Origin of the sequence: Sphingobium estronivorans (assembly GCF_008692605.1) — a bacterium.
GTDB classification, from domain to species: Bacteria; Pseudomonadota; Alphaproteobacteria; order Sphingomonadales; family Sphingomonadaceae; genus Sphingobium; species Sphingobium estronivorans.
Genome location: NZ_LFCT01000007.1, coordinates 111,051 through 166,968, shown reverse-complemented (window position 1 = coordinate 166,968; position 55,918 = coordinate 111,051). Strand labels below are relative to the sequence as shown.

The 55,918-nt window shown below is 64.0% G+C and carries 52 protein-coding genes and 11 riboswitches (2 of these 63 only partly in view); of the genes, 32 read left to right on the top strand and 20 right to left on the bottom strand.

From position 1 onward, the window contains the following. The 7 genes from F7P65_RS07155 to F7P65_RS07125 all read left to right on the top strand — a co-directional run. Nucleotides 1-318: the 3' portion of a hypothetical protein gene (locus F7P65_RS07155; protein ID WP_150291056.1), read on the top strand. Its footprint begins 318 nt before the window's first position; the window shows 318 of its 636 coding nt (coding positions 319-636); the start codon falls outside the window, past its left edge; its stop codon occupies nucleotides 316-318. 6 nt (nucleotides 319-324) lie between these two features. Continuing rightward, a complete protein-coding gene (locus F7P65_RS07150; protein WP_150291055.1) occupies nucleotides 325-885 on the top strand; it encodes an RES family NAD+ phosphorylase in 561 nt (186 codons plus the stop codon). Nucleotides 886-980: 95 nt separating this feature from the next. After that, entirely contained in the window at nucleotides 981-1,277 is a 297-nt protein-coding gene (locus tag F7P65_RS07145; RefSeq protein ID WP_150291054.1) for a type II toxin-antitoxin system Phd/YefM family antitoxin, read from the top strand. Further along, the gene (locus F7P65_RS07140) at nucleotides 1,274-1,726 is read left to right on the top strand and encodes a type II toxin-antitoxin system VapC family toxin (protein WP_150291053.1); all 453 of its coding nucleotides are present in this window, start codon (nucleotides 1,274-1,276) and stop codon (nucleotides 1,724-1,726) included. The genes F7P65_RS07145 and F7P65_RS07140 overlap by 4 nt, the downstream gene beginning before the upstream one ends. Nucleotides 1,727-1,743: 17 nt before the next feature. Next, nucleotides 1,744-2,658: a HEPN domain-containing protein gene (locus F7P65_RS07135; RefSeq protein WP_150291052.1), complete on the top strand. Its 915-nt coding sequence runs from the start codon at nucleotides 1,744-1,746 to the stop codon at nucleotides 2,656-2,658. Nucleotides 2,659-2,741: 83 nt separating this feature from the next. Continuing rightward, entirely contained in the window at nucleotides 2,742-3,110 is a 369-nt protein-coding gene (locus F7P65_RS07130; protein ID WP_240334229.1) for a hypothetical protein, read from the top strand. 84 nt (nucleotides 3,111-3,194) lie between these two features. Beyond that, on the top strand, nucleotides 3,195-3,911 hold the full coding sequence (locus F7P65_RS07125) for a phosphoribosyltransferase family protein (RefSeq protein WP_150291050.1): 717 nt from the start codon (nucleotides 3,195-3,197) through the stop codon (nucleotides 3,909-3,911). 330 nt (nucleotides 3,912-4,241) lie between these two features. On the opposite strand, the gene F7P65_RS07120 is transcribed toward F7P65_RS07125, so the two are convergent. The 5 genes from F7P65_RS07120 to F7P65_RS07100 form a co-directional block, all read right to left on the bottom strand. Further along, the gene (locus F7P65_RS07120; protein WP_240334231.1) at nucleotides 4,242-4,676 is read right to left on the bottom strand and encodes a helix-turn-helix domain-containing protein; all 435 of its coding nucleotides are present in this window, start codon (nucleotides 4,674-4,676) and stop codon (nucleotides 4,242-4,244) included. A 272-nt stretch (nucleotides 4,677-4,948) separates the two neighbouring features. Next, the gene (locus F7P65_RS07115) at nucleotides 4,949-5,530 is read right to left on the bottom strand and encodes an RNA polymerase sigma factor (protein ID WP_150291049.1); all 582 of its coding nucleotides are present in this window, start codon (nucleotides 5,528-5,530) and stop codon (nucleotides 4,949-4,951) included. Nucleotides 5,531-5,797: 267 nt separating this feature from the next. Further along, complete coding sequence (locus F7P65_RS07110) at nucleotides 5,798-6,259, bottom strand: SRPBCC domain-containing protein (RefSeq protein WP_150291048.1); 462 nt, start codon at nucleotides 6,257-6,259, stop codon at nucleotides 5,798-5,800. Between the two features lie 98 nt (nucleotides 6,260-6,357). Continuing rightward, nucleotides 6,358-7,770: a type I glutamate--ammonia ligase gene (glnA, locus tag F7P65_RS07105; protein ID WP_150291047.1), complete on the bottom strand. Its 1,413-nt coding sequence runs from the start codon at nucleotides 7,768-7,770 to the stop codon at nucleotides 6,358-6,360. A 201-nt stretch (nucleotides 7,771-7,971) separates the two neighbouring features. Beyond that, nucleotides 7,972-8,583 (bottom strand): RNA pyrophosphohydrolase, encoded by a 612-nt coding sequence (locus F7P65_RS07100; protein ID WP_240334228.1) that lies wholly within the window; start codon nucleotides 8,581-8,583, stop codon nucleotides 7,972-7,974. Nucleotides 8,584-8,664: 81 nt separating this feature from the next. Continuing rightward, nucleotides 8,665-8,730: riboswitch (Fluoride riboswitch) on the bottom strand. Between the two features lie 258 nt (nucleotides 8,731-8,988). Continuing rightward, nucleotides 8,989-9,050: riboswitch (Fluoride riboswitch) on the top strand. Nucleotides 9,051-9,104: 54 nt separating this feature from the next. Between F7P65_RS07100 and F7P65_RS07095 the strand changes: the two genes are divergently transcribed. From F7P65_RS07095 to F7P65_RS07015, 17 genes are all read left to right on the top strand, one after another. Next, on the top strand, nucleotides 9,105-9,932 hold the full coding sequence (locus tag F7P65_RS07095; RefSeq protein ID WP_150291046.1) for a universal stress protein: 828 nt from the start codon (nucleotides 9,105-9,107) through the stop codon (nucleotides 9,930-9,932). 140 nt (nucleotides 9,933-10,072) lie between these two features. Next, nucleotides 10,073-10,132: riboswitch (Fluoride riboswitch) on the top strand. 158 nt (nucleotides 10,133-10,290) lie between these two features. Continuing rightward, on the top strand, nucleotides 10,291-11,232 hold the full coding sequence (locus F7P65_RS07090) for a respiratory chain complex I subunit 1 family protein (protein WP_150291045.1): 942 nt from the start codon (nucleotides 10,291-10,293) through the stop codon (nucleotides 11,230-11,232). Between the two features lie 4 nt (nucleotides 11,233-11,236). Then, a complete protein-coding gene (locus tag F7P65_RS07085; protein ID WP_150291044.1) occupies nucleotides 11,237-11,917 on the top strand; it encodes a hydrogenase in 681 nt (226 codons plus the stop codon). After that, the gene (locus F7P65_RS07080) at nucleotides 11,917-13,392 is read left to right on the top strand and encodes a proton-conducting transporter transmembrane domain-containing protein (protein WP_150291043.1); all 1,476 of its coding nucleotides are present in this window, start codon (nucleotides 11,917-11,919) and stop codon (nucleotides 13,390-13,392) included. The genes F7P65_RS07085 and F7P65_RS07080 overlap by 1 nt, the downstream gene beginning before the upstream one ends. Continuing rightward, nucleotides 13,389-14,906, top strand: coding sequence for a hydrogenase large subunit (locus F7P65_RS07075; RefSeq protein WP_150291042.1), 1,518 nt, complete (start codon nucleotides 13,389-13,391; stop codon nucleotides 14,904-14,906). The genes F7P65_RS07080 and F7P65_RS07075 overlap by 4 nt, the downstream gene beginning before the upstream one ends. 9 nt (nucleotides 14,907-14,915) lie before the next feature. Continuing rightward, complete coding sequence (locus F7P65_RS07070; protein ID WP_150291041.1) at nucleotides 14,916-15,701, top strand: NADH-quinone oxidoreductase subunit B family protein; 786 nt, start codon at nucleotides 14,916-14,918, stop codon at nucleotides 15,699-15,701. Next, nucleotides 15,691-17,688 (top strand): proton-conducting transporter transmembrane domain-containing protein, encoded by a 1,998-nt coding sequence (locus F7P65_RS07065; protein ID WP_150291040.1) that lies wholly within the window; start codon nucleotides 15,691-15,693, stop codon nucleotides 17,686-17,688. Before F7P65_RS07070 ends, F7P65_RS07065 begins: the two co-directional genes overlap by 11 nt. A gap of 66 nt (nucleotides 17,689-17,754) precedes the next feature. Further along, nucleotides 17,755-17,815: riboswitch (Fluoride riboswitch) on the top strand. 541 nt (nucleotides 17,816-18,356) lie between these two features. Beyond that, nucleotides 18,357-18,416, top strand: a riboswitch (Fluoride riboswitch). A 153-nt stretch (nucleotides 18,417-18,569) separates the two neighbouring features. Continuing rightward, nucleotides 18,570-18,872: a DUF211 domain-containing protein gene (locus F7P65_RS07060; protein ID WP_150291039.1), complete on the top strand. Its 303-nt coding sequence runs from the start codon at nucleotides 18,570-18,572 to the stop codon at nucleotides 18,870-18,872. Continuing rightward, nucleotides 18,869-19,414 carry a hypothetical protein gene (locus tag F7P65_RS07055; protein ID WP_150291038.1) on the top strand — a complete coding sequence of 182 codons (546 nt, stop codon included), beginning with the start codon at nucleotides 18,869-18,871 and terminating at the stop codon, nucleotides 19,412-19,414. The genes F7P65_RS07060 and F7P65_RS07055 overlap by 4 nt, the downstream gene beginning before the upstream one ends. A gap of 26 nt (nucleotides 19,415-19,440) precedes the next feature. After that, nucleotides 19,441-19,881: a universal stress protein gene (locus F7P65_RS07050; RefSeq protein ID WP_150291037.1), complete on the top strand. Its 441-nt coding sequence runs from the start codon at nucleotides 19,441-19,443 to the stop codon at nucleotides 19,879-19,881. Continuing rightward, the gene (locus F7P65_RS07045; RefSeq protein WP_150291036.1) at nucleotides 19,871-21,166 is read left to right on the top strand and encodes an SAM-dependent methyltransferase; all 1,296 of its coding nucleotides are present in this window, start codon (nucleotides 19,871-19,873) and stop codon (nucleotides 21,164-21,166) included. Before F7P65_RS07050 ends, F7P65_RS07045 begins: the two co-directional genes overlap by 11 nt. After that, nucleotides 21,166-21,564 (top strand): fluoride efflux transporter CrcB, encoded by a 399-nt coding sequence (gene crcB / locus F7P65_RS07040; RefSeq protein ID WP_150291035.1) that lies wholly within the window; start codon nucleotides 21,166-21,168, stop codon nucleotides 21,562-21,564. Before F7P65_RS07045 ends, crcB begins: the two co-directional genes overlap by 1 nt. 4 nt (nucleotides 21,565-21,568) lie before the next feature. Continuing rightward, complete coding sequence (locus tag F7P65_RS07035; RefSeq protein WP_150291034.1) at nucleotides 21,569-22,390, top strand: universal stress protein; 822 nt, start codon at nucleotides 21,569-21,571, stop codon at nucleotides 22,388-22,390. Then, a complete protein-coding gene (locus F7P65_RS07030) occupies nucleotides 22,383-23,027 on the top strand; it encodes a 2,3-bisphosphoglycerate-dependent phosphoglycerate mutase (RefSeq protein WP_150291033.1) in 645 nt (214 codons plus the stop codon). The genes F7P65_RS07035 and F7P65_RS07030 overlap by 8 nt, the downstream gene beginning before the upstream one ends. Next, on the top strand, nucleotides 23,024-24,331 hold the full coding sequence (gene eno, locus F7P65_RS07025; protein ID WP_205451968.1) for a phosphopyruvate hydratase: 1,308 nt from the start codon (nucleotides 23,024-23,026) through the stop codon (nucleotides 24,329-24,331). The genes F7P65_RS07030 and eno overlap by 4 nt, the downstream gene beginning before the upstream one ends. Beyond that, on the top strand, nucleotides 24,328-24,945 hold the full coding sequence (locus F7P65_RS07020; protein WP_150291032.1) for a histidine phosphatase family protein: 618 nt from the start codon (nucleotides 24,328-24,330) through the stop codon (nucleotides 24,943-24,945). The genes eno and F7P65_RS07020 overlap by 4 nt, the downstream gene beginning before the upstream one ends. 8 nt (nucleotides 24,946-24,953) lie before the next feature. Continuing rightward, nucleotides 24,954-25,691, top strand: a complete 738-nt coding sequence (locus F7P65_RS07015) for a hypothetical protein (RefSeq protein ID WP_150291031.1) — start codon at nucleotides 24,954-24,956, stop codon at nucleotides 25,689-25,691. On the opposite strand, the gene F7P65_RS07010 is transcribed toward F7P65_RS07015, so the two are convergent. The 3 genes from F7P65_RS07010 to F7P65_RS07000 are packed head-to-tail and all read right to left on the bottom strand — an operon-like array spanning nucleotide 25,633 to nucleotide 29,260. After that, nucleotides 25,633-28,047, bottom strand: a complete 2,415-nt coding sequence (locus tag F7P65_RS07010) for an HAD-IC family P-type ATPase (RefSeq protein WP_205451965.1) — start codon at nucleotides 28,045-28,047, stop codon at nucleotides 25,633-25,635. The two genes, F7P65_RS07015 and F7P65_RS07010, sit on opposite strands and share 59 nt — an antisense overlap. Next, on the bottom strand, nucleotides 28,020-28,355 hold the full coding sequence (locus F7P65_RS07005; RefSeq protein WP_162854554.1) for a hypothetical protein: 336 nt from the start codon (nucleotides 28,353-28,355) through the stop codon (nucleotides 28,020-28,022). Before F7P65_RS07005 ends, F7P65_RS07010 begins: the two co-directional genes overlap by 28 nt. Continuing rightward, nucleotides 28,352-29,260, bottom strand: a complete 909-nt coding sequence (locus F7P65_RS07000) for a hypothetical protein (protein WP_150291029.1) — start codon at nucleotides 29,258-29,260, stop codon at nucleotides 28,352-28,354. Before F7P65_RS07000 ends, F7P65_RS07005 begins: the two co-directional genes overlap by 4 nt. A 23-nt stretch (nucleotides 29,261-29,283) precedes the next feature. Beyond that, a riboswitch (Fluoride riboswitch) is annotated at nucleotides 29,284-29,347 on the bottom strand. A gap of 95 nt (nucleotides 29,348-29,442) precedes the next feature. Then, nucleotides 29,443-29,508, top strand: a riboswitch (Fluoride riboswitch). A gap of 23 nt (nucleotides 29,509-29,531) precedes the next feature. Between F7P65_RS07000 and F7P65_RS06995 the strand changes: the two genes are divergently transcribed. Both F7P65_RS06995 and F7P65_RS06990 read left to right on the top strand, forming a co-directional pair. Continuing rightward, a complete protein-coding gene (locus tag F7P65_RS06995) occupies nucleotides 29,532-31,130 on the top strand; it encodes a MutS-related protein (RefSeq protein WP_150291028.1) in 1,599 nt (532 codons plus the stop codon). Beyond that, complete coding sequence (locus tag F7P65_RS06990; protein ID WP_150291027.1) at nucleotides 31,127-32,755, top strand: MutS-related protein; 1,629 nt, start codon at nucleotides 31,127-31,129, stop codon at nucleotides 32,753-32,755. The genes F7P65_RS06995 and F7P65_RS06990 overlap by 4 nt, the downstream gene beginning before the upstream one ends. Here F7P65_RS06990 and F7P65_RS06985 read toward each other — a convergent pair. The 4 genes from F7P65_RS06985 to ppa all read right to left on the bottom strand — a co-directional run bounded on the left by F7P65_RS06985 (nucleotide 32,752) and on the right by ppa (nucleotide 36,642). Next, nucleotides 32,752-33,180, bottom strand: coding sequence for a DUF983 domain-containing protein (locus tag F7P65_RS06985; protein WP_162854553.1), 429 nt, complete (start codon nucleotides 33,178-33,180; stop codon nucleotides 32,752-32,754). The two genes, F7P65_RS06990 and F7P65_RS06985, sit on opposite strands and share 4 nt — an antisense overlap. Nucleotides 33,181-33,310: 130 nt before the next feature. Next, nucleotides 33,311-33,386, bottom strand: a riboswitch (Fluoride riboswitch). A gap of 50 nt (nucleotides 33,387-33,436) precedes the next feature. Further along, a complete protein-coding gene (gene ilvD, locus F7P65_RS06980) occupies nucleotides 33,437-35,293 on the bottom strand; it encodes a dihydroxy-acid dehydratase (RefSeq protein ID WP_150291025.1) in 1,857 nt (618 codons plus the stop codon). Between the two features lie 141 nt (nucleotides 35,294-35,434). Continuing rightward, nucleotides 35,435-35,908, bottom strand: a complete 474-nt coding sequence (locus tag F7P65_RS06975) for a phasin family protein (RefSeq protein ID WP_205451963.1) — start codon at nucleotides 35,906-35,908, stop codon at nucleotides 35,435-35,437. A gap of 146 nt (nucleotides 35,909-36,054) precedes the next feature. Continuing rightward, the gene (ppa, locus tag F7P65_RS06970) at nucleotides 36,055-36,642 is read right to left on the bottom strand and encodes an inorganic diphosphatase (RefSeq protein ID WP_150291023.1); all 588 of its coding nucleotides are present in this window, start codon (nucleotides 36,640-36,642) and stop codon (nucleotides 36,055-36,057) included. 63 nt (nucleotides 36,643-36,705) lie between these two features. After that, a riboswitch (Fluoride riboswitch) is annotated at nucleotides 36,706-36,766 on the bottom strand. A 104-nt stretch (nucleotides 36,767-36,870) separates the two neighbouring features. On the opposite strand from ppa, the gene F7P65_RS06965 reads away from it, so the two are divergent. Genes F7P65_RS06965 through F7P65_RS06955 form a run of 3 tightly spaced genes read left to right on the top strand, consistent with a single transcriptional unit; the run spans nucleotide 36,871 to nucleotide 42,643 of the window. Next, complete coding sequence (locus tag F7P65_RS06965; RefSeq protein ID WP_150291022.1) at nucleotides 36,871-38,472, top strand: TolC family protein; 1,602 nt, start codon at nucleotides 36,871-36,873, stop codon at nucleotides 38,470-38,472. Then, complete coding sequence (locus F7P65_RS06960; protein WP_150291021.1) at nucleotides 38,469-39,551, top strand: efflux RND transporter periplasmic adaptor subunit; 1,083 nt, start codon at nucleotides 38,469-38,471, stop codon at nucleotides 39,549-39,551. Before F7P65_RS06965 ends, F7P65_RS06960 begins: the two co-directional genes overlap by 4 nt. Then, nucleotides 39,548-42,643 (top strand): efflux RND transporter permease subunit, encoded by a 3,096-nt coding sequence (locus F7P65_RS06955; protein ID WP_150291020.1) that lies wholly within the window; start codon nucleotides 39,548-39,550, stop codon nucleotides 42,641-42,643. Before F7P65_RS06960 ends, F7P65_RS06955 begins: the two co-directional genes overlap by 4 nt. A gap of 4 nt (nucleotides 42,644-42,647) precedes the next feature. On the opposite strand, the gene F7P65_RS06950 is transcribed toward F7P65_RS06955, so the two are convergent. Continuing rightward, nucleotides 42,648-43,577 (bottom strand): MurR/RpiR family transcriptional regulator, encoded by a 930-nt coding sequence (locus F7P65_RS06950; protein WP_150291019.1) that lies wholly within the window; start codon nucleotides 43,575-43,577, stop codon nucleotides 42,648-42,650. Between the two features lie 506 nt (nucleotides 43,578-44,083). Here F7P65_RS06950 and F7P65_RS06945 point away from each other — a divergent pair. Together F7P65_RS06945 and F7P65_RS06940 are read left to right on the top strand one after the other, a co-directional pair. Next, nucleotides 44,084-46,168: a TonB-dependent receptor gene (locus F7P65_RS06945; RefSeq protein WP_240334226.1), complete on the top strand. Its 2,085-nt coding sequence runs from the start codon at nucleotides 44,084-44,086 to the stop codon at nucleotides 46,166-46,168. 14 nt (nucleotides 46,169-46,182) lie between these two features. After that, nucleotides 46,183-47,559: a metallophosphoesterase family protein gene (locus F7P65_RS06940; RefSeq protein WP_150291018.1), complete on the top strand. Its 1,377-nt coding sequence runs from the start codon at nucleotides 46,183-46,185 to the stop codon at nucleotides 47,557-47,559. Between the two features lie 24 nt (nucleotides 47,560-47,583). On the opposite strand, the gene F7P65_RS06935 is transcribed toward F7P65_RS06940, so the two are convergent. Continuing rightward, nucleotides 47,584-49,293, bottom strand: coding sequence for a dynamin family protein (locus F7P65_RS06935; RefSeq protein ID WP_162854550.1), 1,710 nt, complete (start codon nucleotides 49,291-49,293; stop codon nucleotides 47,584-47,586). A 67-nt stretch (nucleotides 49,294-49,360) separates the two neighbouring features. After that, nucleotides 49,361-50,161: an ABC transporter ATP-binding protein gene (locus tag F7P65_RS06930; protein WP_150291091.1), complete on the bottom strand. Its 801-nt coding sequence runs from the start codon at nucleotides 50,159-50,161 to the stop codon at nucleotides 49,361-49,363. Between the two features lie 110 nt (nucleotides 50,162-50,271). Next, nucleotides 50,272-50,345, bottom strand: a riboswitch (Fluoride riboswitch). Between the two features lie 166 nt (nucleotides 50,346-50,511). Continuing rightward, nucleotides 50,512-50,572, top strand: a riboswitch (Fluoride riboswitch). 186 nt (nucleotides 50,573-50,758) lie between these two features. On the opposite strand from F7P65_RS06930, the gene F7P65_RS06925 reads away from it, so the two are divergent. Continuing rightward, nucleotides 50,759-51,493, top strand: coding sequence for a hypothetical protein (locus F7P65_RS06925; protein WP_150291016.1), 735 nt, complete (start codon nucleotides 50,759-50,761; stop codon nucleotides 51,491-51,493). Between the two features lie 52 nt (nucleotides 51,494-51,545). Here the strand turns inward: F7P65_RS06925 and F7P65_RS06920 are convergent, their stop codons facing one another. The 5 genes from F7P65_RS06920 to F7P65_RS06900 all read right to left on the bottom strand — a co-directional run. Continuing rightward, nucleotides 51,546-52,508 (bottom strand): purple acid phosphatase family protein, encoded by a 963-nt coding sequence (locus F7P65_RS06920; RefSeq protein WP_162854549.1) that lies wholly within the window; start codon nucleotides 52,506-52,508, stop codon nucleotides 51,546-51,548. Nucleotides 52,509-52,563: 55 nt separating this feature from the next. Continuing rightward, complete coding sequence (locus F7P65_RS06915) at nucleotides 52,564-53,385, bottom strand: undecaprenyl-diphosphate phosphatase (RefSeq protein ID WP_150291014.1); 822 nt, start codon at nucleotides 53,383-53,385, stop codon at nucleotides 52,564-52,566. Between the two features lie 63 nt (nucleotides 53,386-53,448). Then, nucleotides 53,449-53,682, bottom strand: a complete 234-nt coding sequence (locus F7P65_RS06910) for a hypothetical protein (protein ID WP_150291013.1) — start codon at nucleotides 53,680-53,682, stop codon at nucleotides 53,449-53,451. Beyond that, nucleotides 53,679-54,452, bottom strand: coding sequence for a COG4280 domain-containing protein (locus F7P65_RS06905; protein ID WP_150291012.1), 774 nt, complete (start codon nucleotides 54,450-54,452; stop codon nucleotides 53,679-53,681). The genes F7P65_RS06910 and F7P65_RS06905 overlap by 4 nt, the downstream gene beginning before the upstream one ends. Before the next feature lie 217 nt (nucleotides 54,453-54,669). Continuing rightward, a protein-coding gene (locus F7P65_RS06900; protein WP_150291011.1) for a DUF190 domain-containing protein crosses the window boundary here: on the bottom strand, nucleotides 54,670-55,918 show its 3' portion. The gene runs 605 nt beyond the window's last position; 1,249 of the gene's 1,854 nt are visible here — the last part of the coding sequence; its start codon lies off the right edge, out of view — the gene reads right to left on this strand; the stop codon is at nucleotides 54,670-54,672.

The window sequence follows — 55,918 nt, the reverse complement described above, 5'->3', positions numbered from 1 at the left end:
CATGTCGCGGCAATGCTCGGCGTCTCCCCGGCGGCGATCGAAAAGCAGAGGCAGCGGCGTCAGATCCTTGGCGTGCCCTATGGGTCCGAAAATCGCTTCCCCGCCGCACAGTTTGTCGATGGCGAGACAGTCCTGCATCTCAAGCGAGTGCTCGAAGCGTTTGACGACACCAACCCCTGGGAACAGTTGATGCTGCTTACCACCCCGCTCGAGGGATTTGGCAGCGAGCCGGAAACCGCGCTCGAAATTCTGCGGCGCAAGCCCGACCAGGAGACGGTTCGCCAATTGGTCGCCCTCGCGACGGTTTGGACGTCCTGACCCAACATGGCGGCCACGCTACTGCGCCGGATCAATGCCGGCGCGCGCCTTCACCGGATTCACCGCAAGGGACACGACGCGATCTTCTTCGGCCCGCTGGATGAAATTCCGGTAGGGCGTTTCGACGCGCCCGACGGAAGCTACAAGGTTTTGTATGCCGCGCGATCGCTGGAAACCGCGTTCGGTGAGACCATAGTTCGCTTACCGACAATTCCCCATATCACCTCTTCTGCTGTGCAGAGTCGGCTTCGTAGCGAACTGGTGACCACCCGCGCGTTAAGGCTCTACCCGCTTCTGGACGCTGGCGTCTCGGCACATGGGCTTTCGTTTACAGACCTTCACGGCGATGTCTACGCGAAGACTCGAGCGATAAGCCGGGTCATACATGAAACCACGTCGGCCGACGGCATTCTATACACGTCCCGCTTCGACAATCAGCGTTGCGTAGCCATCTTCGACCATGCAGCCGACGCGATTTCGCTCGGGGCCCGGCATGATTTGATCATCGGAACTGGAGAGGCAGCTTTGCTCGCCAGCCATTTCGGAAAGACGATCGTCGAACCCTGACACGGATGGCCGGAAATCGATAGCTACAATCCCGACCTGCTTGCGGAGCCAAAGCTGTCCAGCTATATCTGACTAGCTAGTCAGGAGTATGCAAGATGGGCACCGCCACCCGAAAGGGCGATCGCGACCAATCCGCGCCAGGCGGCACCTGGAAACTCGAGGATGCCAAGGCAAGGTTCAGCGAGGTCGTCAGGCGCGCCCAAAGCGAGGGACCACAGCGCGTCACTGTTCGGGGCCGGGAGGCGGTGGTGGTGATGAGCGTTGATGAACTCGACCGACTGATGCCCAAGGAGGCAGGCAAACCTGCCTTCGTACCGTTCCTCGAGAGCCTAGGGCTTGATGGCCTCGACCTTGAGCGCGAGATCGACCGCGGGCGGGACATCGCCTTGTGAAAGGCTGGCTGCTGGACACCCATATCGTTTCTGCGTTGGCGAACCCGAACGGGGCGCCGAGCGTCAAGGCATGGGCGATGGCGCAACCCGAACACCGGATGCACCTCAGCGTTCTGACGCTCGCGGAATACGACAAGGGCATTCACAATCTCGAGCCTGACCATCCCGACCGGTCGCGCTATGTCGCGGCGCGCGACGCGTTGGCCGAACGCTTCAGCAACCGGCTCCTCTCCATCGACGATGCCGTCGTTTTCCGCTGGGGTGCAATTTCAGGCGAGGTCAAGCGGCGGATCGGACAATCGCCTCCGGTGATCGACACGCTGCTCGCGGCCACTGCGATCGAGCATGACCTGTTCCTCGTGACACGAAACATCAAGGACACGCGGCACAGCGGTGCCGCGATCTTCAATCCGTGGGAAGACGAACCATCGCGGTTCCCTCTCACCTGACGAATGACGATGAGACTATGAAAACTGAGCTCGACCATCTTCCGGTAAACAAGCGGCGTGAACTCGATCGGGTCATCCAGATCCTCTTCGAGGAGTTCGAGGACGCGCTTGGCCAGCCAACGGGGCCGCGCAAGCTCGGTCGCATTCTCAAGATCATCCTGTACGGCTCCTATGCGACCGGACGGTGGGTGCATGAGCCGCATACCGAGAGGGGTTATCGATCGGATTTCGACCTGCTCATCATCGTCAATCAGAAGGAGCTGACGGACAGGGCCGAATATTGGGAGAAGGCGGAAGAGCACCTAGACCGGGAGACCATGATCCTCAATCGCCTGCGCACGCCGGTCAATTTCATTGTTCACACGCTACAGGAAGTAAACGATGGGCTGGCCCATGGCCGCTATTTCTTCATGGACATCGCGCGCGACGGCATCGCGCTGTATCAGGTCGACAACAGCGAACTACACGAGCCCAGGCCCAAGACGCCGCAACAAGCTTATGACATGGCGAAAGCCTATTTCGATCAGTGGTTCGACCTCGCTGTATCGTCGCGGATGGGATTTCAGTTCTTTCACGACAACAAGCAGTTTCCCGACGCGGCTTACAACCTCCAGCAGGCGTGCGAGCGTCTCTATTATTGCGTCCTGCTCGTCTACACCTTCTACACCCCATACAGTCACAATATCAGATTTCTCAGGACGCGTGCCGAAGCGATCTCCGCACGGCTCCTCGATGCCTGGCCGAGGGAGACCCGCAAGCAGGAGGCATATTTCAACAAGCTCAAGGATGCCTATGTGAAGGCACGGCATTCGGAGCATTTCAAGATGACGGAGGAGGAATTCGCTTTCCTCTCCGAGCGCGTCGAGGTGCTTGGCACGATCGTCAACGAACTCTGCCAGGAGAGGCTGTCTGAGCTGCGCGCCCAGCTTTAGAGTATCAGGAGGTCCGCCCGGATCTGAGGAGACCCGCGCCTCCCAATCCTGCGGGCGGGGAGGACTTTATGCCCGAGGAGAAAGTGCCAGACGAAGCAATGCGCAGGATCGCTCTGGCGCTAGTCGAGCATTGCGTCCGCAACACGCGGCTGGAAGACCTCCATGCCGGCACCGTTCCGGACAGTCTCATCGGCGACTATAGCGATGTGAAGGTGGTCACGCCCTATGGCGAGATTCCCTGGACCCAAGCATCCCGCATATCCGATGCGGAGATGAAGGCGTTGATGATCGACATCGTCAACAAGGTCTACACGTTCCTCACGCACCTCGAGGATGTGGTGGTTCTGCGCGATTCCGCGCGCTGGAACCGGCCTGAGCACGACCCTGCCCTGCTCGCCTTCGCCAAACGCCGTGCGGCTGCCCGGGGAGCGGATGATGAAAGGAAAGAATAGGGTGCCGGTGAGATCTGAATTTGAACACAGGCCGCGGAAATGTCCGGGCCGCATGGATCGCGCGAGAGGATTTGACGCCTAAAAATGGGAATCGATGTCGACGCACATAAGGTCGTCACCTTCAGCGCTCTTCACCAGCATCGCGTGGTCACTGATCCGGCGCGGCCGATTCCGAAGGTACGGTATGGCCGCCTCGAGATCGTGAGTGTCTTCCGGCGGCAGATCACGTCCCATGACGGTGACGACGGCAATCCGCTGATCTACGCCCTCAAGGGCAAATTCGGCTACACAATGCCTTATCGCGACTTCCGCCACCTTTACACTGCGGCGACGCAGATCCTGCCGAATGCGCTTGCTCACGTGAATTTCGATATGGTCGTCCCGTTGCCTTCGTCCTCGCCGGTTGCAGCGATCATAGCGGAACGGGCGGCGCGACAGCGGCCGGGATGCGGGGTCGTGACCTGCCTCGACAAGGCGACGATCGGACAGGTGCTGGCGATCGCGCCGGCCGCCGACCAGATCAAGAAACGCCACCGCGGCGAATACACGTCGCAGCTCGCTAAGCTGCAGCGACTCGATCCCGGTCTGATGATCGAAATGAAGGCTTTGAAGGGTTCGGTAAGACCCTATTTTGCGCCGGTCATCGCCAACGGGCTTGCGGTTCAATGTGCCGACCGCCATGTTCTTCTGGTCGATGATATCCTGAGTTCGGGCAGCAGTCTGGCGGCGGCGGAAGCTGCATTGCGTGCCGCCGGAGCCACCAGCGTCAGCGCCTTGACACTGCTCAGCCGCCTTGGCTGATTCATTGACTTTTCAGCGTTTGGCCCTATATCCGTGGTCTGTAAGGACCGCACTTACACCTTGCGGTCCCTAAATATGAGGCGTTTCTCACAAGGAAGCGCAGGATCGGGCAGCGCCGCCAGTGGCCACGTCGTAGGGACGAGATAGCTGGAGATCGGGTACCGACCGACGAAATATGAGGGCGCTGGGCAACCGGCGCCCTTTCTTTTTCGCGTCGTGGTGCCTCGCGCTTCCCCGTACATTTCGAAAACGGGCAAAGCGGCCGAGTACGAGGCGATCGCGGACAGCAGCAAGGTCGGCGGCAGGTTGCAATTTTGATGTGGCTGAAGCTCAGGATGCACAGATTTGACGACGCCATCTTGCAGGTGTCATGCCGGCAGCCTTGGAAAATGCCTTGGTGAAGTGAGCCTGGTCGGAGAATCCGCATTCGAGAGCGACTTGCACCAGCGGAAGCGCGGTATCGGCCAGAAGGCGTTGCGCGCACATGATGCGCTGCTGCACGAACCAAGCATAGGGTGCGACCCCGACCGTGTTCGTGAAAGCGCGCACAAAGTAACAGAGCGACAATCTGCATAGCGACGCGACCTCGGAGATCGAGATCGGGCCGGCGAGGTCGCGGCCCATGGTTCGCATGGCGAGGCTGACTTGCCAGGGAGCGAGCATCGGCTGACTGCTCGCCGCGCCCGCTCGTCGCCCGCCGAAATGCCTCTGCCGTGCAGTTGGTGATGCATGTACTTTGGTCTGCGCCTGTTGAACGCAGAGCATCGGGCTCACGCCCTCACTCCCAAAAGCCGCCATGGCGACCCCCCAATGGGTTGCAGGACAGATTGCTTGCGCCGGGAACCTCAGCGCCCTGCCCTATCGGCCACCACCGTTGAGACACGACGTGAACCGTCGTGTGCTCGAAGGAGGAAACCCTACTATTCCCAGCGGGAGGACACATGGAGGTGCCAAAAGACGCCCCATTTTTTTATCTGCCTTGGAATCCGGGGCTTCGACATTCACCGCCGATCAATCGGCCACAAATCGCGCGCCAATCACAACGGCCGCTTGGGGCGACGCAGGATCTTCCGGAGATAGGTTTCCGCCCGGGCGAGCTCCTTTTGAACGGAGCGCTTATGCAAACCGAGTTCGGCGGCGATCTCAGCCTGCGATTTCTCGTCGCGCCACTTGGCCAAAAAGATAGCCTGCCGCTTGGCCGGCAGAGCATGAAGCGCCCGCAGAGCTCGGTCCATCTCGTCCATTGCGAGGGTAGCGGACTCCTGGTCCGGCGCGCCATCTGGAAATTCGGATAGCTCGACGGCGTCCATGTTCACCGTGTACCTGTCGCCTCGACGTCGGTTTATGGCGAGATTGACCGCCATTCGGTAAAGGTAGGAGCGCGGATTGCGAAGGTCGCCGATGGCGGGTTCTGCCCTCAGCTTCACATAGACATCGTGAAGAGCGTCGGCTGCCGCCTCGGGGGAGCGGAGATGCATCGACAGGCGCGTCAGTAGCGACTCGTATTCGACCTCGAGTAGGGCAAGAAGCTGTTGGACCGGGCTTTGGCCGGTCGCTTGGATGGAGGGTTCGTGGTCGCTTGCCTGCACAGACTGGATTGATTCTGAGTCGTCAGTCATTACCTTCCGGGCCCTAGCGGCAGCCGGCTCGCCCAGGCATGCGACGTGAACCCATCGATCAGCTTTGGAGCAACGAAGTGAAGGATCGGCGAGCCCACTGCTAACAGCTTCACCAAGCTCTTGCCACGTCCGAAACGGATGCATCGGCAAAGGGCACGCACCGCTCAAAGCCGTAGATGGCCAACACAGGGCATCGGGCCGTCCACAGCGAGGTCGCAAGCTCCGCGTGTGTATCGATACCGACCTTGCCCAGGACCAGGACCAGCGTCATTCGAGCAGGTTCGCGAGGTTCTTAAGAGAAGATTCCATACCCTTGCGATGGTCTTCCAGTTTGATGCCGGGCGGGACATTTTCTGCCACGAAGGAGACCTTTGTTCCCCCGGTAACCGGTCTTAAGGTCATGGTAAGTGTCATCGTTCCGGCAAAGTCTGGATCGTTGCTTTCGAACGAGATCGCCTCGACGATACGTTCGTCGGGCTCTATCTCTTGGAATCGGGCATGGACGACGTCGCGATCGGCAGCCGTTTTGCCCGCTGGCAGAACGGGTTCGCCATAGAAGAGAACCATGCGATACCCACCGCCGGGGCGCGCATCGAAGGCATCGAGGCGCGCGGTCATTCCCGCCGGCGGACGCCATTTTACCACGACCTCGGGGTCGAGGAAGGCACGGAAGATGGCGCGCGGCGTCGCGAGGACGATGCGGGTGACACTATGCGTTACTGAACTCATGGCTGATGGGCTCGTAACGCGGACAGGTGCGCTCGCCAACGGCAAGGTTGCCCAGTGCCGGTAAGGCACCGCTGAGGGTAGTGCCCGGACGGCCCAATTCATGCGGAATAATACATGTCGAACTCGACCGGGCTCGGCGTCATTTCCCAACGCGAGACCTCCGCCCACTTCAATTCAGCATAAGCCTCGATTTGATCCATGGTGAAGACGTCGCCTTTGGTGAGGAAAGCGTGGTCTGCCTCCAGCTCGTTCAGCGCTTCACGGAGTGACCCGCAGACCGTCGGGATGCCGGCCAGTTCCTGCGGCGGCAGGTCGTACAGATTCTTGTCCATGGCATCGCCCGGATGGATTCTGTTCTGGATGCCGTCTAGGCCGGCCATGAGCAGCGCGGAATAGGCGAGATAGGGATTGGCGGTCGCGTCGGGAAAGCGGATTTCGACGCGCCTGGCCTTCGGTCCCGCGCCGTAGGGGATGCGGCACGAGGCCGAGCGGTTCCGGCTCGAATAGGCGAGCAGCACGGGCGCCTCATAGCCCGGCACGAGCCGCTTGTAGCTGTTGGTCGACGGATTGGTGAAGGCGTTGACCGCCTTGGCGTGCTTGATGACGCCGCCGATGAAATATAGACAGGTATCGCTGAGGCCCGCATAACCAGTGCCCGCAAACAGCGGCTCGCCCTTGTCCCAGATCGACATGTGGGTGTGCATGCCCGAACCGTTGTCCTCTTTGATCGGCTTCGGCATGAAGGTCGCGGTCTTCCCATAGGCCTGCGCGACCTGATGGACGACATATTTGAAGATCTGCATGCGGTCGGCGGTCTGGACCAGCGTCCCGAAAGTGAGGCCTAGCTCGTGCTGAGAAGCTGCGACCTCATGATGATGCTTGTCCATGGGGAGGCCCATTTTCAACATGGTCGAGACCATCTCGGCACGCAGGTCGACGGCGCTGTCGACCGGGGCGACCGGGAAATAGCCGCCTTTCGCGCGCGGCCGATGGCCGAGATTGCCGTCAGCATAGTCGCGGCCGCTGTTGGTCGGCAGTTCGACATCGTCGATCGCGTAGAAACTGGTCGCATAGCTGTTGTCGAAACGGACGCTGTCGAACACGAAGAACTCGGCCTCCGGTCCGACATAGACTGTATCGCCGATGCCGCTGGCCTTGGTGAAGATTTCGGCGCGACGCGCCGTCGAGCGCGGATCCCGGCCGTAGAGCGCCCCGGTTGCAGGCTCGACGACATCGCAGATGAGGATAAGCATCGGCGTTGCCGAGAAGGGATCGACATAGGCCGCATCGAGATCGGGCTTGAGGATCATGTCGCTATCGTTGATCGCTTTCCACCCGTCGATCGACGAGCCGTCGAACATGAAGCCGTCGTTGAGTTCGTCTTCGCCAACGACGCCCACGCACATGGTGAGATGATGCCATTTGCCGCGGGGGTCGGTGAACCGAAGGTCCACCCACTCTATTTCGTGTTCCTTGATGATCCTCAGCACGTCTGACGCGGTATTTGCCATCTCGTTACTTCCCTTTTGCCTGCCCTGTCTCGCGGACAGAGACGTTGTGATGCGCGCTTCCAGGCACTAGGCCGGAGATCGGCTTCCTCTTCCCGTTCTGATTGTCTTGTGTCGGAATGGTGGGATCATGGGAGCAGCGCCACAGGCGCGAGCCCTTGTTCGGCTGCGGCGCCGGCGAGCGCCCAACGCCCTGCGCACCCACTACGGATTCAGGCTGGCGCCTGGCGCCGACGAATTCTCATGTGGTATCGCGAAGGCAGCAAAGTGTGCAGCGATCTTTGCGTAGACAGGACGCTTGAAGGGCGCTGCCAGCCCCGGAATGTCTCTCAGATCCGCCCAATACCACTCGCTGAACTCGGGATGTGCCGTCTCGATATCGATCGCGGCATCCTCGCCCAAATAGCGCATCGCGATCCAGCGCTGCTCCTGCCCGCGCCAATTGCCTCCCCAAGTGCGCCCCAGCAGCTCTTCGGGAAGATCGTAGCGCAGCCAATCGTCGTGCTCCGCCAGCAACTCGGCATCGGCAATCCCGAGTTCCTCGTGCAGTTCACGATAGGCGGCTTCGACCGGGCTTTCGTCCGTATCGATCGCGCCTTGGGGAAGCTGCCATGCTGGCTCGTTCATGTCGCGGCGGCGACCGACCCAGACGCCTCCGTGGCGGTTGAAGAGCGCGATGCCGACACTGGGCCGATAGCGGCTAGGGGCGCGTCCATCCCCCGATGGAATGTCGTATTGAGCCAGCGAGGCGCGCGCCAAGAGCAATTTGGCGTCGTGAAACGCGATGCCGTCTGCCTTCATGGCGATTTCGGCCATCGGATCGTTGAGCAACTGCTCGACGAATGCATGGACCTTGGCATGTGATCGATCGCCCACAACCCTACCTCCGAAAAAATCGGTTCGGTAGGAGTCATCATCCTGAAATGACAGGCGGTTTTGGGGGACTCCATCCCCTTCGCAGGCAACCTAACAGGTGTCGTTCCGCCGATCTACTGAATCCGTGCCCCTTTGGAGAATTTTCCCGAGCTGCTTTCATGCGCCGCCTCGCACGCCGTCAGGGGAACACTAAAGCCCCCCTTAAATCGGGCGCCGCGCCCTCCAATGCGTGCGCAACGATTGACGGGTTCGTTGGTTTATTCGCTATAGGGCACGTTCCCTTTTTGCGTCAGAAGCTGAGGAGATTGTGGTCAAACAATTGCGAAGGTGATACAAATTTCCTAGCTTGATGATGGGGATGGAGTCCCCCTTAAACCGCCGAAAAGGCTGATGACTCCTACCATGCGCATAATGGGCGCGGGTAGGACGCGAGTGCCCGCTCCCGACATAGGAGAGGGCCGATGACGGTCAAAATTCTCGCTGTTGTGGCGGAGTCCGCAACGGCGGCGGCGTGTCTGGACGCGGCCGAGGCATCCGCGCACGCCATCCATGACGCGACCGTCGAAGCCTTGCATGTGGTTGTCGATCCTGACCATCTGATCGTGGCGTCGGAGGAGATCGCATTCCAGCATCTTCGCGAACGCTACGAGGGCACCGCGAAGGAGCGGGAAGCCGCGACCCTTGCGGCCTATGAGGACTGGGTGGCGTCGCATCCCGATGCGGATATTCCGCTCAACTGGAAAGAGCGGATCGGGGCCGAAGAGGAGAATGTCGAGCAGGAGGCGCGCGCCTTCGACGTACTGGTGCTGGCTCGTCCGACCAACATGGACGGCGGCGACGCCTTGCATGCCGCCATCCATCGGGCGCACCACCCACTCTTCCTCGTGCCGGCCAAATGGTCGCTGAAGCCGGGGGACACGTTCGCCGAACATGTCGTGGTCGCCTGGAACAACACGGCGTGCTGCCGCAAAGCGCTCGAAGGCGCTCTTCCCTGGCTCAAGGTCGCGGTCGAGGTGACGCTGCTGCTGATCGCCGAAGAGCCCGAATTGGCGGATCCCGCGCGCGAATTGCTGGACGCTCACGGCATCAGCTACCAGGTCCGTCAATCCCAGCGCGACACGGAGACGCTCGGAGACCAGATCGTCACCGAAGCCCATAATCTGGACGCCGATCTTCTGGTGATGGGCGCCTATCGCCATAATCAGCTTCTTGAATGGCTGTTGGGCGGCACGACCAGGCATGTGTTGGCCCATTGCGATCTTCCGTTATTCTTGGCCCATTGCGCCTGAGCATGGGCGCCCAATTCAGCGCCCCCGTTCATGACCGCAGGATAAGCCTCCGATTTACGCAAGTTCGATTGGTTTGCTGGTGGAACGATCTCGTCTTGAGGCGGTTGTTCTGCGAGGCTAAACATGGTGTGCCTGATACATTGCTGGATGGGGATGGAGTCCCCCATAACCGCCGAACGGCTGATGACCCCTACCGCGTTGAACGCGGCGGGTGTGTGTCTCCGCCGCACGGGTTGAAGGCCAGATCGCCCGGTCCCGACACACGCCGGCTCTGCGGAGCGAGAAGTGGGAGTCGGTGCGCAATGGCTGGACTGGGAACGGGCAGTTCGTTCGCGTCGTCGATCGCGAGGCGCCGCTGATGCGCGACCTGGTGCTCCAGTTCTTCCAGGTTCTTGGGGTCCTGCTGCTGGCGCCGCTGCTGCAGGGGGTGATCCACAATTTCGAGGAGAAGGTTCAGCGGAGCGAGGGGCCCAGCATCCTCCAACCCTATCGCGACCTGTGGAAGCTGTTCCGCAAGGAGATCGTCATTCCCGATACGGCGTCGTGGCTGTTCTGGGCGGCGCCGATCATCGCCTTCACCTGTATGCTGACGGTGCCGATCCTGATCCCGGTGCTGACCGACTATCCCCTGCCCTATTCGGACATGGGGGACATCCTCGGCGGCGGGCTGATCCTGACCCTCGGTTCCTTCCTGATCCTGTTCGCCGGTCTCGATAGCGGGTCGAGCTATGGCGGCATCGGCTCGAGCCGGGCGACGATGATCGCAATCCTCTCCGAGCCGACCCTGATCGTCGTCTTCGTCGGGATCACGCTGCTTGCGCGGTCGATGATCCCGTTCGTGGTCAATCATCTGCTGGTCGCTACGCCGGCGCTCTACTGGAGCCCGAGCCACCTCTTCCTCGTCGCGGCCTTCTTCGTGCTGATCCTCGCCGAGACCGATCGGCTACCGATCCATTCGAGCACGCATATCGAGGTCTATATGATCGAGGAGGCACGCATCCTCGAATATTCCGGGCCGCTGCTCGCGCTCCTCAAATGGGCGTCGATGATGAAGCAGTTCATCCTCTACACCATCTTCTGCAACGTGCTGCTGCTGCCCTGGGGCCTGTCGCACGCGGGTGCCCCGCTCGGCGCGCTTGGCGCGATCGGCGCGGACCTGCTCAAGTTCCTGGTGGTGCTGCTCGTCGTGGTCGTCGTCGAGACAACACAGTCGCGCCTTCGCTTCTATCGCTATCAGGAGCCGCTCGCGGCCTCTTTCTTGCTCGCGGTCCTCTCCATCATCAGCTCGCAAATGGGATAGGCTCATGCCGGTCGAACATCTTGATCCGCTCGCTGCGTCCTTGTTCAGCCTGATGGCGATCCTCAGCCTGCTGCTCGCGTTCGTGATGCTGGGCTCGCGCTGGCTGAACAACTATCTCTACGCCTTCGCCGCGGAATCCTGGGTGATCGCCGGCCTGTCGGCGGCGGTCGGCTTCTACGGCGGTTTTCCCGAGCTATATGCGATCGCGGCGCTGACGGCGCTCTTCCGCGGGCTCATCCTGCCCTGGCTGCTGGCGCGCATCATCCGCCGCCTCGACATCAAGCGCGAGATCCATGAGGCGCTCCGCCCCAGCTCCTGCATGGTCTTGGGCGCGGCGGCGATCGTCTTCGCGCTGGTGGTCTCGGAGCATATCGGCGTGCGCGTCGGCGCGGCAGGGACCGTCGTGGTCCTGGCGCTCACCGTCATGTTGTCGATGAAGATGATCGGCTTCCTCATGCTGGTCGTGCGCCATGAGGCGATCAGCCAGATTCTCGGCCTGCTGGTGCTCGAGAACGGCATCTTTCTTGGTGCGCAGATCCTGGTGCCCGGCATGCCGATCCTGATCGAGCTGGTCATCCTCTTCGACCTGCTGGTGGTGGTCGCCTGCTTCGGCGTGCTGGTCCGCTACCTGACCGTGCATGTCGGCAGCACGTCCAGCCTCGATCTGAAGAGGCTTGTCGGCTGATGACCACGGGCACGCTCATCGTCCTGCTGCTGCTCTGCCCGGCGATTGCCGTGGCCGGTTCACTTGCCGGCCGCAGCCCGCGCCTCGCTGAGGCGATCAACTTGCTGGCGAGCATCGGCAGCTTCGCGGTCGCGGTCGCGCTGGTCTGGCGCGCGACACCCGAGCCGGTGATCTACGGCCGCAGCTACATCGCGCTCGATGCGCTGGGGGCCTGGGTGATCCTCTGCGCAGCGATCGTCTATCTGCTCTCCTCGATCTACGCGATCGGCTATATGCGGATGCTCGACGAGGATGAGCGGCTGCCCGGTTTCTATGCGCTGTTCGCGGGCTTTGCGCTCACGATCTTCGTTGGACCGCTGATGAACAATCCGGGGCTCTACTGGATCGCGATCGAGCTGACGACGTTGGTCAGCACCTTTCTCGTCGCCTTCGAGCATGAGGCATCGAGCATCGAGGCGGCCTGGAAATATATCGTCATCGTCTCGGCGGGCATCAGTCTCGCGCTGCTCGGGACGGTGCTGTTCTACTGGAGCGGCACCTTCGTCAATGGCCCGACCTACGAGTTGACCTGGGCCTCGCTCACGGCTGTCGCTCCGCATGCCAGCCAGTCCATCATCCTGCTCTCGTTCCTGCTCGTGCTGGTCGGCTACGGCACCAAGGTCGGTCTGGCCCCCATGCATAGCTGGTTGCCCGATGCGCACAGCGAGTCCCCTGCCCCGGTCTCCGCCCTGCTCTCCGGCGCGCTCCTTAACACCGCCATGCTGGGGGTTGTGCGCTTCCTCGGCGTGGCCGACGCTGCCGGCATCGGCGGCACCTGCCGCGTGGTGACGGTCGCGCTCGGCCTGCTCTCGATCCTGGTCGGCGCGCTGTTCATCGTGCGCCAGCGCGGCATCAAGCGGCTGATGGCCTATTCGAGCGTCGAGCATATGGGCGTGATGGCGCTCGGTTTCGGGTTCGGCGGGATTCTCGGCACTGCCGGCGCGCTCTATCACATGCTCAACCACTCGCTGAACAAGTCGCTGATGTTCTTTGGCGCCGGCAATGCGATGCGGGCCTATCAGACCAAGGACATCCGCGGCATCCGGGATGTCTGGATACGCTTCCCGGCGCAGGCCGCGCTCTGGCTGGCAGGTGCTGCCGCGATCACCGGCGCACCGCCGTTCGGCCTGTTCCAGAGCGAACTTGCCATCCTGCGCGCGGGGATCGGCCTGCCTCATCTGTCCTGGGCGGTTTACGGCATGGCGCTGCTGCTGATCGTCATCTTCATCGCCTTCATGAACCAGTTCCGGCTGATGTATCTGGCCCCGCCGACATCCGCGCCGGAGGAGCGGCCCGACCGGACGCTCAGCGCCTGGTGCGTCGCGCCGATGTGGCTGGCGCTTCTTCCGTTGCTGCTCTTCGGCCTTTGGTGGCCGGACGCCATGTGGCGCTATTTCCATGGCATCGCGATCGCCCTGTCGGGGGCGGCATCATGATCGCGGCCGACCAAGCTCCGATCGCCCGGAGCGAGCCAATCAGGGTCATCGACATCGGCACCGATGTGCTCGTCTCGAACGCCCAGGGCCTGCGCACCACCGGCAGCCGGCTCAAGATGGTCTATGCGCGCAGGGTCGCCGAGGATCGCATCGAGCTTCGCTATGTGATCGAGGAGTTGCCGGGTGCTGGCTTCACAGTCTGGCGCTGCGCGATCGGCAAGACGGCGCCGAGCCTCGCCGACGTCTGGCCGCTGCTCAGTTGGGACGAACGCGAGATCATGGAGCTGTATGGCGTCACCTTCCTCGGCCATCCCGATCCGCGCCCACTGGTCCTGCATCCCACGGTCGAAGGCGGGCCGGTAAGCAGAGTCGTCGAGGAGGATGTCTCCGAGCCTGGCCTGCGCGCGGCCGGCGTCCTCCCGGAGATCGCCGGCGCCAAGCTCGACGTTCAGTTGCTGCCCTTTGGTCCCGTCCGCGCCGGCGTGGTCGAATCCGGGGCTTTCTTCTTCGGCTATGTCGGCGAGCACATCCTCGAATATGAGCCGCAGCTCTTCTTCAAGCATCGCGGCATGGAAGCGCGGTTCGAGGGCCTGCCGCCCGAGGCAGGAACCGTGCTTGCCGAACGGGTTTCAGCGGTGGGCAGCGTGGCGCACGCCTTCGCCTATTGCCGGGCGGTGGAAGCGTGCGCGAGTTGCATGCCGCCCGAGCGCGCCCATTGGGGCCGCGTGCTGCTCGCCGAGATGGAGCGGATCTATAATCATCTCCATTTCCTGGGGCATCTCGCCGACACCACGACGCTCAAGGTCGGTCAGGCCGAGGGGATGCTGCTCGAGGAGCAAGCCAAGCGGCTCAACGCGCGTCTGACCGGGAGCCGCTTCCTGCGCAACATGCTGACGCCGGGTGGCTTGAGGCGCGATATCGACCCCGGCGACTGGCTGGCCCCGTCGCTCGCGCAGCTTCGTTCGCGCACGGAACGCTATACCAAGCTGCTGAAGCACAGCGACAGCTTCCTCGACCGTCTGTTGACGACGGGACCGCTCCCCTCGGAGGTGGCGTTCGATCAGGGGGCAACTGGTCCGGTCGCGCGCGCATCGGGCCTCGATCGCGATCTGAGGCGTGACCATCCTTATGGCGCTTATGATCAGTTCCCGCCGACGATCGCCAAGCATGACGAGGCCGATGCGCACGCGCGCTTCCATGTCCGGGTTGATGAGATCATGGCGAGTTTCGCGCTGCTCGATGCGCTGCTGTCACGGGCGCCGCAGGGCTCCATCCGGGAGCGCTGTGCGGGCGTGCCGAATTCCGAGGGGCTCGGCTGGGTCGAAGGCGCGCGCGGCGCGATGGTCTATGCGGTGCATCTCGACGAACGGGTCCGGCTTTCGCGCGTCAAGATCCGCTCGCCTTCCTTCTCCAACTGGCGCGCTTTCCCCTTCACCGTCCAGGACAGCAACATGATGGACTATGCGATCAACGAGGCGAGCTTCGGCCTCACCATCGCCGGGTGCGACAGGTAGGAGGCAGGCATGGCGCTCTGGACCTTTTTCGGGCTTCGCCAAGGTTCGGCCACCACGCGTTGGCCGGCGCCCGACGGCGATGATGGCCAGGCGGACGTGCTGGGCATGCCGCGCTATCATCCGGAACTTTGCGGGGATGGTTGCGGCGTCTGCGCGGAGGCGTGTCCGACGGGCGCGATCATCGTCGATCCGGCGGGCAAGATCGAGGTCGACTATGGCCGGTGCATCGCCTGCCAGCTTTGCGTCGAAGCCTGCCCGGACGGGGCGATGACCGCCTCGGGCGACTGGGCTTTCGGGGTGCGGCGGCGAGAGGATCTGCGCTGGTCCGAAAACGGCGATGCGCCTGCCTCCCCCGCGCCCACCGCCGGCTATCGCCGCAGCCTCCATATCCGCCATGTCGACGCCGGATCGTGCAACGGGTGCGAATCCGAGCTGCAGGCGCTCAACAACCCGATCTACAACCTGCATCGGCTCGGCATCTTCTTCACGCCCTCCCCGCGCTTCGCGGACCTGTTGCTCGTGACCGGGCCCGTCACCAACGCGATGATCGAGCCGCTGAAGGCCGCCTATGAGGCGATGCCGGAGCCGCGTTGGGTCATGGCGACAGGGACCTGCGCTGTGTCGGGCGCGCTCACCGGCGGCGGCTATGCCGCGCAGCGGGGGCTTGGCGACACCCTGCCCGTCGACGTGTGGCTCCCGGGCTGCCCGCCCAATCCGGCAGCGATCATTGAAGCCCTGCTGATGTTCCTCGATCGGATGCCGCAGCGCGTCCGGGGAGGCACCTATGGCGAATGAACTGATCGCGGCCGCCGCCCTGCTCTGGATCGCCGGCGGCGTGCTGGCGCTCATCGGCTTGCGCCCGCTCGCCCGTGCGGCGCTCGCGTTGGGCGCATTGGCGGGGGTCGCGACCGCCATTGTCGCCCTGCCCGAAGGCACCGGCCTCGTTCCATTGCCCACGCGGCTTGCCGGCGACAGTATCGATTTCCAGCTCACGCCGAGCGCGCTCTGGCTGATGGGATTCGGGTTGGCGCCGGCGGCGCTTGCCGTGGCGATCTGCACGCCCATGCGCGCGCATGAGGGAAGCTGGCTTTTCGGCGCGGCAATGAGCCTGCTCGGCGCGATCGGCGTGTTCGGGATTCAGGATGGCGCCGGTCTTATCGTCGCCTGGGAGCTGATGAGCCTGGGCGGCGGCGTGATGCTGATGAGCGAGAGCCTCGGTCATCGCAGCGGCCGCTCCATCCTGTTCATGCTCGGCCTGCTCGAGATCGGCACGGTGGCCATGATGCTCGGCGTCATCCTGCTCGGGCAGGCAAGCGGGCATCTGGCTTTTGCGGGCTTCGGTGCGGCATCGAGCGCGATGGGGCCGGCAATGCAGACTTTCATCTGGCTGCTGCTGCTGGTGGCGTTCGGCGCCAAGCTGGGCCTCCTGCCCTTCTACGAATGGTTCCCGCGCGCCTATGGCACTGGAAGCGGCGCGACGGGCGCACTCATGTCGGGCGTCGTGCTCAATGCCGCCTATTTTGCGCTCGCCCGCGCGCTCACCGAGTGGATTCCGGCCGGAGCCGGCGGCCTTGGCATCGTGGTCGTGCTGGTCGGCGTTGCGAGCGCGATCCTCGCTGCGCTCTATGCGTTCCAGGAGGATGACTGGCGACGGCTGCTAAGCTTCTCGTCGGCGGAGAATGCGGCGCTCGCCGTCGTGACGCTGGGCGCATCGATCATGTTCACCGCCGATGGCAATGCGCGCCTTGCCGGCCTCGCCTGGACCGTCTCGCTGCTGCATCTCGGCGGCCACGCGCTTGCCAAGGGCTGCCTGTTCCTGACGGCCGATGGCGTGCGCGCGAGCACCGGGAACTATCATGTCCGGCAGAACGGCGTGCTGCGCTCTGCCGGCTGGCCGTTAGGGCTCGGCGCGCTGATCGCCGCGGGAAGCCTGAGCGCCATGCCCCCAACCGCTGGCTTCGTCAGCGAATGGTATCTCTTCCAAACTGTCTTCCAGGGGTTTCATCTCGCCACGCTCGGCGCGCGGCTGACGCTGGCGATCGCCGGCGCGGGGCTCGCGCTCACGGCGGCGGTTGCGCTCGCGACCTTCGTCAAGCTGTTCGGGATCGGTCTTCTCGGGGCAAGGCCGGCCTCAATGCCCGGCACTCGCGTCCCCGGCCGGACCAATGGTGCGGTGCTCCTGCTCGGCCTGGGCGTCCTCGTGCTGGCGATCGGCATGCCGTGGTGGATCATGGCGCTCGACGATGGCGTCGAAGCGCATTTCGCGCCCGGAGTGATCGGCAGCATGGTGGTCGGCTGGGTGCTGGTGCCAGCGACCGGCGGACCAATCGGGCCGGACCACAGCTTCGCTTTCATCTCGCCGACGACGCTCGCCATCGCGATGCCCCTGCTCGCCATCCTGCCTCTGCTGCTTCTGTATGTGAGCAGCCGGTTTCGGGTGCGCCGCAGCGCTGTCTGGTATGGTGGCCTCCGGCCCGATCCCGCACGAGCAGCGACAACCGCCTTGAGCTTCTCGAACGCGATGCGGACCTTCTACAGCCTGATCTACCGTCCTCAGGATTCGACGCAGCGCGAGACCAACGGACAGCCCTATTTCGTGCGGCGGCTCACCTATCGCCACGCGGTCGCGCCGCTGTTCGCCAAGCGCCTGTTCGGTCCGTTGGTCATGGGAACGGTCGGCATCGCAAGCGCGGCGCGGCGGCTCCAGTCGGGAAGCCTCAACCTCTATCTTGCCCTGATCGGGGCACTGCTGGTGATCATTCTTGCGCTCAGCCTGCTGTAGCGCACGTTTCTTCTGGCAGGGAACCATAACCCCGATTATTGGTTACGATCACGACACGGCTTCTTGTCCGTGTCAGGGGATGGAGTTCCCCGAAACCGCCTCTCCGGCTGATGACTCCTACCGTGCAATTGCGCGGCAGGAGTGCGTCCTTGCCATGCCGGTCCGGTTGGATCGATCCTGACGCACGTCGCTAAGCACAGCTATGTGCCAATGGAGCGATGATGTTTTCGAGCAAGAACCTACCCGCCAACGATCAGCAATCCTCAACGATCTCCGCATCCGATCCTGCCTCTGTGAAGCAAGCGGATGCTGGCACTCCCGCCGTTCCGCCTGCCCCCCCGACAACCTCCCTGCCGGCAGGATTTGATCTATCGCGCTTCGGCCCTCACGTCCGGGCTGCCTATCTCGGTCCGACCCCTGACAACCCATTCCTGTCGCTCAGGCATCGTCTGAAACGCGCCCGTTTCTTCGATCAACGGGAGCGCCAGGCGGCAGAACAGAATCGACCGTTGTAAACGGGAATGAGTGAACCAAAACGGGGGCTTGTGATTTGATATTCGCAAGCGCCCAAATGCTCGACAAGCCAGACGCCGTGGCTTATCGATCGACAGGCAATCGCGTCCAGGCGCATTGCCTCTTTCGGATCACGGTTTCGTGATCCTGCCACATCGCTGAATGGGGATGGAGTCCCCCACAACCGCCGAACGGCTGATGACCCCTACCGCGTTGAACGCGGTGGACGTGTGTCTCCGCCGCCCAGGCTGATTCCGTCGGCCTGTTTCCCGACACACGCAAAAGCGGCGCCGCCGCGTGTTGGAGATGGCTGGAATGCGTTTTGCCTGCGCACCGAACGAGCGGCGACCGCAAGCAGGCGGCCGAGCATGAGCGACGGTATCGGCCTCAACATCAGGCGGGTCGTGCTCGACGTCGACAAGGCGTTGAAGGTGCCGACGCTGCTCGAAATCGGCGCAGCCATTCACAACAGCCCAGGTGTCCGCGCCTTCAACATCACCGTGACGGAGGTGGACCAGGAGACGATGGGCACGAGCATCACGATCGAGGGCGAGCAGATCGACTATGATGCGCTCGTCCGCGCGATCGAAAGCAGCGGCGCCGTCGTCCACAGCCTCGATGAGCTGGTGGCCGGCGACCGGATCATCGACTATGTCCCCCGTGCGCGATGACATGGCCGATCCGGCTTCTCAGCGCCCGCAACCGGCTGGACGTCGTCGCCGGCCTGGTCGACGGCATCCTCAACGCTCTGACGCTCGCGGCGGGACGCCTGCTCAAAGGCGGCGGAGCCGACCTGTCGCTGGTGGCGCGCGTCGGGGCGGCAACGGCGCTGACGACGCTCTTCGTCTTCTTCATGGCGCATTATGCCGAGGAGCGGGCCGAGCTGACGCGCGCCGAGCGGGAGCTCAACCTGACCTCGCACGGCAAGCTGGCGACATCACGGCTCGGCCGACGCGCTGTCGCCGAGGCGCTCAGCGGTGCGGTGATCGCCGCGATGTGCGGCTTGGTCGGTGCGACCGTGTCGCTGCTGCTGTGCATCTGGCTGCCAGGCCCGCGCTGGGTTGGTCCGATCGCCGACATCGCGTTGCTCGGCGTGCTGGGCGCGCTGCTCGCCAAGAGCTTTCACGGCTCCGTCCTCTTCTGGACGCTCGCGGTGATGATCAGCGGCGCGGTGCTGACGCTCGTCGGCATCCAGCTCGATATCGCGAGTTGAGAGGCGCCGGAAGAAAGAGGCCCGCCATGTTCCACCGCATCGTTCACGCCAATGATGGTTCGGAGAATTCGCTGAGCGCGCTGCGCGCCGCGATCGACCTTGCCCGGCTGGCCGAGGCGACGCTGGATGTGATCCTGGTCGCCGAATCCTTCCCGAACCCAAGCTTGATCGCCGAGGTCGCGGAGCACGACGTTGCGGAACGGCGGCGCATCCAGCGGCGCAAGACGATCGTCGAACGGGTCGCTGCGCGCAGAGGCGTCAAGATCGTGATCCATGTCTTCGCGGGCCACCCGGTGGAGCGGATCGTTCAGTTCGCCCTCGAGCAGAGCGCGGACCTCCTCGTCATCGGCGCGACCGAGCACGCCGATCTCTGGGAGCGGATCTTCGGGCGAAGATCCGACCGGATGACCCATCGGGTGAGTTGCTCGGTCTTGATCGTTCGGGAGGGAGGGCACGATGTTTTCTGATCTCGTCAAGAACATGATCCATGTGGGACGCCTGGCCGTGCGGATCGGCGAAGAAACACCCTTCACGGTTGGATCGGTGCCAGTTGAAGCGCCGGCGCTGGACGTGGCGATCCGACTCAAGGACCGTGGGACGGCAGCGCGCCTTGCGCTCGATCCCGAATACCAGCTCGGGCAGACCTACATGGACGGCGATCTCGCAGTCGAACGTGGCACGCTCGCGGACTTCATGTCGTTGATCGGGCATAATCTCGGCCACAAACCAAGGCCGGGCGCGCTCGCCTGGGCGCGCGACCTGATCGCGCGGTCCTCGACGATGACCAATTCGCTGGCCCGCGCGCGCCGCAATGTCGAGCATCACTACGACCTGTCGGAGTCCTTCTACCGCCTCTTCCTCGACACCGACCTCCAATATAGTTGCGCTTATTTCACGGAACCGGGCATGAGCCTACAGGCCGCCCAGATCGCCAAGAAGGCGCACATCGCCGCCAAGCTCAACCTGCGGCCCGGCGCGAAGGTTCTCGACATCGGCTGCGGATGGGGCGGCCTCGCGCTGACCCTGGCGCGGCTGGCGGATGTTTCGGTTACGGGCATCACGCTGTCGAAGGAGCAGCTGCGCGTCGCGCGGGCGCGAGCGCAGGTCGAGGGCCTTTCCGATCGGGTGCGCTTCGAGCTGGTCGACTACCGAGCGATCGAGGGACGATTCGACCGTATCGTGTCAGTGGGCATGTTCGAGCATGTCGGCCGCGGCCATTATCGCGACTATTTCACAGCGATCGACAGGCTGCTCACGGACGACGGCATTGCGCTCGTCCACTCGATCGGCCGGAAGGATGAAGGCCCGGGGTCGGACCGCTGGTTGACCCGGTATATTTTCCCGGGGGGCTATATCCCTGCCGCATCCGAAGCTCTCACCGCGCTGGAAGCAACGGGGCTCTGGATGACGGACATGGAGATATTGCGGCTGCACTATGCCGAGACGCTACGCCATTGGCGCGAACGCGTGGAAGCCAGCCGCGCCCGGATCGAAGCACTTTATGATGAGCGCTTCTATCGCATGTGGACCTATTATCTTGCGTCTTGCGAGATGGGATTCCGATTCTACGGATTGATGGTGTTCCAGATGCAGATCACGCGAGACATCGACGCGCTGCCCATCACGCGCGGATATATCGAAGAAAGGGAGAAACAGTATTTGGAAACGCTCAGCCCAAAAGAGCCCGAGCTGCGCGGTGGCGCGCGGCGGCAGTCGCCCAAGGTGAAGGTCATTTCGGAGCGGCGGGATTGATGCTCACCTATATCTGGATTGCGGTCGGGGGGCTGATCGGCACCTTGCTTCGCTACCAAATCAACCTCTTTTTCACGGCACGCCTCGGCGAGGCGATGCCGTGGGGAACGATCATCATCAACATCACCGGCTCCTTCGTCATCGGGCTGTTCGCCGCCTTGACGGAAGCGGGAGGGCGCTGGCCCGTACCTCCGGAAATCCGTGCCTTCATGCTGGTTGGTATCTGCGGTGGCTACACGACATTCTCGTCGTTCAGCCTCCAGACCCTCACCCTCATCCAGTCCGGCGAGATCGGTCGCGCGCTCGGAAACATCATTCTCTCGGTGACGGCAGGGCTCATCGCCGTCTGGGTCGGTGTCAACAGCCCTATCTGGCTCGGACGCCTGTTCAGGAGTTAGCAGCGTGAAAATCCTTGCAGTCATCACCGCGGCCGAGACCGCTCACGCCTGCCTCGATGCAGCGCTCGTCGCCGCCTCGGTCGACCCGATGGCGTCGATCGAAGCGCTGCATGTCGTCGTCGACCCAGAGCAGCTCGTCACCTCGACCGAAGAGATCCAGATCCAGCGGTTGCGTGAGGTGCGTGAAGGAAGCGCCCGGGAGCGTGAGCGCGCCTGTCAGGCCGCGTTCATCACCTGGAATGCCGGGCTCGATCCGAAGGCACCGCGCGTCAACTGGAAGTCTGTTGCCGGAGCCGAAGAGGAGATGGTGGAGCAGGAAGCCCGTGACGTCGATCTGATCGTCCTCGCTCGCGGGCATGACATGGACAGCAACGATGCGCAGCATGCTGCGCTTGTCCGCAGGGGTCGAGCCGTCCTGATCGTGCCGGGTGCCTGGCAAGCGCGGGCGAAGCGCTTCGACCACATCGTCATCGCTCTCAGCGACACGCCCTCGGCCGAAGACGCCATTCGCGAAGCGCTTCCGTGGCTGAAACCTGCTCGACAGGTCACCGCGATCCGTATCGGCGAAGAGCGCGATCTGGCGGCAAAGTTCGTCGACCAGTTGCGCGACGCTGGAGTCAAGGCGGAGCTTCGAATGGTCGCGGCCGACAGCGAAAATCTGGGCACGCAAATCGTGCATGAGGCCAATAGCCTGGGAGCCCAGTTGCTTGTTGCCGGCGCTTACCGGCACAGCCCCTTGCTGGAATGGCTGCTCGGCGGGACCACGCGCCACATGCTGTCGGCGGCGGACCTGCCGCTCCTGCTCGCGCACCGCACCCATGGCTGAAGCGGTCGCCCGCCTCATTCTCGCCCGCCACGGGCAGAGCGCGGCTAACGCGGACGACGTCTTCACGGGGTGGAGCAACCCGCCGCTCACTCCCTTCGGGCGCGAAGAGGCGCGCGGCATGGCCCACAAGCTCCTCGATGCGCATTTGCGCCCCGACCGAGTCTTCTGTTCCCCGCTCGATCGATGCACCGAGACGGTGAGCATTCTGGCCCAGGAACTCGCCATCGGCAATGTCCCCGTCGTGAAGGACGCCAGGCTCAACGAGCGCGACTATGGTTTGCTGACCGGACAGCGGAAAGGCGAGATTGCGCAGATCTACGGAGTGGATCAGGTCCGCCGTTGGCGGCGATCCTATGCGGAAGCGCCCCCGCTGGGCGAAAGCCTGCGCGACACCGCCGCCCGTATGCTCCGGGCCTATGTCGAGACGGTCCTTCCCGCCGCCATGGCAGGCGGCACGACCTTGATCGTGTCGAGCGGCAACGCCTTGCGCAGCCTCGTCATGACGCTCGACGGTCTCGATGAGAGCGAGATCGAGGGCTTCGACATCTCGACCGGAGCCATGATCCTCTACGAACTCGGATCGACCACCGCCGTCCTCGGCCGATCGATCCTCCAGAACAGAATGGACCCAGAATGAGCATCAACACCCTCATCACCACCATCCGCGCCCAGGAGATCCTCGACTCTCGCGGCAACCCCACGTTGACAGTCACCATCGGTTTGGGCGGCGGGATCGAAGCGTCGGCATCGGTGCCCTCGGGCGCCTCGACGGGCGCCAACGAGGCGGTCGAGCTGCGGGACGGCGACCCCGCACGCTATGGCGGCAAGGGCGTCTTGAAGGCGATCAAGGCGGTCGAAGGCGTGATCGCGGATGCCGTGCGCGGCTTGGATGCTCTGGATCAGGAGGGCCTCGACCGGCGGCTCATCGACCTCGACGGGACACCCAACAAGGAGCGGCTCGGCGGCAATGCCATTCTCGGCGTCTCGATGGCCGCGGCGCGCGCGTCGGCACTGGCTCGGGACCTCCCGCTCCATGCCGCCATCGGCGGCCAAGGCGCGACGCTGCTGCCGATGCCGTGCATGAACGTGTTGAACGGAGGCAAGCACGCCGACAGCGGCCTGGATTTCCAGGAATTCATGATCGCGCCGGTCGGCGCGCCGAGCTTTGTCGAAGCGATGCGCTACGGCGCGGAGACCTATGCCGCATTGCGCACGCTGCTGCATCGCGATGGGCTCAGCACGGCCGTGGGCGACGAGGGTGGTTTCGCCCCTGCCCTCAAGAGCAACGAGGCAGCCTGCGACTATATCGTCGCCGCCATCGAAGCCGCCGGCTACAAACCCGGCCGCGACATCGCCATCGCGCTCGATCCGGCCGCATCCTCATTCGGAGCGGACGGCGCCTACAAGCTGGAGCTGGGCGGAGCGCGCGAGATCGACCGCGCCGGCCTGCTCGCCATCTTCGGCCGCTGGATCGACACCTATCCGATCGTGTCGATCGAGGACGGCTTCGCCGAGGACGACTGGCAGGGCTTCATCGACCAGACGGCGGCCCAGGGAGACCGCATCCAGATCGTCGGCGACGACATCACGGTCACCAACCCCATCTTCATCCGGGAGGCGATCGATCGCAAGGCGATGAACGCCGTACTGATCAAGCTCAACCAGATCGGCACCGTGACCGAGACGGTGGAAGCGGTGAACCTGTGTCATCAGGCCGGATGGAACGTCATGGTGTCGCATCGCTCCGGCGAAACGGTCGACAGCTTCATCGCCGACTTCGCGGTCGCGATCGGCGCCGGCCAGATCAAGAGCGGCGCGCCCTGCCGCGGCGAGCGCCTCGCCAAATATAATCGCCTGATGGAGATCGAGCGCGCGCTGGGCGACAAGGCATTGTTCGCCAATCCCTTCACGAAACGAGCCCAGAGCGAGGCCCTGTCATGAAGCTGATCCTCGTTCGCCATGGCCATGTCGAAGGCGTGTATCCGCAGCGCTTCCGTGGCCGAAAGGAAGTGCCGCTGACCGAGCTTGGCCGCCGGCAGGCAGAAGCGACGGCGCAGCGGATCGCGGCGGAATGGAAGGTCGAGGCGCTCTACACGAGCCCGATGGGCCGCACGGTCGAGACCGGCCGGGCGATAGGCGCCGCATGCGGGGTCGAGGGCAGGACTCTCGATGGTCTTATCGATTTCGACTATGGTGAATGGAGCTGGCGCCTGCTGAGCGAGGTCGAGGCGGACAGCCCGGATCTCTTCAAGGCCTGGTTTACGGCACCGCAACTGGTCCAGGTGCCGGACGGCGACACGCTGCAGGAACTGGCCTCGCGGAGCAGCGACGCGCTGCGGACGATGCTGGCCGACCATCACGATGGCACCGTCGTCGCGGTCGGTCATGACAGCGTCAACCGCGCGCTCCTGCTGCAACTTCTCGATATGCCGCTGTCCGGCTATTGGCGCATCGCGCAGGATCCTTGCTGCATCAACGAGATCGACATCGACGACGGACACGTCCGCGTCGGCCGGGTCAACGAGACCGGCCATCTGCTGGGGCTGAAGGGATAGGTCCAGCCATGATGTTCGATCCGGTGCCGCACTGGGACGATGGGGAAGGCCATCTGGGCACCGCGGAGGACGCGTTGCTCACGGCGCTGACGGTCCTCTATGTGTTTACGGCGGCCGAGGGCACCGTTGGCGTCATGTTCGGATCAATCGTGGTGATCGGCGACACGATCGCGCATTTCGAGCAGGCCGCGGTCACTCAGCTCCTCTATCTCGCGCTGATTTGGCAACCGCGCGCCAGAAAGATGGTCGCGCTCCCACTGCTGGCGCTCCTGCTGGGCCTGTTCGATCTCCTGATCGTCGATGCCTGGCGGGGCGTGTCGGTGTTTCGGGTGCCTTCGCCCGTTGCCATGGCCCTGATCGGCGGCGGCGCGATCGCTGCCGACATCCTGGTTGCGCTGGTGTTGTCAGTCACGCGGCCGCCCGCCGAAACACTGGGCGCATGGGTGCGGCGCAAGCTTTGGCCGAAAGCGCTGACCGGTGCGATGGTCGTCCTGGCCGCGTTGGGCACCCGGGCGACACGGTCGCCATGGCCGGATCTGATCGTCGGACTCGGAATTGCGGCGAGCAGCCTGGGCGCCGCGCGTGCGATAAAATTTGCGGCCATCGTTCGCTGCACGGCTCTGTCGGACGGCTATGTGCTGCTTTCCCCACCCCCCGCGCAAACGAAGCGCCGCGGATTCCTTTCCTCTATCCGCCATCGCGCTCGCCGGCAGCCGGCTGCCAAGGCGAAGCGGAAGGGAGGTTGATCGGCTCGATCCGACCGAGAATTCCGCTCTGCCGAAAGATCCAGATTTTGAGCTGGTCGAGAATGACGGCGGCGATCAGCACCGCGGCAAGCACGAGACCCAGATAGGCTGCGGGAACAGGTGCCGTCAGCAGGCCCCAATAGCCCAATGCGGATGGAACGATGATATTTCCCGCGGTGGCCGCAGCCACGAACCGGCTCGGTGCGAACGACCAGAAACGGTCGCGGACGCGCGTCAGGTAGATCGTCGCCTGCGCGGAATACATGAGATAGGCGAACATCAGCGTCTGGATCTGCTCATCGGGAAGCTCGAGCGGCACCCGAACGGCCCACAGGATCGCAAAGGCGAGGCCGAGCCAACCGATGGCGATAACGCCCGCGACCTTGGCGATTTCCCTGATCTCCCAGCGTTCGGGCACGGGCGAGATCCATGCCCGATCGGTCGCGAGCGTGATCGTCACGATGTCGTTCAGGACGATGATGACGGCGATCAGGGCCAGCGGCGTCACGAGGACGCCGGTGGCGATATAGCCGATGGTCAGCAGGGCCGCGAGTTCCACGGTTCGCGCGATCTTGGTGATCGTCCACGTCAACATGCGCCGGTAGACGCGCCGTCCGGCCGAGACCACTTCCACGATCCCCACCAGCCCTTCGTGGGTCAGCACCACCTGAGCCGCAGCTTTCGCCACATCGGAGGCAGTGCTGACAGCGATGCCGACCTCCGCCTGCTTGAGCGCCGGCGCGTCGTTGATGCCATCCCCGGTCATCCCGGTGACGCTGCCGGCCTTCTGCAACGTCTGAACCAGTCGGAGCTTGTCCTCAGGAAAGAAGCCGGCAAATCCGTCATAGTGGAGCGGATCGGCCAGCGACGCAGGCGCATCGCCGAAGCGGTCCCCCAGCCCCACCGCCCGGCTCACCGCCCGCGCCGTCGCGATCGTATCCCCGCTCACCATCAGCAGACGGACACCGAGCGTTCGCAAGGCGTCCACGAGCGCGCCGGCATCCTCGCGCGGCGTATCCGCGAGCGCAATCAGGCCCCGAAGCGTGAGCGCGTCCGCTGGCCCCACGGCCACGGCTAGGACGCGGGCGCCGGATTGCCCTAGCGCGTCGACGCGCGCGGAAAGTTCAGGCTGCGGTTCGGCCAGCGGCGCAACCGCCAACGGTGAACCGAGCACGATATGGAGGAGATTCCCGTCCTTTCGCACATAGGCCTCGGAGCGCTTGGCGGCCGGATCGAACGGCGTATGGACCATGCGTGCGAGATCGGGGGCGGTGCTTCGGTCCAGTGCTCGCAGGATCGCAAGGTCGAGCGGGCTTTGCGAGGTTTCGTCGCATGCGGTCGCGGCCCAAGCCAATATGTCGTTTTCGGGCTCTCCGGTCAGCGAGACGACGGAGGCAACCGACTGGCGATTCTGCGTGAGCGTGCCTGTCTTGTCGATGCAGAGCACGTCCATAGTCGCTGCCTCCTGGATCGCTGAGAGGCCGGTCACCAACACGCCGGCATTGGCAAGCCTTCGCGCTTCGACCGCATTCGCCACGGTGAAGGCCGCCGGCATCGTTACCGGGACCGTTGCGGTGACGAGCACGAGGAAGAAGGGAACGAGCGGCAGCACATCGGCACCGCGCCACAGCAACACGGCGATCAGCACCGCCGCCAGCACCGCGTCCACCACGACAAGGTAGCGGACCACGGCGAACAGTAGCCGGTCGAGATGTCCGGCCGAGCCGCTTGTGCGCAGCAATTCTGCCGTGTGTCCGAAATAGCTCCGCGGGCCGGTTTGCGTCACAACGGCGACCGCGGCGCCGCGGCGCGTCGTCGAGCCGGAATAGATCGTCTCGCCGGAGGTTCTCGTGATCGTCGTCGATTCTCCTGTGAGCGCGGACTGGTCGACTTCCAGCGACCCCTCATGGATATTGCAGTCCGCCGGCACGAGATCGCCGCTCTGGAGGCGGATGACATCGCCCGGGACGAGATCGCGAGCAGGGAGTATGAGCCAGTTCTCGTCGCGACAGGCTCGGGCGGACACCTGAAGACGGCTGCGCAGGAGATCGAGCGCTGCGCGTGCGCGGCGCTCCTGAATGGCGCCGAGGACGGCGCTGAAGAGCAACCAGGCCGCGATGATGGTCGGCTCGACGGTCCTTCTCAGCAACACCTCGAGGACGAGCGCGGCTTCGAGCATCCAGGGTATCGGCCCCCACAGGCGCTTCGCAATGCCCCGGACCAGGCTGGGCCGCTCTTCCAGAATTTCGTTGAAGCCATATTGGCTGAGACGTGCGCGGGCTTCGGCTTGCGAGAGTCCGGCAGGGATATGACGCCCCTCGCCCATCGCTATCGTGTCTCCCGCAGTCGAAACCATTTGAGCGCTTCCTGTGAGTTTCCCTGGATCAGCTTGGCCCAGCGCAGATCGCGCAGCGGCTTCTCCTGCGACTCGATCCACCAGAATTCCTTGACCACGAGCAGCGTCCAGCGAGGCGCGGTGGTCCGGCGAACTTGGATCGTTTCCATCGTAAAGGAATGGTTCGGACCGGCATAGCTGTGTCTCTCACGGACCCATTCGGTATCCGCGATAGACCAGGTAGGTCGCTTGATGCTGCCGTTGGGTTGGGCCGAGGCGACCAGGAGATCGAACACGCGAAAGAATGATCGGTCGGCAAGACTTTTCAAATCTTGGTGCTCCTGGTTTCGAGTGAGAGCCCCCGCAACGCAGCGTCCTGATGCAAGATCGCCTCGATCTCTATGCGCAGCCGCAGGTCGCCGCGCCGTGCCAGCCTAGCCAGGGTGTGCGCCGCCTTGTCGCGAGCCGCGTGCGGTCCATGCAACAGCGCGATACCGCACGCTGCCGCGGCGACGCGTGCGTCGGGCGCCGCCATGAGCGGGGCGAGCCGCTCCCAGGCTCCGAGTGGCAGGCCAAGCTGAATCAGAAGCTGGAGCATGGCGTGCCGATGCCGGACGTTGGTTTCGAACGCGGCCGACTTGTCCCTCGAGAGCTGTTCGACGCGCTCGACCAATGCCGCGCGGGCGGGCGGCCCGATGCGCAGCAACCCTTCTTCGGCCGCGTGGCGGCTGCCATCGTCCCCCAGCGCCGCGAGCAGTTCGGGAATTGCAGTCGTCCTTTCGAAGGTCGCGAGGGCATGGACGACGCCGATCAAATGCGGCCTTGTCGCCACGATCTCGCGGAGCGTCTCGAAGGCGGGTTCAAATCGATGCAGCGCGAGAACCTCGGCTGCTCCGTTCACCACCGCCTCCTCGCCCGCATATTCGACCGGGCTCGAAGGGAAACGCGGGTGGTGCAGGAAATCGAGCAGGATGTCATAGGCGTGGATCGCGCCGAGCGCGCGAGCGGCCAGCACGCGAGGTTGGTAGATGCCGCTCGGCTCGCGCTCGACCAGCAACGTCTCGAGCGGCGCGCGCGCCGCGGCGCCGAGGGCAACGACATCGCCCAGCGCCTGCTCGCCATCGTGGAGGCGCCGAAGCCGCTCGACAATGCGTTTCGCTTGGGAGGTGTCATCGAGAGCTGGATGATCGGCCGGCTCTTCGCGGATATCCGAGGCTTGTGGTTCAAGCGACATGAACAATACTCCCGCCATGGGCGCTATTGGCAGGAGTCATCAGCCACGACGGCTTTTACAAAGGGGAACCCCATCCCTTCACCAGATGCTATAGGACAGCCGGACTTGAATTGCGACCGTTGAGTCGCTGAAACGGAGGCTGAGAAGTCTGCACCGGGGAACGCCTGGTCGTTTGAACAATTGTGAGACTGGGCGATGGAGTCCGCCTGAACCAACCGCCTCTTGGGGCTGATGACTCCTACCGAACTGTTGACCCCGGTAGGAGCACGCCATGGATTCGCGCGCCGCGCGCCTCGTCGAAACCGCCACGCCCGATTCTGCTGCAGGCCCTTCCCCACGGGTCCGTTTTGGCTCGATTCTCTTCGCCGACCAGCAGGCGCGCGAAGAGGAAGTACCGCAGCCGGATTATTTCGTCGATCTCTCGCTCGATCAGATCATCGCCGGCGCGATCGAGGGGCGCGACCATTACCGGCTCGCCACCTTCTTCCATCGGCCGCTGAGCAGTTTGGAGGATGTCGGCTTTCGCCAGGCGGTCGTGCGCGATCTACAGCGCGAGGAGCAACACGCGGCTGTGAGCGCCTTTGCGGCAGCCATGGAGCAGATGCGCGACAAGCTGGCCCAGGCGGACAAACATCGACACCACCTCCAGAAGCAAGCGAGCCTGATCGACGCGGCATGCGCCTATTGTGATGGCCTCGTGCAATTCGAGACGGATCTGAACGCCCACCCGCCGCAGTCGCAGGGCATGAACCTGTGGCGAACCTATCTGAAGGCCTATTTGGCGGCCGAGCCGTTCCAGACCATGCGCGCTCGGGCCCATGACGTGTTGGATGCGCTCGCCGGCGTGCGCTTCACCATCATGATCCGGGACCTTCATGTCCGGATCGACCCGTTTGACGGCCAGGCCGACTATGGCGCGATGATCGCCGAGAGCTATGCCCGCTTCGCGCAGGGCGGCGAAGGCGCCTTCTCGTTCCACGCGGAGGGCGGCGCCGAACTCAACTATATCGAAGGGCGTATCCTTGACGAAGTCGCGCGGGCCTTTCCTGACCCGTTCGGGGCGCTCAAGAGTTTCGTCACCGACTATGGACTGCATTTCTACGACGATCTGGTCGCGTCCTTCGACCGTGAGATCCAGTTCTACATGGCGTATCTGGATTGGATCGCGCCGCTATGCGAGGGTGGGCTCGCTTTCTGCCTGCCCGAAGTGATCGAAGCGAAGGACGTCCATGCCGACGATTGCTTCGACCTGTCGCTCGCCCGAAAGCTCATAGGCTCCAGCGAAACGGTCGTTCCGAACAGTTTTCGGCTCGAAGGGCGTGAACGCATCTTCATCGTCTCGGGGCCGAACCAGGGCGGCAAGACCACCTTCGCACGGCAGTTCGGCCAGCTTCATCATCTCGCCTGCCTAGGCTTGCCGGTTCCGGGACGATCGGCCCGGCTCCACCTCTTCGACCGGATCTTCACACATTTCGAGCGGCGCGAGATCGCCGCCAGCCCGAACGGGAAGCTGCAGGACGAGTTGGTGCGGATGCATGCGATCCTCGATGCGGCACGCCCCGAGAGCATCATCATTATGAACGAGCTGTTCGCCTCGACGACGTTTCGCGATGCCAGGATGCTGAGCGAGAAGGTCACGGCGCGGCTCGTCGAGCTCGATCTGCTCTGCGTCTGGGTCAGCTTCATCGACGGCCTGAGCGAGCTCAGCGACACGATGGTCAGCATGGTCAGCGGCGTCGATCCCGAGGATCCGACTCGCCGGACCTATCGCGTCGAACGCCGAGAGGCTGACGGGCTCGCCTATGCGCGGGCGATCGCGCGCAAATATGGCCTGACGCGCCAGCAGATCGAGGAGCGGCTGAAGTCATGAAGACCTGGCTCCTCTATCCCGATCGAGACAGCGACTGGTGGTGGGCATCGCGTGCGACCGCGCTGCGCGAGAGCAAGCGAACGGGCCGCAGGGCCTATGATATCGATGATTTCCACCCTGATCGGGCGTTCCCCTGGAATGCCGACACGCTGATCCAGGATCTCGGTCTGGCACCCCTCTTCGCGACCATCGCGGGCGACGCCGACGACGTTTTCGTGGTCGCGGAGCGCGAGCTGCTGACCGGCGCGACAAACGACCTCGACACGATCCGCTACCGGCAGGCGATGCTCGCCGACGCCCTTGCCAACCCCGACACCATCCGCGCCTTGCGCACGCTCGCGATCGAGGCCGTCGAGCTGCACCGGCACCATTTCCTCGGCACCCTGTCGCGTGACTATCCCGATACGGTGCTGCACTGGGCCATCGACCTGCTGCGGGACACGCTTGGCGTCATCGCGAAGCTGCGCAGCCTCGCCCGCGGCGCGGCGAGCCATTTCAGCGCACCGGGCTGGCTGCGCTTCTTCTCGATGATCGAGACGGACCTCAGCGAAGATTATGTCACGCGTTTGGGGGAACAGCTCTCTCAGTTGCGGCTGCGCGACGGCATGACGATGAGCGCCCAGCTCGAGGGCGGCAATCTTCCGGGGCACTATCTCCTGCACGAGCCGCCGGTCCGGATCGAAAGCTGGTGGCAGCGCTTTCTGCGCCGCTGGTTTCCATCCTTCTTCCGAGAAGAGATGGGCCCCTATGGTTTCTCGATCGCGCCGAACGATGAATCGGGCAATCGGGCCTTGCGGGAGTTCGGCAATCGCGGCGTCGCGATCGCGGCGAAGGCGCTCGGCGACGCCGCGCTCCACATCCGCGACTTCTTCGAGATGCTGCGCGCGGAGACCGCATTCTATGTGGGCTGTGTCACCCTGCATGATGCGCTCGCCAGCGCGGGCCTTGCGACCTGCATGCCCGATATGTCGCGACCCAGCCCTGCCCTTGCCTGCGACGGGCTTTACGAGCCGTCCCTAGGGTTGAGGCTGGAAGGTCGCGTCGTCGCGAACGACGTTCACGCCGACGGCTGCACCCTGGTGACGATCACCGGCGCAAACCAGGGCGGGAAGTCTATGCTTCTTCGCTCGCTGGGCGTCGCGCAGATGATGGCGCAATGCGGGATGTTCGTGTGTGCCGGCAGCTATGCCGGCAGCCTCTGCACAGGCATTCTGACGCACTACAAGCGGGAGGAAGATGCGGCGTTGGTGAGCGGCAAGTTCGATGAGGAGCTGGCGCGGATGAACGCCATCGTCGATCATTTCCAGCCGGGTGCGCTCGTCCTGCTGAACGAGTCCTTCGCCTCGACCAGCGAGCGCGAGGGGTCCGACATCGCCGATGAGGTGGTCGAGGCCCTGCGCGCCGCTGGCGGTCGGGTGATCTTTGTGACCCATCTTTTCGAATATGCGCACCGCGCCGCCGGACGCGACGATCCCACCGCACTGTTCCTACGCGCCGATCGGGACGAGCAGGGTCAGCGCTCGTTCCGTATCCTAGTCGGCGAGCCGCTCCGGACCAGCTTCGGCGAAGATCTGTATCGCAAGATCTTCGAGGACGCGTCCGAGACCCCTGTGGCGCCTGCCTAGTGGGAGGAAGCGTCGGGCGCTCGAGGCGTTTGCTGCTCATGATGATCGGCTGCTTTCGGGTCCAGGCGCCCGTGCGTAGAATGCTCGCCGGCCTTGTATTTATATTGTAGCCCGACCAACACGCCCTTGCACGGCGGCAATACCGCGACCGACAGGATGAGGATCAGCGGCGCCCAGATGGCAAGGACCAGCCATGCGGGAAGATTGTAGCCGACGATGCTGATCACGATGCCTAGCATCCCGACGCCGCCGACCAGGATCAGCATGAAGGTGACGGGAGCATCCTCTGCATCTGCGTGCGAGAGGCGGGCCGAGCAATTGTCGCAGGTTTCGACGAGGTGCAGATATCCGTGATAGAGCTTGCCCTTGCCACAGGCGGGACAGCGGCCGGCAAGGCCGGCAAGGATAGGTGAAACTTCTTGCATAAAGGACTCCGGGGCGCACGCGAGCATTGCGGGCAGCGGCGCCCGTGATGATGGGAGGATGGAGAGCAGTTCGAGCTGCGAACGGTTCGACTAATCTTCGACTGACACGACTCTCCACCTCCGGCTGGTTGCAGGGGTAGGAATCATCAGTTCTGTTCGAACGGTTCGACCCGTAGGGTCAGGCGGAATCCATCGCCGCGTTGCTCACTAGCCTGCCGCGCTCGCTAGTCAAGCAAAGCGCAGTTTGTTCCTTTCCTCACCGTGTCGGCCCGAGACAGCCCAGATCGCGAACGGCTCCCCGAGCCGCGCTGGTCGTAAGTGCCGCATAGGCCTTGAGCGCGATCGAAACCGGGCGGTTGCGATCGACAGGCGACCAGGCATCGATACCGCGCCCCTCCATCGCGAGACGGCGCTCCTCGATCAAGCTGTCGGGCACGGCGAGGCTGATGCGGCGAGCTGGGATATCAATCTCGATGCGATCGCCATCCTCCACTAGCGCAATCAACCCGCCTTCCGCCGCCTCCGGCGACACATGGCCGATCGACAGGCCAGACGTGCCGCCTGAGAAGCGGCCGTCCGTGATAAGCGCGCAGGACTTTCCGAGGCCCTTCGATTTGATGTAGCTCGTTGGGTAGAGCATCTCCTGCATGCCGGGGCCACCCTTTGGCCCCTCGTAGCGGATGACGACAACGTCTCCTGCCGCAACCTTGCCGGACAGGATGCCGGCAACTGCATCCTCCTGGCTTTCAAAGACCTTGGCAGGGCCTGCGAACGTCAGAATCGCGGCATCGACGCCGGCGGTTTTCACGATGCAGCCGTCCTCGGCGAGGTTGCCGGTCAGGACGGCGAGGCCACCGTCGCGGCTGAAGGCGTGCGCCTCGTCGCGCAGCGCGCCGGCCTCGCGATCAAGATCGAGCGTCTCGAAGCGCCTGTCTTGCGAAAAGGCCTCGGTGGTCGGAACGCCGCCGGGAGCGGCGGAATAGAAGCGCTTCACCGACGCCGCGTCGGTCCGCCGCACGTCCCACTCGTCGAGCGCCTGCCCCAGTGTGAGCGCGTGGACCGTGCGGACGTCGGCGCTGAGCAGGCCGGCGCGATCGAGTTCGCCGAGGATCGCCATGATCCCGCCGGCGCGGTGGACGTCCTCAAGATGAACGTCCGGAGCTGAGGGCGCAACCTTGCACAGCACCGGCACGCGGCGCGACAGACGATCGATGTCAGCCATGGTAAACGGGACTCCGGCCTCATGCGCCGCGGCAAGAAGGTGGAGCACCGTGTTCGTCGATCCGCCCATGGCGATGTCCAGCGTCATCGCATTCTCGAAGGCGGCGAACGTAGCGATCGCGCGCGGCAGCACGCGCTCGTCGTCTTGCTCATAATAGCGGCGCGCGAGATCGACGATCAGGTGGCCCGCCTCGACAAAAAGTCCGCGCCGGTCAGCATGCGTCGCGAGCACCGTGCCATTACCCGGGAGCGCCAGGCCGAGCGCCTCGGCCAGGCAGTTCATCGAATTCGCGGTGAACATGCCCGAGCAGGAGCCGCAGGTCGGACAAGCCGAACGCTCGATGACCGCAACCTCTTCGTCGGTCACGCTGTCGTCGGCGGCGGCGACCATTGCGTCGACCAGGTCGAGCGCCTTGGTCTTGCCGCGGAAATTCACCTTGCCAGCCTCCATCGGTCCACCGGAGACGAAGATTGCAGGGATGTTGAGACGAAGCGCCGCCATCAGCATGCCGGGCGTGATCTTGTCGCAGTTCGAGATGCAGACCAGCGCATCGGCGCAGTGCGCGTTCGCCATATATTCGACGGAATCGGCGATGATCTCACGCGACGGCAGGCTGTAGAGCATGCCGGCATGGCCCATCGCGATGCCGTCGTCGATCGCGATCGTGTTGAATTCCTTGGCGACCCCGCCGGCCTGTTCGATCTCGCGGGCCACGAGCTGGCCGAGATCCTTCAGATGCACATGCCCCGGCACGAACTGCGTGAAACTGTTGACGACGGCGATGATCGGCTTGCCGAAATCCTCGTCCTTCATGCCGGTCGCGCGCCACAGGCCGCGAGCGCCAGCCATGTTGCGACCGTGGGTCGAGGTTCGCGAGCGATAGGCGGGCATGCACATTCCTTCCTGGCGCGGCGGAATGCCCCTCCCAGGGCCTCCAGCGGATTTCATAGGCGTCGAGCCAGGAACGGCGGCAACGACGGTTGATTGGGATGGCGGGCGCCCTGCTGGAGCCTCACCGGCGCCCGGCAATATCTATTTTGTCTCGTTCTTGTGGTCGACGGCGGACGCCACCTGTTCGCCGACGCGTCGAACCTCGGCGCTCATTGGCTCCGCCACCTCGCTCGCCAGCTTGAACCAGAGATCGGCGACGCGCGACAATTCGCCAAGCGCCGAATCGACGGATGAGCGGATATATTCGCTCTGCAAGCTGAGTAGCTCGCCCGGATTCTTCGCCTTGGAGAAGGCTTTGACGGCGGCAAGGCTGGCGTCGATCGAGCGACTGGCATAGTCGGCGGCTCCTATCCTGATCGTGTCGGCCCCCTTGGAAGCGCGTCGCGAGGTTTCCAGAAGAGCTTCCACACCGCCGCTGTGAAAGGCTCGAAGATTCTCCGTGATCTGGGAGGTGCGCTCAAGAGCGTCCTTCACCCGCTCGCCGATATTAGCGAATCCCGTCGCGGCGTCGCTCTGGGCGGACGGTTCTGCTGCGCTGCTATCTTTGGTCATCATCGGTTCCTTCTTGGCCGGCTCGGACGTCCACGGCTGCTTGATCGTTAGTTGAGGGTGCCCCGACACCGCGGAATAAGGGGGGGCCTGCGGTGTCGGGGCTCCGGAGCCCGTTCTTGCGACCCGAAGGTGCTCCGGATGAACCATGCTCAGGCCGCGCTCTCGTCGCTTTCGGTGACGACGCTGAGCCGCTTCCTCGCGGGAGGTGGGGCCTTGTAGCGCTCAAGCGACTGGGCGAGGAGTTTCTGAGCGCGTTCGGGACCTTCCCATTCTACGTCCGAAACCCACTTGCCCTTTTCGAGATCCTTATAGTGCTGGAAGAAATGCGCGATCTGCTCGCGCTGGACTCCAGGAAGATCCTCGTAGCTGCTGACGTCCTTGTAGAAGGGATGCAGGGCATCGACCGGAACGGCGATGATCTTTTCATCCTGGCCGTTTTCGTCGGAGAGCATCAGCACGCCGATCGGCCGCGAACGAACGACGGCGCCGGGCACGACGGCCGTGTGGCAAATCACCAGGACGTCGATGGGGTCGCCATCCAACGCCAGCGTGTGCGGCACGAAACCATAGTTGGCCGGATAGAACATCGCCGTGTGGAGAAAGCGGTCCACGAAGAGCGCGCCCGACTTCTTGTCGAACTCGTACTTCACGGGCTCGGTCGACCCCTGCGCGATTTCGATGATGACATTGATGTCGAAAGGAGGATTGGCGCCCGAACTGATTTCACTGATATTCAAAACACGTCCCTTTTCGCATCGGTGGCGTCGAGGGACGTGAAACACCCGCCGACGCCTATGTGACGATCAGCAGGAGTCATCAGCCGGAATGGCGGTTATGGGGAACTCCATCCCCTGCCCGCGCGGTCAGCGCGAACTCGATTACCTTCCTACCGTTCGCGGCCTCTTCTGGCAAGCAGTCTCGTCGACAGATCGGCGCGTAAAAGCGGACGATGATCGACTTCGGACATGCCATATCCATGTAACAAATGTGGCGCTGTAGGCATGATCCGTAGCATATGCTACGGCAACAAACTCAGTTTCAGGGGGCTTTGCTTTGGACTTACCGGTTTCCGCGCGATCTCAGGGTGTGCGATGAACCGGCGCGTCGTTTTCCCGAATCGCATCTGGATTAGGGAGAGTGGTCGGGCAGCCATCCCCACCGCCAGGCACCGCGTTGCATCTGCCACGGCTTCGGCGATCATGTGCGCGGCGCTGCTGACAGCTTGTGCGCGGGTCGATGCGCCCCCGGTTTCGGCGCCGTCCGCGCTTCCGGTCCTTCAACAACGTCATCTGGATGACCCAGGACTGGACCGCTTTCTGTCCGCGAATTTGCGCGCAAATACATCGCCGGCAGCATCTGGAAGCTGGTCCCTCGATGCGCTTGTCCTGGCGGGTCTCTATTTCAGCCCCGACCTCGACGTTGCGAGAGCGCAACTCGCGCAAGCAAGGGGCGCGCGGATAACGGCCGGGCAGCGGCCGAATCCAACGCTCGGCGTGAGTGCCGGATATGACACCACAACCGCCGGATTGTCCCCTTGGATATTGGGCGCGGCGCTCGATCTCTTGCTTGAGGGAGGAGGCAAGCGCCGCGGCCGCAGCGCCCAATCCGAGCATCTCTCGGAGGCTGCGCGGTTCAAACTCGCGGGATCAGCGTGGCTGGTTCATAGCAAAGTTCGGCAAGCTTTCCTCGCGCTCTATACGGGTCGAAAGGATCAGGAAGCCCTTACGGCGCTCCTTGCTCGTCAGGAAGAGAGCGTTCAGCTCCTCGATGCCACGTTTCAGGCAGGCGGCGCATCCTCCTACGAGGTGACCCAGGTGCGGATGGCGTTGGACCAGACACGCCAATCGCTCGCCCAGTCCCGGACAGCACAAGCGGATGCGCTGGCGCAGCTCGCGCGAACGATCGGCGTGCCACCGACAGCGCTCGACACGCTCTCATTCGATTTCTCGACGTTCGATGCGTTGCCTCCCGCCGTCCCGATCACGAGCGTCCAAGGGAAGGCGCTGGTCAACCGACCCGACATATTGGCTGCGCTTGCGGACTATGACGCGGCGCGCGCGGGCCTTCGGATCGCGCTGGCCGGGCGCAACCCGGATATCCGGCTGAGCCCGGGCTACCAGTTCGACCAGGGCGACAGCAAATGGTCGCTGGGGCTCGGGATCGTCTTGCCGATCTTCAATCGGAACGAGGGACCGATCGCCGAGGCCGCCGCCCGGTGCGACGAAGCCGCCGCCAGAGTCGATGCCTTGCAGACCGCCGCGATCGCGGAACTCGACGCCGCGACCCGAGCCTATGGAATCGCGCTCGACCGCGTCGCACAGGCGACCGCCCTGCTGCAGGATCTCAACCGGCAAATGGTCATTGCGCGAGCACGGTTCGCCGAAGGGGAATCGTCGAAGCTCGAACTGGCGCAGCGCCAGCAGGAACTGTCCTCGGCGATCGTGTCGAAGAATGTCGCGGTCGCCGCTGCCCAATATGCTCTCGGCCGGCTCGAGGACGCGATGCAAATGCCCTTCGCGGACACATCCCTCATCGAGAGGTCCCCTCGCCAAGGCCAACATCCATGAGTGTATCCCCTGCTTTCCGCTTTCTCGCCCTGTTGGGCCTGGGCCTCGTCTGCGGCTGTCACCGTGCCGAGGATGCAGCCACCGCCCCCGAAGTCCTCGTCGATGTCGCGCGCGTCGCCAAGGTTGATCTTTCCGAGTGGGTCGAGGTTTACGGCACCGTCGAAGGCGAGCCTTCCGGCGGCGGGCAACCGGGCGGCGCGGCACGCCTGATGGCACCTTCACCCAGTATCGTTCTGGCCATCCCCGTGCGCGAGGGCGAACGGGTTGCCGCCGGCGCCGTGATCGCGCGGCTCGACGATCGCACTGCTGCTGCGAGCGTCGCGAGAGCCAGGACAGCCGTGGGCATCGCCGAGCAGCAGGCGAAGCGGCAGGAACGCCTCTACGCGATCGGCGGGGTATCGAGCAAAGCAGCGGAGGATGCGCGTCAACAGCTCGCCGCCGCGCGGGCCGATCTGGCGGCGGCGAGCGCGCAGCTTGCCCAGGTGCGCCTGACCTCGCCACTTACTGGTGTCGTCTCCCGCATCTATGTCCAGCCGGGCCAAACGGTCGATCCGACCACCATCGTGGCCGATATCGTCAACGGCGGCCGGTTGCAGGTCGCGGCAAACCTGCCTGCCGGCGAGGTGGCGAAGGTCGCCGTCGGTCAGGCGGTGGAGGTCGTCGTCCCCGGCGATTCGCAGCCCGTTTCAGGCCGCGTGGCCTTCGTCAGCCCCGCGGTCGATCCCAGCACGGATACGGCGCTGGTCCGCCTGACCCTGTCGGCGCCGGGTCTGCGGATGGGGCAATTCGTTCGGGCTCGGATCAAGGTGCGCGACTTTCCCCAGCAGACGGCGGTCTCGCGCTCGGCTGTCTATACCGATCATGACGGACGCAGCACGCTCGCCCTCGTCCGCGCGGGTCGGGCCTATCAGGTTCCGGTTCGCATCGTGGTCCGGGACGGGGACTATCTCGGCGTGGCCGGGCAAGGCGTGTCGGGCGGCGCGTTCATCGTGACGCAGGGCGCCTACGCCCTCCCTGACGGCACCCAAATCCAAGTTCAGGGCGGCACCAGCCAGGTTTCCGCGCGGGCCGCCCAATGAGCCTGGAGGAGGTTGCCGAAAAAGAAGGGTCGCATATCGGCCGCTTCGCGATCCGTCATCGCCTGACGATCCTGTTCCTTACCGTGGCGCTGTGCGCCGCGGGCCTGTTCAGCGCGCTGCGCATGCCCTCCTCGGTCTTTCCCGAGACCGAGTTCCCGCGCGTCGTCATCCTCATCGACAACGGCGTCATGCCGGCCGACGAAATGATGGCGACGGTGACGCGCCCGATGGAAGAGGCGATGAAGGATATTCCCGGCGTCGTGCAGGTCCGCTCGGCAACGGGGCGGGGCAGCGCCGAGATCAACATCTTCCTCAACTGGAAGGTGAACATGGTCGAGAGCGAGCTCTATGTGCTCAACCGTGTCGCGCAGTTGAAGGCGACGCTGCCGCCGACCGCGAAGACGACGGTATTCCGCCTGACGTTCAACGCCTTCCCAATCATGGGCCTCAGCCTCACCAGCCCCAAGCGCGACATCACCGAGCTTTGGGAAATCGCGCAATATGACCTGAAGCCGAGGTTCCTGCGTGTTCCCGGCATCGCGCGGGTCGATCTGGTCGGCGGCCGCGCGCCCGAATATCACATCATCGCCGACCCCGTGAAGCTGGCCGGCGCCAATCTGACATTCGCCGACGTCACGACAGCGCTCGAGCGGAACAACCTGGTCGGCCCGGCCGGCTTCCACACCGAGAACGACACGATCTATCTTGCCCTGGTCGACAGCCGCGTCAAAACCGCCGACGATCTTGAGAATTTTGTGGTCGCCTTCAAGGGCGGCCATCCGGTCCGGGTCCGCGATTTCGCGCGGGTCGAGCGCGCGCCCGAGCCGGTGTTCAACGTGGTCAACGCGCAGGGGCGCCGCGCCGTGCTCCTCAACATCCGCGCACAGCCCCGCGGCAGCAGCATCCTCGGCATCGCGAGCGACGTGAAGGCGCAGATCAGGGATCTGGAGCGAACGCTGCCGCCCGACGTCAAGCTGTCCTTCTACTATGACCAGTCGCTGCTCGTGGAGAACTCGGTCGGCAGCGTCTGGGAGGCGATCGTCGTCGGCCTGTTCTTCGCGCTGGTGGTCCTTTACGGCTTCCTGCGAAACTGGGGCAGCGTGCTGACCGCGATCTTCGTCGTTCCGGTCTCGATCCTCGCGACGGTAGTGGTCATGCTGGCCGCCGACCTGACCTTCAACCTGATGACCTTGGGCGGCATCGCCGCCGCGATCGGCCTCATTATCGACGATGCGATCGTCGTCGTCGAGGCCATTTCCGTCCGGACGGCGCGCGGCGAGCCGCGCTTGCAGGCAATCCAGACGGCGATGGGCGAGATCCTCATGCCGCTGTTTGCCTCGACGCTGACGCCGGTCGTCGTGTTTATCCCCCTCGCCTTCCTCGACGGCTTGCCGGGCGTCTTCTTCCGCTCGCTCGCGCTGACGATGGTGGTGTCGCTGCTGACCTCGCTCCTACTCGCGCTCACGCTGACGCCCTCGCTCGCGTCGCTGTTCGTTCGCGAAGGACCGGCTGGTGGGGCCGAGGACGAAGGCGGGCCGCTGTTGCGGCGACTCATCGCACTGTTCGGGCGCGCGCTCGAATGGGCATTGCAGCGTCGCCGCGCCACCGCGCTCGCCTGCGTCGCCATCGCCCTCTTGAGCGCGGGCCTCTACACGCGGCTCAAGAGCGACTTCATGCCGGCGATGGACGAGGGCGGCTTCATCATCGACGCGCTGACGCCCTGGGGGACCAGCCTCGACGAAACCGACCGCATGATGCGGCAGGCCGAAGCGATCCTGCGCGCGACGCCCGAGGTGGAGAGCTATTCGCGGCGCACGGGCGCGCGCCTCGCGCTGGCGATCGCCGAGCCGAACAAGGGCGACTTTCTCGTCAAGCTGCGGCCGAACCGCAAGCGCAGCACCGAAGCGGTCAAGCAGGAGCTGCGCGCCAAGCTCAATGCCGCGCTCCCCGCCGTGGAATGGGAATTTCCCGGCATTCTGGGTGATCTCCTGGGCGACCTCACCGAAGCGCCCAATCCGATCGAGATCAAGCTGTTCTCCAACGATACCACCTGGCTCATGAAGACCGCGCCTAGGATCAAGCAGGCCATCGCCAAGATCGACGGCGTTGTCGATGTGAATGACGGCCTGAAGATGACCGGGCCGACGATCAGCTACCGAGTCCGCGCGATGGACGCCCAGCGCTTCGGCTTGACCGGGCAGGACGTGGCGACCGCGCTCAACGCCGCCATGCTTGGCCAGACGGCATCCTCGGTTCTCGAAGGCGACCGCGTCGTCGCCATCCGCGTGATGGGCGAGCCCTCGAGCGTGACCTACATGGAGACGATGGACAATCTGCCGCTGCGAACGCCCTTGGGGGCCGTCATCAAGCTGTCCCAGGTCGCCGACCGGGTTGAAGAGGGCGGGCAGCTCGAATTGAGGCGCGAGGATCTGCGGCAGATGGTCGCCGTCACAGCAGCCTTGTCGGATAGGGACCTGGGCAGCGCGATGGCCGAAGTGCAGAGAGTCGTTGCCGCCGACAAGTCCGTCTCGGCCGATACGGTCGAGTTCGGCGGTCTCTATCACCAGCAGATGGAAAGCTTCCGAAACCTGATGATCGTGCTGGCGCTGAGTGTGACTCTGGTCTTCACCGTGCTGCTGATCGAGTTCCGCAGCTTCCGCGCACCCTTCGCTATCCTGCTGGGATCGCTGCTGTCGCTGTTCGGGGTGGTGGCCGGCCTTTGGATCACCGATACCACTCTTAATATCGTGAGTTTCCTCGGCGCGATCATCGGTATCGGCATCGTCGCGAAGAACGGCATCCTGATGCTCGATCTCGTCGACCATCATCGTGCCGAGGGCGACAGCCTCGAACACGCGCTCTTGCGCGCCGGCCGGCGCCGGTTGCGCCCGATCCTGATGACCTCTTTCGCGACGATGCTGGCCATGCTGCCGCTGGCGTCAGGGCTGAGCCACGGCGGCGACATGCTCCGGCCGCTGGCGATCGGGATCATAGGCGCACTGTGCGTCTCGATGTTGCTCTCGCTGATCGCGACGCCGGTCTTCTACGCCCTGCTCCAGCCTTGGCGCACAAACGGGACCGACGCGGCCTAGTCTTTCATGACAACGGGGCGGGACTCTGCCTGGCTGGCTGCCTCCTGCTCCGGGCGAGGCGGCGATCCACGCGCTTCTTCCCGCGAACCCGGTCGCGGAGGCTTCCCAATGTGACCAGCGAGTCGATTGCCCGTTCAGGCGCGCTTGCCGCCAGGCCAAGGGCGATCGCCTCAAGCGCGGCCAGCGTCGCGGCATGGAGGGCAACCTCATTGGCCCGGCCCCGACGTGCCGGCACCACGACCTTTGCTTGCCGCGCCAGCTCGGCATCAAGCGAGTCAGAGATGAGAACGATAGGAAGGCCGAGTTGCCCGGCGACGTGAAACAGGGTCTCGATTTCCGGATAAGCCTTCCCATAAGCCATCGCCAGAATGGCGTCGCCCGGGCGCGGCCGGAGGAATTGGTCGGCAAGCGCGATGCCGCTCGCGTCGCAGACCAGGGTTTGCCGACCGGCGCGGTTGAGCAGGATGGCGGCGTAGCTCGCCAGCGGACCGGTCTGCCCGATGCCAAAGATCACGATACTCGCGGCAGGCGCAAGCGTGGCGACGGCTTCCGAAAGGCGCTGACGCACATCGGGCTGGGCAAGGGCCTGGATGGCGTTACCGTGAGTCTCGATGACGGCGTCAATAGCATTCAAGCTGTCCTCGCCGACCTCGGCCAGCGTGCGCAGCATGTTCGCCGCCGGTGTCCGATCATCGGATAGCGTCGTAGCGATCGTCGTTCGCAGGTCCGCCAGACCCGCAAAGCCAAGAGCCTTGGCCGTGCGCACGACGGTTGCGTCGGATGTGCCGGTCGCGCTCGCGACCTGAGCGGCGGACAAGGATAGGGCCGCGATCGGCTCGCGCTCGAAAAAGCGCGCAACCCGCATCATTGCTTCCGAAAGAACGGCCTCGAACTGGTGGATCCGAGCCGCAAGGGGGGAGGCATCTTTTGTCATGCGGTCCTTTCGCGGTTTTCCTTCCGGTGTCGTCTTCGCGCCGTGCCTGACTTCTCTGTCATGAGACCGATCCTGTAGCAATCACTACATTCCGGTGACCCTCGCCGAGTGATTCAGCGATGTGCCCGCCCTTGCCCTCGGTGCAGCCGGCCTACGGACAGCGCCGGGCAGTCATGTAGTATATATGTCATATACCGAATCTAGGTAGCACATACTACGGAGTCGGAGACCTTCCGCGCAGGGGATGCCGTAGCGCCTCGTCAGGGACCAGGACGAGGCTGACGGTCAAAGGTTATCGAAAAGGGGGAATTATGTCACGAAAGAGCCGGCAGCATCATATGCTCACGGTTGGAACGGCCGTCCTTTCGGCATGTCTGGTCACGCCGGCATGGGCACAAGATCGAGACCCGGCGCCTGCGAATTCTGCGTCTCGCGATCGCGAGACCGACATCGCGGAAGGATCCGACATCGTCGTCACCGCAACGCGCGCCAATGAAATTGCGCCTGTGACGGCCTCGCTCCAGACCACGCAGCCGCAGGCGATTGTCTCCCGCTCCTTCATCGAGGATTCGCTGCCGGCAACGGCCGACTTCAACGAGATTGCCCTGATCTCGCCTTCCGTCTCGATGAATGGCGGCGTGAACGGCACCGGCCTGTCGGAATCCAAGGCTCAGATTCGCGGCTTTCAAGACGCCGAATACAACATCACCTATGACGGCGTTCCGTTCGGCGACACGAATGATCCGTCGCATCACAGCAACACCTTCTTCCCCTCGAACACGATCGAGACACTGGTGGTGGAACGCGGGCCGGGCAATGCCTCCAACCTTGGCATTGCGACTTTTGGCGGCAGCTTGAACCTGTTCAGCCGCGCGACGCGCGAGGACGCGAGCGCCGAACTGAAGGCGGGTTACGGCACCTGGAACACCTGGATCGCCCGCGCTGTGCTGCAGAGCGGCGCCATCGACAAGTTGGGCGGCACCGAGATCATGCTGTCCGGCCAGCACACGGAATCGGACGGCGCGCGCAGCTACAGCCCGTTTCACTCGAACAACGTCTTCGGCAAGATCATGATCCCGATTAGCCCGGACGTGAAGCTTACGGTTCTCGGCACCTATAACGAGAACCGCTTCAACCAGCCGGACAAGGATGGCGTAACGGCGAGCCAGCGGGATCTTTATGGCAAGAACTTCAGCCTGAACAACGATCCGACGAGCCAAAGCTACTTCGGGTATAACTATACGCACAAGACGACAGATTTCGAAATCGTCAAGCTGGAGGCAAACATCGCGCCCGGCTCGACACTCACGAACAGCGCCTATACCTATAGCTATGACAACGAGACGGTGAGCGGCAACGATGTGACGCTCTACGCGACCGCCACGCCCGCGCAGTTGACGGCTGCCAACGCCAATCTCGTATTTCTCGACCCTGCCCATCCCAAGGTCTCCACGACCGGCGTGCCGGGCTATACCAAGACCAACAAATATCGCGTCTGGGGCGATATCGTGAAGGCTCGCATCCAGGTCGCGGATTTCCTCACCGTGACGGCGGGCGGCTGGCTCGAACATGCCGACACCTATCGCCAGCAACGCGACGTCGATCTGGTGACGCTTGCCCCCAATTATATCGAGAAGGCCGTCACCAATCCCGTCACGGGAGCTGCGACGCCGGCCAACATCAAGTTCGACCAGAACAGCAAGACCGACCATGTCGAGGTATTCGGCGAGGCAGAACTGCATCCTCTGCCTGGCCTGACGATCACCCCGGGCTTCAAGCATGTCGAGTTCACGCGCAAAATCGATGCGGCCTACAACCAGACCACCCGCTTCGCGCAGAATATCAGCAACACCTATCGCGCCGACCTGCCCTTCGCGACCATCAACTATGCCGTGAATGAAAGGCTGGCGGTCTATGGCCAGTTCGCCAAGGGTTTCCTCGCGCCGCCGCTCAGCGTCCTCTATGTTGCCAATCCGCAGCTTTCGAGCCTGTCACCGCAGAAATCGACCAACTATCAGGCGGGGTTCGTCTATCACGGCTCGCGCCTCAGCCTCGACGCTGACGTTTACTATATCGATTTCACGAACAAGTTCACGTCCTTCACCTCGCCCGTGCCCGGCGAAGGCGTGGTGTTCGTCAACTCGGGCAAGGCGGTCTACAAGGGCGTCGAGGGTCAGGCGACCTATGCGTTCGGCAACGGCCTCGCAATCTTCGCCAATGCCTCGCGCAACTATGCCGAGACGAACAACGACAACACCCCGCATCTTCAGCTCGCCAACGCGCCCTATTGGACGGCCGCCGGCGGCCTGCTGTACAAGCAAGGTCCGATCCGCTTCTCGCTGATCGACAAATATACCGGGCCGCAGTCCGCCACGGGCGACGGCAATCCGAGCTACCGCATTCCTGGCTACAACACCGCCATCCTCGGCGCGAGCTACAGCTTTGGAAAGTTCCGCGTCGGGGTTCAGGTTGACGATCTCTTCAACTCGACCAACCTGACCAATATCGCCGCTGGCAAGACAGCACAGTTCGACCAGCTCTATTACCAGCCGGGCCGGTCGGTCATGGGCGATATCACTGTCACTTTCTGAGTTGGAGCAGCGCAATGGTCGCCGACGTGCTGAAATCAATCCTTGCTGCCGGTTGCCTGCTGGCCGCGCCAGCGGCGATCGCGCAACCGTCGCCCCTTTCGGCCTACGTTGTGATGACCGGCGAAGGGCCGGTGGCCCGAGCGATCACGGCGGGCGAAAATGCGTGCCCGACCCTGACGCTCGACGGCAGGCAGGTGGCGATGGCCGAGCGCGCAAGCCCGGCCGACCTCCCGCTTCGGCCGACCAAATCGACGGTGGAGAACAGCAAGCCCTCGCGCTTCCCGGTGCGGGTCTGCGAGGCACCGATCGCCGGCAACACGCGCACGGCCGCAATCGACGGACAGCGATTGCCTGTGCCGCGGCGCAGGGCACGGCGCATCGTCGTGCTCGGCGATACCGGCTGCCGCATCAAGGCGTCGGACAACGCCTATCAAGCGTGCAACGACGCCAGCGCCTGGCCATTCGCGCGCATCGCTGAACAGGCGGCGGCGTGGAAGCCGGACCTCGTGCTCCACGTTGGAGATTATCTCTATCGCGAGAATCCGTGCGCTTCCGGCAACGAGGGTTGCGCGGGCACCCCCTGGGGTTATGGCTGGGATGCGTGGGACGCAGATTTCTTTGCCCCTGCCACGCCCCTCCTCGCTGCTGCACCGTGGATCATGGTGCGGGGCAACCATGAGAGTTGCGCGCGCGCCGGGCAAGGCTGGTGGAGATTTCTTGCCGCGCAGCCTTTCGTCGCGGGCAAGGATTGCGACAATGCCGCCAACGACGTGAATGGCGACGAAAGCGCGCCGTTCGTCGTGCCGCTTGGCGGCGGCGCACAGATCATCGCGATGGATCTCGCGATCATGGGCGAAGACACGATCGCGGCCACCGATCCCCGCTATAGCCAGATCCGGGAGACGCAGCGCAAGGTTGCCGAGCTGGCCAAGGGGCGGCGCTACAGCTTTGCGGTGGACCATTACCCCCTGCTCGGCTTGGCCGCATCGGAGGAGCGAGGCGCGCTGCGCATCAAGCCCGGCAATGCTGCCGTGCGTTCGACCTTCGGCGTCGACGATCCGTCACTGCGGCTGCAGGGGATCGACATGTTGCTGGCCGGCCATGTCCACGAATGGCAACAGGTCGATCTGGGTCCGGCGCATCCCGGCCAATTCATTTCAGGCATGGCAGGCACGCAGGAGGATGTGACCAAGGTCCCGGCTGCCGCGGCAATCGGGCTGGAGCCAGCGCCCGGCGTGAAGGTTGAGCGGTTCGACAGTTGGATCGGCAACTTCGGCTTCATGACGTTGGAAAGGACCGGCGCGCGACGCTGGCGCGCAGAGGTGCATGGGCTCGACGGCACCATAGTCAGAAAATGCACGATCGATGGACGAAGATCGCGCTGCGGCTGAGGCGCGAAGGAAGTCCTGCGGATATCAGAGCGATTCAACCAAGGTTTGCAGCAACTGAAATCGTCGTTCCCGTGCGGCGATCTCTCGCGCGGTCGCGTCAGCGGTGCCGGAGCGAAGGTGCCGCGCCTCGGCGGCCAGCTCCGTAACCGATCTGGCGGCAAGCGCCAGCCGGGCGTCAAGCTCACGATCGAACGCCCGCAGGATCTCTTCAGCCTGTTGGCGCAGCGTCCAGCGGAGATGCTCGGTGTTCAAGGTGACGATCCGGTCGATCTCGGCGAGGAGACGCGCCCGCCGCCGCCGCTCGCGCCAACGCCCCGGAAGCAGCCCATCGAACAGTCCGGGCGGCACGGGATTCATTGATTCCGCCTGACGTTCCACCCAGGCAAGTTCGCGTGGCGGAGCGATCTCGATTTCGAGTTCCGGGACGCTGAATGGGATACCGAACGCCTCAGCAGCGACCTGGCGGACGCGCTCGAGCGTGGGCTGAAATCGCTCCCGCGCACGCGATATGATGGCCTCGATGTTTGCATGCGTCGCCGCTGCCATGCCGCGATAGGCATCTTCAAAAAAGGCCGAGCTGGCATTGGCGATCGCCTGGAAGGCGTCACGGTCGGTTTTGTGAGGCGTCGCGTCGAGCACGGCGCGGAGATGTTCACGCGCGCGCAGCTTCATGTCCTCCGCTTCCCCGTCGATACGATCGCGCAGACGCTGGCGTTCTCCGCTCGTGAGATCGCCGGCAATGTCGTGCTCTCGAACGATGCGCTCGATCGCCTGGCCGATAAGGGCAAGTTTCGCGTCAAGCGTCTCGAGCGGTAGCCTGAGCGCGGCGAGCGCGACATCATTCTGGAAAACAAGATCGGAAAGCTCGTGCCTGCGTTTCAGTTCGGCCGCTTGCCCGAGCAGGTCGGCGCGCTCGCTCCACAGCGCCCGGATGCGCGCGGTGAGTTCGCCGATACCAAGCGGCGGCACGGCACCGGCGGCGGTGATCGATAGCGGCTCGACGACGCCGGTCCTCGCCAGCACGTTGGACACATAGGCCTCGATCGTGGCGCGATCCGCAGCGTCGATGATGTCGATCTTGTTAAGGACCGGCACGATGCGCGCCGCATGCTCCTTGACCAGCGCCAGATAGGCGATTTCGGCTTCTGTCACCGGCGGATCGGGCGAGAGAACGATCAGCGCGGCATCGCAATCCGGCAGCGCGGCCAAAGCCGCCTCGCTGTTGTGGCGCTCTGCCGAGCCGATACCGGGCGTGTCGATCATCACCAGCCCCTCGGCAAGTAGGGGCGCCGGAAGCGTGAGAAGCACGCGGGAGACCTGGCGCGCATTGTGCGGATTGCCGGTTTCCGTGACGACTTCGGCCAGACGCTCCCGCAGGGCCGGAATCGTGTCGCCTCGATGCCGCTCGGGCGGCTTGTGCTCGAAGGCGATCTCGAGGCCCGGTTCGTCGCCATGCGCGATGAACGTGGGGATGGCGGTCAGCGGCACGACGCCGGTCGGCAGCACCGGAAGCCCGAGCAGAGCGTTGAGCAGCGTGCTCTTGCCGCGCTTGAACTGCCCGATCACGGCGAGCTGGAAGCGGCCGGCGATAACGCGCGAGTCCAGTTGCATGAGGCGCGCGATGGTTGCCCGCTCGGCGGAGGTCAGCGAGGGTTCGTCTTCCGCAAGCTGATCCAGCAGGCTGCCTGGCGTCGCCGGCGGTGCCGCAGCGGGCGGAGCATCGAAATCGTTCATAGCACCTGAACGCCTTGCTGCGGTGCCGGGATGCGCGGAAACGCCTCCGGTCGAGCGCCGCGCCGGCTCACCGCTCCGCCTCCAACATACGCACCGCCCCTGCCCGCGAGCGCTTGCCGAGCAGGTAATCATGCAGCCAAGGATGGGGGAAGTGCTCCAATTCCCGGACGGGGGCGACGGCGATGATGCGTTTATCGGCGAGCGCGGCAACCCGGTCGCAGATCGCGTAGAGCGTATCGATATCGTGCGTAACGAGGACAACCGTCAGGCCAAGGCCGCGCGCCAGATCATGGACGAGCCGATCGATCTGGGCAGCCATGATAGGGTCGAGACCGGAAGTCGGCTCATCGAGCAGCAGGAGCTTCGGATCATGCGCAATGGCGCGCGCCAGGCCGGCCCGTTTCTGCATGCCGCCGGACAGTTCGCTCGGATATTTGTTGATCGCGTCGTCGGATAGGCCCGCCTGCCGGATCTTGAAGGCCGCGATCCCGTCGAGAAGTTCCTGCGGAAGCTTCGCGATCTCGCGCAAGGGAACCTGGACATTCTCGGCGACGGTCAGCGTCGAGAACAGCGCATTCGCCTGGAAGAGGACACCCCAATGCCGCTTGATAGCCGCGAGCGCCTCCTCGTCGGCGGTGTAGACGTCGGTGCCGAATACTTCGATGGAGCCCGCTGCGGGACGGTGCAGACCGATGATCGATTTCAGAAGCACGGACTTGCCCGATCCCGAGCCGCCGACCAGTCCCAATATCTCGCCCGGCTCCACAGTCAGGTCGAGCCCGTCATGAATGACCTGATCCCCGATCTCCGTCCGCAACCCCTTGATGACGAGCGGGGAGAGCTCAGGTGGCTGGTGGTCATCATGCATCATTCCTCCGGCCCCATCGTGGCCGCTCGCGCGCAGCTCGATGTGCAGAGCCAATGTTCGATCATTCTCGGCGTTGTTGCGCGCACGATTCCTCCCTGCTGCGTCAAGCGCGGTGGGTAGGAATCATCAGCCACTCGGGCGGTTCGGCCCGGGGGCCCGGCAGAAATCCATTGCCTTGCAAATATCCTATGGACGCCCCTGCGCCAGCGCAAGGCGCCTCGCCAATTTCGCGAGAAACGATCGAGCTGCGCGAGAGGATGTTCGCTGGTTGACGCGCGATGCTGGAACCGGCATCGAAGTGAACGCCGGACATTTGATGTCGGGCCTCTGGTTCCGCGAAAGCGGCCCCATCATCGCCAGGGGATGGAGTCCCCCCTTACCCGCCGAAGGGCTGATGACTCCTACCGCGCCGAGCGCGGTGGGAGTGTGTCCTCACCGCCTTTTCGATGTTTCGACACACGCACGGCCGTCTTGTTGGCGCGTCGAGACAAAGAACATGGGAGAGGGTCATGAAGAAAAGGGACCGAAGCTCAATCGCGGACAGCCGACCTGATGAGAGGCCGAGGTTCGGCTGTGCGGGCAAGAAAGGGGTGAAGCATGGCTGGCTTGCCTGACTCTACCACGGAAAGCGCGTCCGCGAAGCTGCAGCAAAGCCTCGACAGGGATTCCAAGCTCCAGTTCAACTTCTCGGGCTTTTTCCTGATCATCGGCTTCATGGTGCGCTCGGCGAGCGTTTTCAGCCTCGGTTTCATCTTCTATCTGACTGCGGCCATCGAGGGGCTTCTGGCAGGATGTTTCAGCCTTGGAACGCCGATGCGTCAGCGTCTGGGCAGCTTTTATACGTTTGGACTTCTCGTTCCGGTCGCGGGCATCGTCTGGTGCGTTATCGACCGCGTCCGTTTGCCGACGGTTCCGCCCTGGGACTGGATGGTTTCTGCGGGCGTCTGTGCGGTCGTGATCAATATCAACGAAGCGCGGATCATGGCCAAATATCGCGCGCCGGACGTCCCGCTGGGGCAGGCAATGGCTGCGGCGCTGCGTGCAAATTTGCCGCAGAGCCTGTCCGTCGTCGGGGCGGGCATCGTGACTGTGGCCAGTCAGTCGCCATGGATCGATATTCTCGTCGCATTGGGCATTGCACTTTCCCATCTGGGTGCGCCCCATCTCCTGAAGCGGCTTGCTGAATTCGATGTCGGGGAAAGCGGAACGGGCGGAGCGGTCGCGTATCAACTCGCGATCACCCATCCGCGCCTCGGCATCCTGCTGACGCCCGCCTGGCAGGAAGGCGCCGCAGCCGTCCGCAGGAAAGCGGCGCTGCGACGTTCGGTCTAACCAGTTCGACGATCAGCGGGCCGCGACGCGAGCAGCGTCGCGGCCCCTCCCCTCATGCGGGGAGCGCAGCGCGAGCGCGCGACAAGGTTGTTTCGTAGATCTGGTTGCCCTCGAAGTCGCGGAACTCGAGCGCCAGAGCGTCGCCGGAGAGCCTGAACGCGGCGAACCCGGATACGGAGCGGCAGAAGCGCGTGCCTTCGATCGCCTGGACCGGCCGGACCTCCGACCCCGCACCCGCGCAGATATAGTCGATGGCACCGACCTGGATGTGCTGAAGATCGTGCTCGTGGCCATTGATATAGGCCTGGACGCGATGCCGCTCGAGGATCGGCTTGACCTGCGCGATGAGTTCCTCGGTATTCCCATGCTCGCTGCCGCCCGAATAGATGGTGTGGTGCGCGAACACGAGCTTCCAGGGCGCACGCGAGCGACCGAGTTCCTCGTCCAGCCAGCGGAGCTGTGCGTCGACATCCTGGGTGATGACGTTCGCCCTGATCACGCTGTGGACGTCCTTGCGATAGCTGTTCACGAGCGGGGACGTGTCCAGCATGAAAAGGTCGACCTGCGGCGCGCCGAAGGATGCCCCGGAGACCTTGTAGTAGCGGCTCGGCATCCGCCAGCGCCGGCTCTTTTGCGCATAGTCGAGCTGGGCCTGCGGATTGCCGCGATAGTCATGGTTGCCGAGTAGCGCGAGCCAGGGCTTCCGCAGCGAGTGCGCGGTGTAGATGTCCTCGAACGAGGTTTGCCATTGACGATCCTGGGCGGTCTGTACGCCGTCTTCGTAGAAATTGTCGCCGACCGAGACCACGAACTTGCTGTGGATGCGCGCCGCGCTGATGCCCATCTGAACAGCTACATCACGCTGATGCGAAGCGCCGTCCCTTCCCCAGTCGCCGAACGCGAGGAAATTCAGCGACGGGCTCGCCGCCTGGGCGGGAACGGCCGGCAGGGCGGCCGCGGCACCCGCCGCCGACATGGTGATGATGGCTTCTCGCCGCGTAATTCCGGATGGCATGCTTGTTCTCCCTGGCGCTCGCCCTATCATCGGAGCGATGTGTGACATCTGCTGGTCATGCCGCGATCACGGGTGATGAATGCTGCGCGGCGAGGATGATGAGGGCGGCCGTTCCCGCGAGGATCCGATACCAGGCAAAGACGCCGAAGCCGTGCTTGCCCACGAAGCGCACGAGCCAGCGCACCACGACCAGCGCGACGATGAAGGACACCCCGAAACCGACGGCGATCGCCAGCAGGTCGTCGGCGTGAATCGCAGCGCGGTTCTTGAACAGGTCGAGCCCGGCCGCGCCGAACATGGTGGGAATAGCAAGGAAGAAGGAGAATTTGGTGGCTGCGCGGCGCTCAACGCCGAGCGCGACGCCGCCCATGATGGTCGCCCCGGATCGCGATACGCCTGGGATCATCGACAGAAGCTGGCACAGGCCGATCCCGAAGGCAGCGCCGAGGCCAATGGACGCAGTTCCGGCCGTCTTCGCTCGCGCGCGCTCGATGGCGAGGATGGCGATCCCGCCGAGGATGAGGCTGATGGAAACCACCCAAGGCGAGAACAGGACCGTCGTGATGAAGTCGTGCGCCACCGCGCCGACGATCGCCGCTGGCAGGGTCGCGACGGCGATCCTGGCGATAAACGATCGGGACGACGGTTCGGACGGCCAGGACGTCGCGAGCCGCCATAGCTCCGATCTGTAGAGCCAGCATATCGCAAGGATGGCGCCGACCTGGATCACGACGTCGAGCAGGCGGGCCTGCCGTCCCGCATAGCCCACTACATGCTCGGCAAGGATGAGATGGCCTGTCGAGGACACCGGGATGAATTCAGTCAAGCCTTCGACTACGCCGAGGATGATCGGTCCTATCAGCGCCCCGACCGTCATATCCGTCGCCCGACAGCGGAGGTGATGGCGGGCTTCGTGCCCTGAAGCACGAGAGCCCGGCCTTCAATAATCACGGCGCGCGGCTCGCTTGGTGCGGCGGGCCTTGAGGATCGCGCTCCCGATCAAGATTCCTGTCAGGGCGGCGAACATCGCGAATCCCAGGAGATGCGCGGGCGGGTGGACGTGGCGCGACGCGATGCCGGCTGCCGCCACGATGGCAAGAATGCACGCCGCAAAGGCGGCATCATCGACGAAGAGGCCGATCAGTTCGACGATGATCCCTCGAAGCCAGCTCAAAGCCCCCCCTCCCCGACACGCAATGGCGATGCACGGAGTTGCGCCCGTGCGGCGATGACGGCGGCGCCGGCCGCCGCAAGATAGCCGGCAGCGAGGAACAGGAGGGCAAGATCGCCATCGGGCCATTCGACACCCAGGCCTTCACCGATCCAGAATGTGCCGAAGGCGGTGAGCAGCAGGCCCACGAGGAATTTAAGGCCGTTCTCCGGCAACCGCGACAGCGGACGGTGCAGGAGAGCGCCAAGCGCTATGACCAGAACGAGCGCCGCGAGAGCGCCAAGGATCGCTGGTTCGAGCAGCGCGCGGTCGCCTACGCCCAAGGCCAGCACGATGAATACGACCTCGATCCCCTCGATCATGGTGATCTTGAATGCAGTCGCGAAGCCGGCGGCATCGAATGCGCTTTTCCGCGCTTCGGGGGCGGCGAGACGCCCGACCTCCTTGGCGTAGATCGCGGCCTCATCATGCAGCGCGATCGCGCCCGCCGAGCGCAGGACAGCCTTTCGGAGCCACCGCAGGCCGAACAGGACGATGAGCGTCCCGACCGTGACCTGTATGGCCGCCAAGGGCAGCCTGCCCAGTTGACTCCCGAAGGCGAGGGTCAGCAGCCCGAGCGCGGACAAGCCGGCCGCGCTGCCGATGATGGCCGATCGCCATCCGCGGGTCGCGGCCACCGCGAGGACGACGGTGAGCGCCTCCACGAACTCGACGAGAGAGGCAAAGAACGACGACAGGAGCGTCGGTGCAACATGCGTCCAGAGCGCAATCATTCCGGGCCCTCGGCTTGGATTTTCCTTTTCCGCCGTTCGGCGTGACATCGGAGTCGATCACTACACCAACAGAATATGTGTAGCAAATACTACTGCCGCAAATCGAGCATTCGGGAGCACCGGAACGGCGAAAGGGACGCGGCGCTCTCGCCAAAAAGGAAATGGCCGCGACCCTGTGGGCCACGGCCATTCCGCGATCACCCGAAGGTGCGATCCGTCAGGCTACGTCCTCCTGATCATCGGCAGCGAGCTCGTCGGGCGTTGCGTCAGAATGCGTGACGCCCTTCGGGCCAATGGTCCAATGCTCGAGATGCTTGTAGACGATGACCTTGCTGGCGAGCAGGTCGCCGTGCCGGCGGCAGAAGAGCTCGAGCTGCTCTCGCTCGCCGATCAACTCGACGCACATGGTCAGGTGCGGATCGGAGATCTCGGCGCCGTTCTCACGAACAGGGCCGTGGTTGCTATAGCCATAGTGCGTGTGGTGCGCGACGGCGTTCATGATGCCGTCCTCCTTCGCGGTGGCAACCAGCACGCGATACAGGGGCTTTGCCGACCACAGCGACCGCGCCCCGCCCCGCGCAACCTTGTCGGACGGCTTCATGTAGATACGAATCATGCCGATCTCGGCAGGGGTGACTTCGTGGGGATAGGACATGCGTTCACTCTCATTGGTTGAATTCGTGGAAGAGGGAAAGATTTCGGCAAGGGTACCCATCGATGGCCGCACCGCCCGCGCCTCGCGTAGCGTCGAGTCGGGTGGCACCAGCGCGTTTTCGCGCTTCGGCACGGCGATACGCTGCGACAGGTAGATGCCGCTGTGGCCGGAACAGAGATAGGCGACGAAACAGGCGACCGCGATTGGAACGGCGTTGGTCGCGCCGAACAGTTCGATACCCATTATCGTGCAGGCGAGCGGGGTGTTCGTGGCACCTGCGAAGACCGCCACGAAACCGATACCGGCGAAGAGGTCGATCGGTGCGCCCATGAGCCCGCCGAGTGCGTTTCCGAGCGCCGCCCCGATGAAGAAGAGCGGCGTGACCTCGCCGCCCTTGAAGCCGGCGCTTAGGGTGAGGATCGTGAAGACCATCTTGAGCAACCAGCTCCAGTGATCGACCGGCGCCGCGAAGAAGCCGGCGATCGTCGGGACGCTGGGATCAGGCGACCACACGCCAAGGCCGAGATAGTCTCGCGTACCGAGCGCATAGACCAAAGCGATGATGGCAATGCCGCCTACGAATGGCCGCAGGGGCGCGAAAGGGATGACCCGCTTGAAGAAAGCGCCGACGCTGTGATTGGCTTCGGCGAAGCTGAGGCTCACCAGACCGAACACCACGCCCGCGAGCGCCGCCTTCATCAGCAGAAGCGGCTCGGCCATCAGCGAGCCTCCGCTGCCCGCGACATAGTCGATGTGATAGGCGCCGTGATGGATGCCCCACTGGTGGCAAGTCCAGTCGCCGACAACGCCC

Excerpts from the sequence above, each read along its gene's own strand:
- F7P65_RS07100 (WP_240334228.1), bottom strand. The coding sequence starts at position 8,583 with ATGGCCGAAATCGCCATGAAGGCAGACGGCATCGCGTTTCACGACGCC.
- F7P65_RS06920 (WP_162854549.1), bottom strand. The coding sequence starts at position 52,508 with ATGCCATCCGGAATTACGCGGCGAGAAGCCATCATCACCATGTCGGCG.
- F7P65_RS07110 (WP_150291048.1), bottom strand. The coding sequence starts at position 6,259 with ATGAGTTCAGTAACGCATAGTGTCACCCGCATCGTCCTCGCGACGCCG.
- F7P65_RS06915 (WP_150291014.1), bottom strand. The coding sequence starts at position 53,385 with ATGACGGTCGGGGCGCTGATAGGACCGATCATCCTCGGCGTAGTCGAA.
- F7P65_RS07095 (WP_150291046.1), top strand. The coding sequence starts at position 9,105 with ATGACGGTCAAAATTCTCGCTGTTGTGGCGGAGTCCGCAACGGCGGCG.
- F7P65_RS07065 (WP_150291040.1), top strand. The coding sequence starts at position 15,691 with ATGGCGAATGAACTGATCGCGGCCGCCGCCCTGCTCTGGATCGCCGGC.
- F7P65_RS07135 (WP_150291052.1), top strand. The coding sequence starts at position 1,744 with ATGAAAACTGAGCTCGACCATCTTCCGGTAAACAAGCGGCGTGAACTC.
- F7P65_RS06985 (WP_162854553.1), bottom strand. The coding sequence starts at position 33,180 with ATGCAAGAAGTTTCACCTATCCTTGCCGGCCTTGCCGGCCGCTGTCCC.
- F7P65_RS07150 (WP_150291055.1), top strand. The coding sequence starts at position 325 with ATGGCGGCCACGCTACTGCGCCGGATCAATGCCGGCGCGCGCCTTCAC.
- F7P65_RS07020 (WP_150291032.1), top strand. The coding sequence starts at position 24,328 with ATGAAGCTGATCCTCGTTCGCCATGGCCATGTCGAAGGCGTGTATCCG.
- F7P65_RS07055 (WP_150291038.1), top strand. The coding sequence starts at position 18,869 with ATGACATGGCCGATCCGGCTTCTCAGCGCCCGCAACCGGCTGGACGTC.
- F7P65_RS07090 (WP_150291045.1), top strand. The coding sequence starts at position 10,291 with ATGCGCGACCTGGTGCTCCAGTTCTTCCAGGTTCTTGGGGTCCTGCTG.
- F7P65_RS07075 (WP_150291042.1), top strand. The coding sequence starts at position 13,389 with ATGATCGCGGCCGACCAAGCTCCGATCGCCCGGAGCGAGCCAATCAGG.
- F7P65_RS06925 (WP_150291016.1), top strand. The coding sequence starts at position 50,759 with ATGGCTGGCTTGCCTGACTCTACCACGGAAAGCGCGTCCGCGAAGCTG.
- F7P65_RS06955 (WP_150291020.1), top strand. The coding sequence starts at position 39,548 with ATGAGCCTGGAGGAGGTTGCCGAAAAAGAAGGGTCGCATATCGGCCGC.
- F7P65_RS07120 (WP_240334231.1), bottom strand. The coding sequence starts at position 4,676 with ATGCTCTGCGTTCAACAGGCGCAGACCAAAGTACATGCATCACCAACT.
- F7P65_RS07000 (WP_150291029.1), bottom strand. The coding sequence starts at position 29,260 with ATGTCGCTTGAACCACAAGCCTCGGATATCCGCGAAGAGCCGGCCGAT.
- F7P65_RS07125 (WP_150291050.1), top strand. The coding sequence starts at position 3,195 with ATGGGAATCGATGTCGACGCACATAAGGTCGTCACCTTCAGCGCTCTT.
- F7P65_RS07085 (WP_150291044.1), top strand. The coding sequence starts at position 11,237 with ATGCCGGTCGAACATCTTGATCCGCTCGCTGCGTCCTTGTTCAGCCTG.
- F7P65_RS07070 (WP_150291041.1), top strand. The coding sequence starts at position 14,916 with ATGGCGCTCTGGACCTTTTTCGGGCTTCGCCAAGGTTCGGCCACCACG.
- F7P65_RS06960 (WP_150291021.1), top strand. The coding sequence starts at position 38,469 with ATGAGTGTATCCCCTGCTTTCCGCTTTCTCGCCCTGTTGGGCCTGGGC.
- crcB (WP_150291035.1), top strand. The coding sequence starts at position 21,166 with ATGCTCACCTATATCTGGATTGCGGTCGGGGGGCTGATCGGCACCTTG.
- F7P65_RS07030 (WP_150291033.1), top strand. The coding sequence starts at position 22,383 with ATGGCTGAAGCGGTCGCCCGCCTCATTCTCGCCCGCCACGGGCAGAGC.
- F7P65_RS06935 (WP_162854550.1), bottom strand. The coding sequence starts at position 49,293 with ATGAACGATTTCGATGCTCCGCCCGCTGCGGCACCGCCGGCGACGCCA.
- F7P65_RS06940 (WP_150291018.1), top strand. The coding sequence starts at position 46,183 with ATGGTCGCCGACGTGCTGAAATCAATCCTTGCTGCCGGTTGCCTGCTG.
- F7P65_RS06990 (WP_150291027.1), top strand. The coding sequence starts at position 31,127 with ATGAAGACCTGGCTCCTCTATCCCGATCGAGACAGCGACTGGTGGTGG.
- F7P65_RS06975 (WP_205451963.1), bottom strand. The coding sequence starts at position 35,908 with ATGATGACCAAAGATAGCAGCGCAGCAGAACCGTCCGCCCAGAGCGAC.
- F7P65_RS06930 (WP_150291091.1), bottom strand. The coding sequence starts at position 50,161 with ATGCATGATGACCACCAGCCACCTGAGCTCTCCCCGCTCGTCATCAAG.
- F7P65_RS07060 (WP_150291039.1), top strand. The coding sequence starts at position 18,570 with ATGAGCGACGGTATCGGCCTCAACATCAGGCGGGTCGTGCTCGACGTC.
- F7P65_RS07015 (WP_150291031.1), top strand. The coding sequence starts at position 24,954 with ATGATGTTCGATCCGGTGCCGCACTGGGACGATGGGGAAGGCCATCTG.
- F7P65_RS07010 (WP_205451965.1), bottom strand. The coding sequence starts at position 28,047 with ATGGTTTCGACTGCGGGAGACACGATAGCGATGGGCGAGGGGCGTCAT.
- F7P65_RS07050 (WP_150291037.1), top strand. The coding sequence starts at position 19,441 with ATGTTCCACCGCATCGTTCACGCCAATGATGGTTCGGAGAATTCGCTG.
- F7P65_RS06950 (WP_150291019.1), bottom strand. The coding sequence starts at position 43,577 with ATGACAAAAGATGCCTCCCCCCTTGCGGCTCGGATCCACCAGTTCGAG.
- F7P65_RS07115 (WP_150291049.1), bottom strand. The coding sequence starts at position 5,530 with ATGACTGACGACTCAGAATCAATCCAGTCTGTGCAGGCAAGCGACCAC.
- F7P65_RS06965 (WP_150291022.1), top strand. The coding sequence starts at position 36,871 with ATGCCATATCCATGTAACAAATGTGGCGCTGTAGGCATGATCCGTAGC.
- F7P65_RS07145 (WP_150291054.1), top strand. The coding sequence starts at position 981 with ATGGGCACCGCCACCCGAAAGGGCGATCGCGACCAATCCGCGCCAGGC.
- F7P65_RS07080 (WP_150291043.1), top strand. The coding sequence starts at position 11,917 with ATGACCACGGGCACGCTCATCGTCCTGCTGCTGCTCTGCCCGGCGATT.
- glnA (WP_150291047.1), bottom strand. The coding sequence starts at position 7,770 with ATGGCAAATACCGCGTCAGACGTGCTGAGGATCATCAAGGAACACGAA.
- F7P65_RS06905 (WP_150291012.1), bottom strand. The coding sequence starts at position 54,452 with ATGATTGCGCTCTGGACGCATGTTGCACCGACGCTCCTGTCGTCGTTC.
- F7P65_RS07045 (WP_150291036.1), top strand. The coding sequence starts at position 19,871 with ATGTTTTCTGATCTCGTCAAGAACATGATCCATGTGGGACGCCTGGCC.
- ilvD (WP_150291025.1), bottom strand. The coding sequence starts at position 35,293 with ATGCCCGCCTATCGCTCGCGAACCTCGACCCACGGTCGCAACATGGCT.
- eno (WP_205451968.1), top strand. The coding sequence starts at position 23,024 with ATGAGCATCAACACCCTCATCACCACCATCCGCGCCCAGGAGATCCTC.
- F7P65_RS06995 (WP_150291028.1), top strand. The coding sequence starts at position 29,532 with ATGGATTCGCGCGCCGCGCGCCTCGTCGAAACCGCCACGCCCGATTCT.